This is a genomic window from Paenibacillus sp. 1-18 (assembly GCF_000520755.1).
GTDB classification, from domain to species: domain Bacteria; phylum Bacillota; class Bacilli; order Paenibacillales; family Paenibacillaceae; genus Paenibacillus; species Paenibacillus brasilensis.
The window spans coordinates 1-43680 of sequence record NZ_ASSB01000292.1; the positions used below are offsets into that span (position 1 = coordinate 1).

Annotated in this window: 41 protein-coding genes and 1 other annotated feature; of the genes, 4 read left to right on the top strand and 37 right to left on the bottom strand. The window is 48.0% G+C overall.

What is annotated here, in order from left to right; translation table 11 throughout:
- Positions 1-928, bottom strand: a 928-nt coding sequence (locus L693_RS0117985; protein WP_025718796.1) for a class I SAM-dependent rRNA methyltransferase, incomplete at its 3' end; no start/stop codon positions are given.
- A 361-nt stretch (positions 929-1289) separates the two neighbouring features.
- Here L693_RS0117985 and L693_RS0117990 point away from each other — a divergent pair.
- On the top strand, positions 1290-2312 hold the full coding sequence (locus L693_RS0117990) for a Na/Pi cotransporter family protein (RefSeq protein WP_025718797.1): 1023 nt from the start codon (positions 1290-1292) through the stop codon (positions 2310-2312).
- On the opposite strand, the gene L693_RS0117995 is transcribed toward L693_RS0117990, so the two are convergent.
- The 21 genes from L693_RS0117995 to gpr form a co-directional block, all read right to left on the bottom strand.
- Positions 2302-2736 (bottom strand): NUDIX hydrolase, encoded by a 435-nt coding sequence (locus tag L693_RS0117995; protein ID WP_010345344.1) that lies wholly within the window; start codon positions 2734-2736, stop codon positions 2302-2304. The genes L693_RS0117990 and L693_RS0117995 overlap by 11 nt on opposite strands.
- Before the next feature lie 104 nt (positions 2737-2840).
- Positions 2841-4184, bottom strand: coding sequence for a tRNA (N(6)-L-threonylcarbamoyladenosine(37)-C(2))-methylthiotransferase MtaB (mtaB, locus tag L693_RS0118000; protein ID WP_025718798.1), 1344 nt, complete (start codon positions 4182-4184; stop codon positions 2841-2843).
- A 1-nt stretch (position 4185) separates the two neighbouring features.
- On the bottom strand, positions 4186-4950 hold the full coding sequence (locus L693_RS0118005) for a 16S rRNA (uracil(1498)-N(3))-methyltransferase (RefSeq protein ID WP_025718800.1): 765 nt from the start codon (positions 4948-4950) through the stop codon (positions 4186-4188).
- A 162-nt stretch (positions 4951-5112) separates the two neighbouring features.
- Complete coding sequence (locus L693_RS0118010) at positions 5113-5805, bottom strand: site-2 protease family protein (RefSeq protein WP_025718802.1); 693 nt, start codon at positions 5803-5805, stop codon at positions 5113-5115.
- A gap of 2 nt (positions 5806-5807) precedes the next feature.
- Positions 5808-6773 (bottom strand): 50S ribosomal protein L11 methyltransferase, encoded by a 966-nt coding sequence (gene prmA / locus L693_RS0118015; protein WP_025718803.1) that lies wholly within the window; start codon positions 6771-6773, stop codon positions 5808-5810.
- Positions 6774-6982: 209 nt separating this feature from the next.
- Positions 6983-7168, bottom strand: coding sequence for a YfhD family protein (locus tag L693_RS0118020; RefSeq protein ID WP_025718805.1), 186 nt, complete (start codon positions 7166-7168; stop codon positions 6983-6985).
- A 24-nt stretch (positions 7169-7192) separates the two neighbouring features.
- Positions 7193-7567, bottom strand: coding sequence for a hypothetical protein (locus L693_RS0118025; protein ID WP_025718807.1), 375 nt, complete (start codon positions 7565-7567; stop codon positions 7193-7195).
- A gap of 168 nt (positions 7568-7735) precedes the next feature.
- Complete coding sequence (locus tag L693_RS0118030) at positions 7736-8941, bottom strand: NAD(P)-dependent malic enzyme (RefSeq protein WP_025718809.1); 1206 nt, start codon at positions 8939-8941, stop codon at positions 7736-7738.
- Between the two features lie 63 nt (positions 8942-9004).
- Positions 9005-10348 (bottom strand): 2-hydroxycarboxylate transporter family protein, encoded by a 1344-nt coding sequence (locus L693_RS0118035; protein ID WP_025718811.1) that lies wholly within the window; start codon positions 10346-10348, stop codon positions 9005-9007.
- A 134-nt stretch (positions 10349-10482) separates the two neighbouring features.
- A complete protein-coding gene (dcuR, locus tag L693_RS0118040; protein WP_025718813.1) occupies positions 10483-11202 on the bottom strand; it encodes a two-component system response regulator DcuR in 720 nt (239 codons plus the stop codon).
- Positions 11195-12850 (bottom strand): DcuS/MalK family sensor histidine kinase, encoded by a 1656-nt coding sequence (dcuS, locus tag L693_RS0118045; protein WP_081752161.1) that lies wholly within the window; start codon positions 12848-12850, stop codon positions 11195-11197. The genes dcuR and dcuS overlap by 8 nt, the downstream gene beginning before the upstream one ends.
- 204 nt (positions 12851-13054) lie before the next feature.
- Positions 13055-14182, bottom strand: coding sequence for a molecular chaperone DnaJ (dnaJ, locus tag L693_RS0118050; RefSeq protein WP_025718817.1), 1128 nt, complete (start codon positions 14180-14182; stop codon positions 13055-13057).
- Between the two features lie 245 nt (positions 14183-14427).
- Positions 14428-16272 carry a molecular chaperone DnaK gene (gene dnaK, locus L693_RS0118055; RefSeq protein ID WP_025718818.1) on the bottom strand — a complete coding sequence of 615 codons (1845 nt, stop codon included), beginning with the start codon at positions 16270-16272 and terminating at the stop codon, positions 14428-14430.
- 89 nt (positions 16273-16361) lie between these two features.
- A complete protein-coding gene (gene grpE / locus L693_RS0118060) occupies positions 16362-16937 on the bottom strand; it encodes a nucleotide exchange factor GrpE (protein WP_025718819.1) in 576 nt (191 codons plus the stop codon).
- A 121-nt stretch (positions 16938-17058) separates the two neighbouring features.
- Positions 17059-18090: a heat-inducible transcriptional repressor HrcA gene (hrcA, locus tag L693_RS0118065; RefSeq protein WP_025718821.1), complete on the bottom strand. Its 1032-nt coding sequence runs from the start codon at positions 18088-18090 to the stop codon at positions 17059-17061.
- Between the two features lie 257 nt (positions 18091-18347).
- Entirely contained in the window at positions 18348-18824 is a 477-nt protein-coding gene (locus L693_RS0118070) for an N-acetyltransferase (RefSeq protein ID WP_025718823.1), read from the bottom strand.
- Between the two features lie 180 nt (positions 18825-19004).
- Entirely contained in the window at positions 19005-20192 is a 1188-nt protein-coding gene (gene hemW, locus L693_RS0118075; protein ID WP_025718825.1) for a radical SAM family heme chaperone HemW, read from the bottom strand.
- 413 nt (positions 20193-20605) lie between these two features.
- Positions 20606-22420, bottom strand: a complete 1815-nt coding sequence (lepA, locus tag L693_RS0118080) for a translation elongation factor 4 (protein ID WP_025718827.1) — start codon at positions 22418-22420, stop codon at positions 20606-20608.
- Positions 22421-22491: 71 nt separating this feature from the next.
- Positions 22492-23001, bottom strand: a complete 510-nt coding sequence (locus L693_RS0118085; protein ID WP_025718828.1) for a DUF3679 domain-containing protein — start codon at positions 22999-23001, stop codon at positions 22492-22494.
- Between the two features lie 50 nt (positions 23002-23051).
- Positions 23052-24320, bottom strand: coding sequence for a stage II sporulation protein P (locus tag L693_RS0118090; RefSeq protein WP_025718830.1), 1269 nt, complete (start codon positions 24318-24320; stop codon positions 23052-23054).
- 229 nt (positions 24321-24549) lie between these two features.
- The gene (gpr, locus tag L693_RS0118095) at positions 24550-25551 is read right to left on the bottom strand and encodes a GPR endopeptidase (protein ID WP_025718832.1); all 1002 of its coding nucleotides are present in this window, start codon (positions 25549-25551) and stop codon (positions 24550-24552) included.
- 198 nt (positions 25552-25749) lie between these two features.
- Between gpr and rpsT the strand changes: the two genes are divergently transcribed.
- Positions 25750-26022, top strand: coding sequence for a 30S ribosomal protein S20 (gene rpsT, locus L693_RS0118100; protein ID WP_007431285.1), 273 nt, complete (start codon positions 25750-25752; stop codon positions 26020-26022).
- Between the two features lie 144 nt (positions 26023-26166).
- Here the strand turns inward: rpsT and holA are convergent, their stop codons facing one another.
- From holA to L693_RS0118140, 6 genes are all read right to left on the bottom strand, one after another.
- On the bottom strand, positions 26167-27198 hold the full coding sequence (holA, locus tag L693_RS0118105; RefSeq protein WP_025718835.1) for a DNA polymerase III subunit delta: 1032 nt from the start codon (positions 27196-27198) through the stop codon (positions 26167-26169).
- Between the two features lie 213 nt (positions 27199-27411).
- Positions 27412-28848: a zf-HC2 domain-containing protein gene (locus tag L693_RS0118110; protein ID WP_025718836.1), complete on the bottom strand. Its 1437-nt coding sequence runs from the start codon at positions 28846-28848 to the stop codon at positions 27412-27414.
- On the bottom strand, positions 28845-29393 hold the full coding sequence (locus tag L693_RS0118115) for an RNA polymerase sigma factor (protein WP_010345316.1): 549 nt from the start codon (positions 29391-29393) through the stop codon (positions 28845-28847). The genes L693_RS0118110 and L693_RS0118115 overlap by 4 nt, the downstream gene beginning before the upstream one ends.
- A gap of 495 nt (positions 29394-29888) precedes the next feature.
- On the bottom strand, positions 29889-32480 hold the full coding sequence (locus L693_RS0118130; protein WP_231503698.1) for a ComEC/Rec2 family competence protein: 2592 nt from the start codon (positions 32478-32480) through the stop codon (positions 29889-29891).
- A 234-nt stretch (positions 32481-32714) separates the two neighbouring features.
- Positions 32715-33233: a deoxycytidylate deaminase gene (locus tag L693_RS0118135; RefSeq protein WP_025718838.1), complete on the bottom strand. Its 519-nt coding sequence runs from the start codon at positions 33231-33233 to the stop codon at positions 32715-32717.
- Positions 33234-33320: 87 nt separating this feature from the next.
- Positions 33321-33872 (bottom strand): ComEA family DNA-binding protein, encoded by a 552-nt coding sequence (locus L693_RS0118140; protein ID WP_025718839.1) that lies wholly within the window; start codon positions 33870-33872, stop codon positions 33321-33323.
- Between the two features lie 216 nt (positions 33873-34088).
- On the opposite strand from L693_RS0118140, the gene comER reads away from it, so the two are divergent.
- The gene (comER, locus tag L693_RS0118145) at positions 34089-34934 is read left to right on the top strand and encodes a late competence protein ComER (RefSeq protein WP_025718840.1); all 846 of its coding nucleotides are present in this window, start codon (positions 34089-34091) and stop codon (positions 34932-34934) included.
- Here the strand turns inward: comER and leuS are convergent.
- A complete protein-coding gene (leuS, locus tag L693_RS0118150; protein ID WP_025718841.1) occupies positions 34915-37353 on the bottom strand; it encodes a leucine--tRNA ligase in 2439 nt (812 codons plus the stop codon). The two genes, comER and leuS, sit on opposite strands and share 20 nt — an antisense overlap.
- Before the next feature lie 61 nt (positions 37354-37414).
- Positions 37415-37672: a binding site (T-box leader), on the bottom strand.
- A 175-nt stretch (positions 37673-37847) separates the two neighbouring features.
- Here leuS and L693_RS0118155 point away from each other — a divergent pair.
- On the top strand, positions 37848-38234 hold the full coding sequence (locus L693_RS0118155; RefSeq protein ID WP_025718842.1) for a tautomerase family protein: 387 nt from the start codon (positions 37848-37850) through the stop codon (positions 38232-38234).
- A 91-nt stretch (positions 38235-38325) separates the two neighbouring features.
- Here the strand turns inward: L693_RS0118155 and L693_RS0118160 are convergent, their stop codons facing one another.
- The 8 genes from L693_RS0118160 to L693_RS0118200 all read right to left on the bottom strand — a co-directional run.
- The gene (locus L693_RS0118160; protein WP_025718843.1) at positions 38326-39099 is read right to left on the bottom strand and encodes a class I SAM-dependent DNA methyltransferase; all 774 of its coding nucleotides are present in this window, start codon (positions 39097-39099) and stop codon (positions 38326-38328) included.
- Between the two features lie 3 nt (positions 39100-39102).
- A complete protein-coding gene (locus L693_RS0118165; protein ID WP_025718844.1) occupies positions 39103-40011 on the bottom strand; it encodes a CvfB family protein in 909 nt (302 codons plus the stop codon).
- The gene (rsfS, locus tag L693_RS0118170) at positions 40008-40355 is read right to left on the bottom strand and encodes a ribosome silencing factor (protein ID WP_025718845.1); all 348 of its coding nucleotides are present in this window, start codon (positions 40353-40355) and stop codon (positions 40008-40010) included. The genes L693_RS0118165 and rsfS overlap by 4 nt, the downstream gene beginning before the upstream one ends.
- Positions 40352-40948: a bis(5'-nucleosyl)-tetraphosphatase (symmetrical) YqeK gene (yqeK, locus tag L693_RS0118175; protein ID WP_025718846.1), complete on the bottom strand. Its 597-nt coding sequence runs from the start codon at positions 40946-40948 to the stop codon at positions 40352-40354. Before yqeK ends, rsfS begins: the two co-directional genes overlap by 4 nt.
- Positions 40932-41522 (bottom strand): nicotinate-nucleotide adenylyltransferase, encoded by a 591-nt coding sequence (gene nadD, locus L693_RS0118180; RefSeq protein WP_025718848.1) that lies wholly within the window; start codon positions 41520-41522, stop codon positions 40932-40934. Before nadD ends, yqeK begins: the two co-directional genes overlap by 17 nt.
- A 17-nt stretch (positions 41523-41539) precedes the next feature.
- Entirely contained in the window at positions 41540-41836 is a 297-nt protein-coding gene (gene yhbY, locus L693_RS0118185) for a ribosome assembly RNA-binding protein YhbY (RefSeq protein WP_025718850.1), read from the bottom strand.
- Positions 41837-41904: 68 nt separating this feature from the next.
- The gene (aroE, locus tag L693_RS0118190; protein WP_025718851.1) at positions 41905-42774 is read right to left on the bottom strand and encodes a shikimate dehydrogenase; all 870 of its coding nucleotides are present in this window, start codon (positions 42772-42774) and stop codon (positions 41905-41907) included.
- A gap of 107 nt (positions 42775-42881) precedes the next feature.
- Positions 42882-43680 (bottom strand): GTPase (locus L693_RS0118200; RefSeq protein WP_025718853.1); only part of this gene is annotated, 799 nt, incomplete at its 5' end.

A 43680-nucleotide genomic window follows, 5' to 3' on the forward strand; every position in this document is an offset into this window, starting at 1 on the left:
ACTCGACACGTTCCTCGAAGCCGTTCAACTTAACATTATCCCGCGCGCTTTCAATCGCATGCTCGGAAATATCAAGACAAGTTACTTTTTTTGCACCATATTTGCATGCATTAAGTGTAAAGCTTCCGGTATGTGAAAAGCACTCTAATACAGTTGCGCCATCCCAAAATGGAAATTCAACAACCTTACCGCTTTTATTTACAGGCTTCATGACCGTGGTGCCAGAGCCGTCTTGCTCTGCCACTTCCTGAATCGTAATTGCGCTGCGTGCGCCCCAGCCTGTCATCAACGGTGCAATCGCCGCACGATTCTCACGCTGGTCGAAGAAATAACCTGTCTTCTGGCCCTCTACGATATCGACCTTGATTTGCAAGCCATTTTCCGTTACCACGACATGGCGCGGGCAATCACCGTACAAAGGCCCTTTTTTCTGTTCCAGTCCTTCCAACTCGCGGATGGATACATCACTGCGTTCATATATACCGACAGGGCTAACCACTTCAACGAGCGCGTTCCTGATTTCTTCCCTTCGCCGATCCATGCCCAACGTCAACAACTGCACGACCAACACATCTCCGAATCGGTCGACAATCAGTCCAGGCAAAAAATCAGCCTCGCCGTACACTAGCCGATAAGCGTCTCCTCCGGTCACAAAACGTTCACGGTGCTCCAGACAATTGCGGAAGCGTTCAACAAAGAAATTTTTGTCCATGGCTTCCAGCGGCTCGTACGATATCACACGCACTGTAATTTGTGAAGCCGGATTATAGTAGCCTGTCGCGAAATATCGACCCTGATGGTTAACAATGCTGACCAGATCGCCCGCCGCCGGATCGCCCTCGACCTTGGCTATTTCATTTTTAAACACCCAGGGGTGTGCGTGCTCCAGCCTTTTTTTGCGGCCTCGTTCTAATATTACTGAAGGCAAAACCCTCACTCCTATTCTTGGATTACTCAAAGTGTTAAAAGCGTGGTGTTCGATGGGGCGCGGCTCCACGGTTCATTTGATCTTACGATCGCTGTTGCAGGGGGATTCTTTGGATTTTATAAATGATTTTAATGGTAAGAATCCCCCTGCAAAGGCGAACGCTACCGCTTCTCCAGATTCAAATGAACCGCTCCGCTATTGCCCGCCTTTATATCGACGTCACGCTTTTAAAGCTTGTGAAGATACTACAAAAATTATCGTTCCGTAAAAAAAAACAACTCAGCCATGCTTGTCATGGCTGTCCTCGACAGATCATAGGCTGTTACATAAGTAATTTCACTTAGAAAAGGGGGCTACGCCCGTGTTTATACACGTTATTTTGCCGCTGTGCGGTGGGCTGCTTGTTTTTTTGGGCGGAATGAAGCTGATGGAAGCTGCTCTCCGCCATTTGGCTGGCCCCTTCCTCACCCGCTGGCTGAACCGTGCCACCGTTTCGCCTTGGCGGGGCTTGCTGTTCAGCTCATGCATTACCGCCCTGCTGCAAAGCAGCACCGCCGTAACGGTGCTGACCATCGGGCTGGTCAATGCCGAGCTTTTATCCTACGGCCGTACGCTCGGCATCATCCTCGGCACCAATATCGGCACCTGCCTGGTCACCGAGCTGATGGGGCTGCAGCTGGGCAAGATGGCTGTGCCGCTGCTATGCGGCTCACTGCTATGCTGGAGCACCGCCGTCCTGTGGGGAGAAGCTGTCCCCGGCCGCCAGTATGTATCTGTCGGAGTTCCCCACGGCTCCAATGGACTCAGCCGCCCGCAGGCTGTACAATTTATCAGCCTTGCCTTTGCCGGATTTTCGCTGATTCTGATCGGCATCCGTGTGATGCAAGCAGTCGGCCCCTGGATTGAGCAGGCCGGACTATTCCGCTGGTTTCTGGATCACGCTGCGGCCAACATGTGGTGGGCCTTCGCCGCCGGAGCCTGCCTGACCGCACTTGTCCACAGCAGCGCAGCCGTTATCGGCATGGCGATCAGCCTTGCGGCCGCAGGTGCCTTGCCGGTCGATGTGGGGATCGCCATTGTCATCGGCTCCAATGTAGGCACCTGCGTGACTGCTTTGATCGCCGCTGTAGGCGGCAGCACGTCCGGCAAATTTGTGGCCTGGTCCCATGTGCTGCTGAATGTAGGCGGAGCCTTGCTTTTTATGCCGTTGATCCCCGGGCTGGAAATGGCTGCCGCCTGGATATCCGCCGAGCCTGGAGCCAAGGTCGCCCATGCCCAAACGCTGTTCAACGTGATCAGCTCTCTGATCGCCTTGCCCGCTTGCTATTTACCTGTATGGACTCGCTTGGAGCAACGTATGTCTCTCCCTAGAATTAAACGTTAATTCCCAGCATAGACAGCGCCTTGCTCAAAATGACATCATTATTATCGTATCCACCTTGGCGCTGGAGACGCCATGCCTCCTCAGGCGTATGCCACGCGACACCTTTTATTTCTTCGATCTGCGCCTGTAAATCTCCATCCAGTGCCTCCACGAGATAATAATGAACTTCCTTGTCCACTTCCCCATATTCAGCATGCTGGTAGGTATAAGCAATCATATCCACATGCTGAATAATTCGCCCGTTTAGCCCTGTTTCCTCGCGAATTTCACGTAAAGCCGTCTGTTCGATTGTTTCTCCAGGCTCCATTTTGCCTTTAGCCAAGGATACCTTGCCATATCGGTCAGTAATCAGCTGGATTTCAAGCTGCTCCCCCTGTTTGCGAAACACAACACCGCCTGCGGAAATTTCCTTTTTTGCTGCCATCCTGTAATCTCCTTTCCTTGCGCAACAAGGATTCCGTCCTCTCTGTAGGGAAAGGCGAAATCCTTGTTTGCCGTCGCTATTGCCTGTTCAGGCTTTTTATGTTCTTAGAGAGCTGCTTGCAGCCCGTTCTCCAATACGCGGACCAATTGGCCTTCACATTCATTAACGCCCGCCTTCATCAGTTTCACGCGGCACACCTTGCCCACCAAATCCTCGGTACCTTCAAACACCAATTGAATATAATTGTCACTATAACCGTAAAGTATGCCGCTATCTTCGGTTCCTTTCGGTGCAACTTCCGGAATGACCTCCAGCACCTGACCTACAAACTTCTCGGCATACGCCAGTTGCATTTGCTCTGACAGTTCAATCAACTCATGCACACGTGCATTTTTCACGTCCTCGTCGACCTGATCCTCCATACGTGCCGCAGGCGTTCCAGTGCGCTTGGAATACGGGAATACGTGCATTTCTGAAAAATTGATTTTTTTCATCAGCTCATAGCCGTTGCGGAACATTTCGTCCGTTTCCCCGGGGAATCCGACAATCACATCTGTTGTAATCGCCACATCCGGCATTGCTTTTCGAATCATAAGCATCTTGTTATAAAATTCTTCTGTCGTGTACTTGCGGCGCATCCGTTTCAGCACGGTGTCGTCTCCTGCCTGAAGCGGTATGTGAAAATGACGAACCAGCTTGTTGGAGCGTTTCAGCACATCGAGCATTTTTTCATCAATCTGGCTGGCTTCAATCGAACTGATACGGATACGTTCCAGCCCTTCCACCTTCTCCAGATCCCACAACAGATCGGACAGGTCATAATTTTCCATATCGTCTCCATAGCCGCCAGTATGGATACCTGTAAGTACGATTTCCTTGTAGCCTGCGTGCACCAGCTGACGCGCCTGTGCGATAATGCTCGCGGCATCACGGCTGCGGGATAGACCGCGCGACCACGGAATGATGCAGAAGGTGCAGAAATTATTGCAGCCATCCTGAATTTTCAAAAACGCACGGGTGTGATGAGCAAAATCAGGCACATCCATTTCCTCAAACACACGAGTCTTCATAATATTTCGTACAGCGTTCACCGGTTGACGCGATTCTTGAATCTCCTTCACATACGGAATAATCTTGTCCCGATCCTGCGTACCAATAACGAGATCGACACCGGGAATATCCATAATTTCGGCAGGAGAAGTTTGAGCGTAACAGCCCGTCACTGCTACAATGGCATCCGGATTTCGGCGAATCGCGCGACGAATAATCTGACGACTCTTTTTATCGCCAGTATTCGTAACCGTACATGTATTAATCAAATAAACATCTGCAGTCTGCTCGTCAAAATCCACCTGCTCATAACCTTCTTTTTTGAACAGCTGCCAGATTGCTTCTGTATCATAAAAGTTTACTTTACAGCCTAATGTGTAAAATGCCACTGATGGCATGTTAAATCCCTCCCATTTCTCCTGACTCATATAAAATGCACGCCAACGCAGCCATACCTGCGGTCTCTGCACGCAAAATACGTCTTCCCAGCCCTGTAGATTGAGCCCCGGCCTGCTCAGCCTCCAGGCTTTCCGCTTCAGTGAAGCCGCCTTCCGGGCCCACCACCAGCAGAACACGCGGCTTGTCTGCCGACGCCCATTGTCCTACGAAGGGTTGGATCACATCACGTAGCTGCCGCCCCTGCTCTTTTTCATAACAATAGCATATCAAATCATACCCCGCAAAAGAAGCCAGCAGCTCTTTCCACGTCAGGGGTGCACTAATTTCGGGAATCCGGTTGCGATGGCTTTGCTCAGCCGCTTCCTTCACAATCTTGCGCCAGCGCTCCAATCGCTTGCCTTCTTTTTTGGCATCATACTGCACGACTGTACGCTCGGACAAAAACGGTATAAAGCCCGCTGCTCCGATTTCTGTACATTTTTGCATCACCGTCTCCATCTTGTCTCCCTTAGGAAGACTTTGAGCGATGGTGACCTGCACATGCGGCTCAGAGCTCATCTCCAGCAGCTCGACGATTGTCGCTGTCACATGATCCTGCTCAATCGTATCCAGCGCAGCCAGTGCTTCTCTGGACACCCCGTCACTGACTATAATTTTGTCACCGCTACGGCCACGCATGACCTTGGCAATATGCCGCGCGTCCTCACCCGCAACCATCACGTGATCTTCCAGAAATTGCTCTGCCGGAATAAAATAACGCTGCATTGTCTCTCACACCTATTCTAAAAATAACTGTTATCCACTGACTTTCCGTACAAAAACCGAATAAATCACCAAGCACCATCATATCATCTTTTGCGCCTGTATGACCAGTCTGTTCCCTTTTCCATTGTCGCAATATGATCTGTTCTCACAAAAAAGGAGCCCTTAGGCTCCAAATAATCCGGTGATGTAAAAAGAGAACTGCAAAAACTGTATATATATCACTTGGGCCAGCGTGTAAAGAGGTTCAATCGTTACAGCCCGCACCTGCGGAATGACCAGTATAAGCAGAAAAATAAAGATGGACCACTGTTCAAACTGCTGAAGCTTGCGGCGCACAGGAGTTGGAGCTACGTCCTCCACAATCCGGTATCCATCCAGCGGAGGCAGTGGAATCAGGTTAAAGATAAACAGAAACAGATTCAAATTGATCAGTGCATTGATAAACAGATAAATCGCCTGAGCCACCCGCTGGTTCTCCATGCCTGGCAGTACTTGAAAATGAAGCAGCATGGCATAGATTAATGTAGTGACAAATGCAAGCAACAGATTACTCAGCGGACCGGCAGCCGAAACGATGATACCCATGAGGCGCGGACGGCTGAAATTATCACGGTTAACCGGAACAGGCTTGGCCCAGCCAAAGCCCCCGATCAGCAGCAAGAGCGTACCCAGCAGATCAATATGCACAGCCGGATTTAATGTCACGCGCCCAAGCAGCTTGGCTGTGGGATCACCAAATTTATTGGCATAATACGCATGCGCAAACTCATGCACTGTAAAAGATATGATCACAGCCAGTAAGTAAAATGGAAGAACATTTAAATTTACGCGAAAAATACTTTGTAGAAAGTCCATGCTTACCTCTTTCTCGCCACAAACGCCAGCCAATCTTCATCGCGGCGTATTTCGGCAATTTCAAAGCCAGCTGCCTTTAACGCAGTTTCGACAACCTCTTCTTTATTTTTCCAAATCCCTGAAGCAATATAAACCCCGCCTGGCTCCAGAGCCTTATATACATCATCAATGAACAGCAAAATAATCTCGGCCAAAATATTAGCAACCACCAGCTTGACCGGCAGCTGGATACCCAGTGTTGGATCGCTTGCATTGAGCACGGATAGCAGATCGCTTTCTTTAATAGTAATATGTTCCTCCAGTCCATTCAGACGCGTATTTTCCCGCGCACTTGAGACCGCTACCGGATCCAGGTCCAGAGCCAGCACATGCTTCGCTCCCAGCTTCACTGCTCCAATGGCTAAAATACCGGAGCCTGTACCTACATCAATAACCTCTTCTCCACCCTTAATTACAGATTCCAGTGTTCTCAGGCAAAGGGATGTTGTAGGATGCGTTCCCGTGCCAAAGGCCATACCCGGGTCCAGCTCAATGATTTTTTCATCCTCACTTGCAGGCTCATAGTCTTCCCAAGTCGGTTTGATCGTTAGATGATCCGACACACGTAAAGGCTTGAAATATTGCTTCCAGGCGTTGGCCCAGTCATCCTCATTGACCGTTTTCAGCTCATACCGAACCTCACCGGGATCAATATCGAAGGTTCTTAATTGTTCGACCCGCGGCTCAATTTCTGCACGTATGCTGTTCATATCCACTTCTTCGGAAAAATAGCCCTTGATGATTGCTTGTCCTTCTGGAATGTCGTTCAAGGGGCGATCATACCACTGCCCGTAAGACGTATCACGCGGTTTGTTGAGCGAGCCGGATTCTTCAATAGAAACCCCTCCCGCCCCTGCTTCGTGCAGAAAATTTGAAATCATTTCGACGGCTTCTTCGCTTGTATGTATTGTTATTTCATTCCACAACATGGTTTTCATTTCCTCCTCATTTCACATGCATACTCTATATTGTACTATATACATGCATAAGAGTTCAAAACAGCAAGTATCATCGGAGAGCGAAAATGTTTTTTGTAGAACTTGTGATGTCGTCTACCCTTTTAAAAACGAGCCTACACAAACAAGACGAGCTATCCCTTAATCATCTTTAAGATGGGGATAACTCGTCTTCACGAATTCTACTCGCTGTCGCTAATAATGCGCTCCTGACGACGATCAGCCACTTCAGCGCGCCGAATCGCTTCCAAATCCTGAGCATCTGCCTGCTCTGCCGAGAACTCAACGTCCTCATTTTTGACAGATTGCGCCCGTTTGATTTTCTCCGTTTTGGTCAGCACTTTATCAAAGCGTTTGTTGGTTGGCATCTATCACAGCTCCTTCCAAACTGTTCACAGCATTCCACCTGCTTGCTCCACGATGGACATCGCTTGATGATGAATGGATTCATCGACTACAGCAGTCAACAAAATATCGCGGCCTGTCGGTCCACCCTGTCCTCCATCGCTCATTCCACTGGCAGTGGGATCAGATGCAGCCAATATCGCTGGACTTGCATCTGTAAAGTCCACTCCCTGCGTTATAGAGGACAAGCTGGTAATTTGTCCCGAAAATACAGGTAATCCACCGTTGCCTGTGGACTGTCGCGGATATCGGCTAAATCGGTCTATTGACACATCCGCTACCCGAAGAGCTTCCAGTTTTCTAGCGGCTCCCTGTGCTTCCTCAGGGCTTTTAAAATACGCCAAAATATTTTTTTCACCCATCCCCAAAAACTCCCTGTGTAATATTGAGCGCAGCTTTCGTTCAAGCGATACAGTTGCGCTTTGCTATATCCTGCTCATTGGCACGTATTTATATTCCCCACAGAGATGGGACGGAACAGACAACACCGGATTTAATAGACGAAACACTGGAAATATCGTTTGTGAAGATTATAACTTTTCCGGGTGCAGGCCAGCAGCGGGTATTTGTCCTGCCTTCGCTACCCCCGTCTCCAATGCAGCGCGAATAACAGCATCCCGAACCTTTTGCACCACCTTGGGATTAAACACATTAGGTATGATATAAGTTTCACTTAGCTCTTCAGGACTGATTGCATCCGCAATGGCAAGCCCGGCAGCCAGTTTCATTTCTTCATTAATCGTCGTGGCATGACAATCCAGTGCGCCCCGGAAAATTCCCGGGAAGCACAGTACATTATTTATCTGATTAGGAAAATCAGAGCGGCCCGTAGCCAATACACGTACAAAAGGCGCTGCTAAAGCTGGATCAATCTCTGGCTTCGGATTCGCCATGGCGAAGACTATAGGATCAGCGGCCATGCTTTGAATATCCTCCACAGTCAATAAATCCGGGCCTGATACACCGATGAAAACATCAGCTCCTACAATCACGTCGGATAAACTACCACTCAGATTATGGGGATTGGTCATATTGGCATACTCTGCCCAATGCGGATTACTGTATTCCACTCCACGATGAATGGCCCCTTGGCGGTCAACGCCAATCAGATTACGTACACCCGCCTTGAGTAGCATGCGGGAGCATGCCATACCAGCCGCACCGATACCGGCAAATACAACTTTGACATCCTCCATTTTCTTGCCGCATACCTTCAGCGCATTTACCAGACCCGCCAATACGACAACTGCGGTCCCGTGCTGGTCATCATGAAATACCGGAATATCCAACTCCTCTTTCAAGCGTCTCTCGACCTCAAAACAGCGTGGTGAAGAGATGTCCTCCAGATTAATGCCTCCAAAGGCAGGAGCAATCATTTTGACGATGTGAACAATTTCATCAGGGTCCTTCGTATTGAGACAGATTGGAAATGCATCGACACCTGCAAACTGTTTGAACAGGACCGCCTTGCCCTCCATCACAGGCATAGCCGCCTCTGGTCCGATATCCCCTAATCCAAGCACCGCTGTCCCATCCGATACAACGGCGACTGTATTTTTTTTGATTGTTAGCTCATACGCTTTGGCTGGATCATTCGCAATTTCCATGCAAATTTCAGCCACACCCGGCGTATAAACCTTGGATAACCCCTCCATCGTTTCAATCCGCTTTTTCGGTAAGGTCTCCATTTTGCCACCTTCGTGCAATTCTCTGATTTCGTCCAATAAACTACTCATATTTCTCTCCATCCTCTCGTGTCTGTATTTGAGCTATGAATTTCATATCTATATATAAACTCTTCAGCTCCATAAATTGAGTAACAAAGTTGCTAAAATAACCGTGGCTGCCCCGCCAATACGAGTTGCAATTTGCGCAAAAGGCATCAGTTCCATCCGATTTGATGCTGACAAGATGGCCACATCCCCCGTACCTCCCAATCCACCACGACAACTAGTTACTATTGCAGCTTCTACTGGATACATATTAATCCATTTTCCGGTAAAATACCCGGCAACAATTAATGCAACGACAACCGATGCACAGGTGATGGCATAAGGTATCGTCAGAATCCCAACCACACTATCCAAAGGAACGTATAAAATTCCTAATCCTACCATCAATGGCCACGTCAGGCTTGCCGTTATACATTTGTACAAATGGAAAGCTCCCTGTTCCAGCTGATTCGGCATGATTTGCACACATTTTATGATAGCCGCTGCCAAAATCATCAGAATCGGTCCTGGAATATGAAGATATGGCTCCAGCAGCTTGCCTACGATAAAGAAAGTACAGGCCAATAACAGTCCTCCACCCATTAATGGGAAAGAAACGGGTTGATCCAAACTTGCAGGGGACAATTTCTCTTCCTTACCGAGTTTTAACAACCTTCCGTTACCAGAAGTATTTGGTCTCTTCTCCGCTAATCTCTTAAGAACCCCCGCGCCTATGATTGCAACAATATTCCCGATGATTGCAGCCGGGATAAACTGGGATACGAATACCGCCGAATCTTTGCCCAAGACTAATCCATACGAGATGGACAAAGGTAAAATTCCTTCCCCAATCCCACCGGAGATAATGGGAATAATGATGTAAAAGAACGTATGATAGGCACTGTAGCCAAAAGCCATCCCCACGACCATACCTGCTGCAACAGCTGCAATGGAACCAACTATAATAGGGGCAAAAATTTTAATAATTCCGTTCATCAGCATTTTACGATCCATACCAAGAATACTCCCGGTTACCAAACAAGCGATGTAGAAATAAAGAAAATTAGAGGTTTTCATGAGCGTGTGTACCGCTCCCATCGCGGATGGACTGAACATATTCCAAAATACCATCAACGATGGAACCATGAGTGACAAAATAGCTGGGCCACCAATATGCTTGAGCAGCGGAAGCTTGGAACCCAGTTCACTGAGCAGTATGCCCAAAATCATGATGACGGCGAACCCGCCCAACATATCGTTCGGAAGACTTTGTGTAATCGCAGCTGCGTATATAACCAACGCAATCACGACGTAGAGCGGAAGCGGAATCACTCCCACTTTTATCTTACCTAGCATCCTGATGGCATCTACAGGATTTTTATTCCATTTTTGCTCCTTTTGAATGACAGCCCGGTTTGTGGCATTTTCCATAAAGCTCCCTCCTTGTAGTAAAGAACGATCATCATGCCTCGTAGTAAGGAACGATGATCATGCTTCTATTCTACACCTTGGAAAACGCTTTATTTGGTTTTAAAACTAATAATCTACTTTTGTAACTAAAGTAATCAAAGGGAGCTTAAATCATAACCGGCCATGATTTCTTCCGCCTGCGGTAAAATATGATATTGGTACACAGGTCGTCCGATGGTCCCATAAATCGTTTCCATAGCAAGCACCTCAATCTCCGTCAAAAAAGTCAGGTATTTACGTATAGACACTCTGGATATCCCTGCACTTTCTGCAATGTCCTCGGTGGAAAATAGCTGTGCTTCATGCTGCCGGATACAATTCCATATCATAGCCAGCGTTGACTTGGCTACCCCTTTGGGCAGTCGGGCCAGATCCTTGGTAAAGTTTTTATGATATAGGAGACGATCCAGCTCCTCCTGTGAAAGCAAGCTGCGCTCACGTACGATACTGATATGCTCCCGATAACCTGTGAGTGCCTCCAGAAAACGATTAAAGTGGAACGGCTTAATCAAATAATCCACCGCGCCGAAATTCATCGCCTTCTTGACACTGTTCATGTCACTTGCAGCTGAGATCACAATGACGTCCGCATCCACTCCTGCCTCCCGGATGAATGACAGCAAATCCAGGCCATTGCTTTCCTGCATATACACATCTAATAAAATCAGATCAACAGCCCGTTCAGCCAAAAATTTCTTGGCCTCTTCTACAGAAGAAGCCCAGCCTGCACATTGAAAACCCTCTACCTGCTCCATATATTTGCGGTTAAATTCGGCAACCATCGGATCATCTTCTACAATCAGGACATTAATCATGTTCATCATTCCCCGTTATCATATATGGAATTGCAATCTCAAAACAGCACCCTTGCTCAGCTGGAATCAATTCTACACTCCCCTGTAATCTTTCCACGCTTTGTGCCACCAGATAAAGCCCCATTCCCCGTGACTCTCCCTTGGTCGAAAAGCCTTTTTCAAATATCGTCTTTACGAGCCCTTCCGGTATACCTGGGCCACTATCACACATGATACAGGTCAGCCATCCTTTCTCCTGGTGCTTCTCATAATAAAGCGAAAGGGTGATCCGCTTGTGCTGGAGAGATTCCATCGCCTCGACCGCATTATCGAACAAATTACCAAGAATGGTAATCAGTTCATGAATCGTCTGGGTTTGACCTGATTCGGGCAAATAGCTACCTGGAGTCAGTTCAAAATTCACCCCGACCTCTCTGGCCCGGCTTAATTTCCCCAACACAAAACCCGCCATGACAGGGTCTTTAATCTGCCGGGTAATGGAGCCAATCTCAACCTGATGATGCTCAACAGCATCCATAATGTAATGCTCCAATTTATCGTACATTCGCAGATGCACCATCCCCATAATAACATGTAGCTTATTCATAAACTCGTGAGCTTGTGCACGCAGTGCCTCCGTATATAGAGACACCCCTGTCAGACGCTCAGCAAGCTGCTTCATCTCCGTTTTATCCCGAAAGGTTACAATCGCGCCCACGATTTCCCCTTTTACCCGGATCGGAACACTGGTAGTGAGCAAGGTTATTCCCCCCAGCTCCATTTCCTCATCCATCTGTGGAGTGCTTGCCTTCAGGACCTCTTGCAATCGGAAAGCGGATAAATAAGCGGTAATTTCCTGTCCAGAGAACGAAAAATCTTCAATTCCCGCTTGCCTTAGCAAACGAATCGCTTCTGCATTCATTAACATAACACGTCCGGATTCATCCACCGCAATGACACCTTCCTTAATAGACTGCAGCATAGCACTGCGCTCCTCCAGCAAGCGCGCGATTTCCGGCGGCTCCAGACCGGCCAGCATATTTTTAATTTTACGGGCCAGCACAACTGCTCCTCCGGTGCCGATTAGCATCCCGACAGCAATGGCGATAGCAATAAGGCGGTAGTTGCCTTCCTGAGCCCTTAGCACATCTTGCATGGATATACCGACGACAATCGCTCCCAACTGCTTCCCCGTTGAGCTGAACACGGGAGAAAAGGCACGCATGGACAAGCCCAATGTTCCCTTTGCGACAGATACACTCTCATGACCATGAAGTGCAGTGTATTCGTCTCCACCAACAAAAGCTTTGCCGATCATCCTGACATCCGGGTGCGTTTTGCGAATCCCCTTCATGTCCATAACTACGATAAACTGAACGTGATTAGCAGTTAAAACCTTCTGCACATACTCCTGCATGGAAAAAGACGAACCGGGTTGTTGCAATTGTCCAACAATAAGAGGCGTGTGGGCGAGTGTACGTGCGATGGACATTGCTTTTTCCTCCAGCCTCATCTCGGTTTCATGCTCAACTCTATCCGCAAATAACAGTGTTACTGGCAGAAGTACAAGCGCCATAACGAGACAAACCAGCAGTGTAATCAGCCTTCTGAGTTTGATTGGCGGTTTCCCCCGACGCAGCTTGGGCTGTGAAATTGCGATGGAACTCACCCCTTTCACTTGAGATTAAGTGCCAATAGCTTAATACGCTTATACAAAAATGGATATGTATGTGTTTACGTAAATCCGCATAGTTATAACTTCATACCGCTTCATTCACTCACATCTGATTGGGAATAAAAAATGGAACTACCCCGCAATTGCGGAATAGTCCCCTCTGATTCATGGTTGAAGCTCCGCGATGCTTACCTTGGATTAGTCGCCTCGAAAGGCGCGCTTCACACGGTCAAAGAAGGATTGCTCATTCTCATGTGTCTGCTCTCCGCTAAGCGCAGAGAATTGACGCAGGAGGTCCTTCTGTTCCTCACTCAGCTTGCTAGGCGTCACCACGACCACCTTAATATGCTGGTCACCTTGACCTACACCACGCAGCTTAGGCACACCTTTACCTTTAAGGCGGAAATAGGTACCTGTCTGCGTACCCGCTGGAACCTTCAATTTCACTTTTTCGGTCAGCGTCGGAATTTCAACCTCATCTCCCAATGCCGCCTGCGAGAACGTCAGCGGAATTTCACAGTAGATGTCGTCTCCCTCACGCTCGAAGAAGTCATGCGACTTCACACGGAACACGACGTACAAGTCACCTGCCGGTCCTCCGTTGACACCGCCTTCGCCCTCACCGTTGATACGCATTTGCGCGCCATCATCTACACCCGCTGGAATACGGATATGAATTTTACGCTGCTTGCGCACACGGCCAGAACCGCTACAAGTTGTACATTTTTCTTTGATAATTTTTCCAGAGCCGCCGCAATTGGAGCAAGCGCGGCGATTAACCATACGACCAAACGGTGTATTCTGTACCACCTCTTCCTGTCCGCTACCGTGGCAAACGGAGCAGGTTTGTGGCTTGGTGCCCGCTTTGGCTCCTGTACCGTGACACGTATCACATGTTTCGGTACGTCCAATGTTAATATCGGTTTCCTTACCGAACACCGCTTCCTTGAATTCGATCGTCATCGTATATTGGAGATCATTCCCACGCTGTGGTGCGTTCGGGTCACGTCGACCGTTGCCGCCACCACCAAAAAACATATCAAAAATATCGCCAAACCCGCCACCGAAGTCAGCTCCACCGAAGCCGCCTCCCATGCCCTGGTTAGGGTCTACATGACCATACTGGTCGTATCTTGCCCGCTTCTGACCATCGCTGAGAACGTCATAAGCCTCTTTCACTTCTTTAAATTTGCTTTCCGCATCCGCAGCCTTGTTCACGTCCGGATGATACTGACGAGCAAGCTTGCGGTAAGCCTTTTTGACTTCTTCATCCGAAGCGCCCTTCGCGACGCCCAGCACCTCATAATAATCACGCTTATCAGCCAATGTTCCACCCCCATGCCTACAACGCGTCTGCACTACATATAAAAGGAAAGCCAAAGGCACGGGATGACCCGGCTTTGACCTTCCCATCATTTCAAGGCAGTACAACCCGTAATATGCTTATTTATCCTGAAAATAACGGTTCCCCTTCGGTCTCATCGTTATTTATCAAGGCAGCTACGCTGCTGGATACTATTCAGTGTATTATAACGCACCTGTGTACCCTAATGCCAATACCGATCCGTTGCTTAGTCTTTCTTCTGGTCTTCATTAACGACTTCATAATCTGCGTCAACCACATTGTCGCGGCCTTTGCTGTCTGCTGAGCCATTTTGAGCCTCTTGTGCCTGAGCTGCTTGAGCAGCTTGCTCGTACAGTTTTACAGACAATTGCTGAACAATTTCAGTCAGCTCTTCAGTAGCCTTTTTGATGTCTTCGAGGTTGTCGGTTTCCAGCGTTTTTTGCAGATTTTCTTTAGCTGCATTGGCCTTTTCGACTTCACCTGCATCTGCTTTTTCGCCCAGATCTTTAATCGTTTTGTCTACGGAGTAGATCAGTTGGTCCGCAGCGTTTTTCGCTTCTACCAAATCTTTGCGTTTTTTATCTTCTTCCGCATGCAATTCGGCATCCTTCATCATACGCTCTACTTCTTCGTCGCTCAAGCCGCTGGAAGATGTGATCGTAATTTTTTGACTCTTGCCAGTGCCTTTATCCGTAGCAGATACGTTCACGATACCGTTCGCATCCAGATCAAAGGTAACTTCGATTTGCGGCACGCCACGTGGTGCTGGAGGAATATCTCCCAGTTGGAAGCGACCCAGCGTTTTGTTGCCTGCTGCCATTTCACGCTCACCTTGCAGTACATGAATTTCTACGCTAGGCTGGTTGTCGGCATACGTCGAGAATACCTGCGATTTGCTTGTAGGAATCGTTGTGTTACGCTCAATCATTTTAGTGAATACGCCACCAGCGGTTTCAATACCGAGGGACAGTGGAGTTACATCGAGAAGAACGACGTCTTTCACATCACCTGTCAATACGCCCGCCTGAACTGCGGCGCCCAAAGCTACCACTTCATCAGGGTTTACGCCTTTATGAGGCTCTTTGCCTGTCAATTTTTTGATTGCTTCCTGTACAGCCGGAATACGAGTGGAACCACCGACCAGAACGATTTTGTCGATGTCGCTGGCACTCATGCCTGCATCTTTCATTGCTTGACGAGTAGGTCCCAAGGTACGTTCTACCAGACCTTCAGACAGCTCTTCAAATTTCGCGCGAGTCAGGTTCAGCTCCAAATGCTGTGGAACGCCATCAACGACTGTGATAAACGGCAGGGAAATCGTCGTAGTCAGTACGCCGGACAGCTCTTTTTTCGCTTTTTCCGCTGCGTCTTTCAGACGTTGTACAGCCGCTTTATCTTTACTCAAGTCGATACCTTGATCTTTTTTGAACTCATTTACGAGGTAATCAATGATCACTTGGTCAAAGTCATCGCCGCCCAGCTTGTTATCACCGCTTGTTGCTTTAACTTCGAAGAAACCGTCGCCCAATTCCAGAATGGATACGTCAAATGTACCACCACCCAGGTCATACACGAGGATCGTTTGGTCTTCGGATTTTTCCATACCGTATGCCAAAGCAGCTGCTGTTGGCTCGTTGACGATCCGCAGAACTTCCAGACCTGCGATTTTACCTGCATCCTTGGTTGCTTGACGTTGGCTGTCATTGAAGTAAGCTGGAACCGTAATAACGGCTTGAGTTACCGTTTGGCCCAGATAAGCTTCAGCATCGGATTTCAGCTTTTGCAAAATCATAGCGGAGATTTCCTGTGGGGAGTACTCCTTGCCGTCAATGCTTTCTTTATGGTTTGTACCCATATGGCGCTTGATTGAGATGATTGTACGATCCGGGTTCGTAATCGCTTGGCGTTTAGCCGTCTCCCCTACAGTACGTTCTCCATCTTTTTTGAAACCAACAACGGAAGGGGTTGTGCGCGCGCCTTCCGGATTTGGAATAACGACGGCTTCGCCGCCCTCCATAACAGCCACACAAGAGTTGGTTGTACCTAAGTCAATACCGATTACTTTACTCATCGGACAATTCCTCCTTCTGTATATACGAGGCCCTCAGGCCAGGATGGTTGAATTTCAATTCATGTGTTGCTAAATGTATATTGAAAAAGCTACATGCTTACTTTTACCATAGCAGGACGAAGTACCTTGTCCTTCAGCATGTATCCTTTTTGCACCTCTTCAACGACGATACCTTCCTCATGCTCTTCGCTTTCCACCTGCATAATAGCCTGATGGAAATCAGGATTAAACGGTTGACCCACCGAATTCATGGCCGTTACGCCCTCAGCCTGCAGCACGCCCTCAAACTGGCGGAAGATCATCTCTACGCCCTTGGCGAATGACTCAGTCTCTGCTCCCTGCTGTGCTGTTGCCAGCGCACGCTCGAAGTTATCGAGAACAGGTACCAGCTCGGTTACCAGCTTCATGGAAGCATATTTAGCAAGTTCTTCTTTCTCTTTCAACGTGCGGCGACGGAAATTGTCAAAGTCCGCCTGTGCGCGCAAAAACCGCTGTTGATGCTCCTCAGCCTCCGCACGAAGTTTTGCCACCTCTGTGTCTTCTTCCTGCGCTTCCAGTGCTGCCGCTTCATTCACCGGCTCTTCCTGCTCCTGGATCGTCTCGGAAGCTTCCTCTGTGCTTACATTTTGTTGTTTTTCTTCTTGGAACGCTTGTTCTTCCTTCAAAATGTTTCACCTCCTTCAAGTTATAACTGTCCTTATAAAAACACGCAGCAATACACCCGCGCAGGATACAAAGAGTATCTGAGCGCGGAACATGTAGAACTATAAACTACGCATTCTTGTTCTATTTAAACCGCTGTGTAAGCATTGCGGTCAAATCCTTGGATAGAATATCCAGAATGTTAATCACCCTCGCATATTCCATGCGCGTCGGTCCCAGTATACCTATGGTACCCAAAGCTTCCCCATCTATCGCATACGTAGCGGTGATCAAACTGCAATTGGCAAACGCCTCATGATCATTTTCCGTACCGATGCGCACCTGCATTTCAGGTGCTCCGGGAACAGGTGTCATCAGTTTAAGCAGCGTTGGTGTTTCCTCCAGCAGATCAAGAATATGTTTAACCTTATCTACATCTTTAAACTCAGGCTGATTGAGCATGTTCGTGGCACCACTCAAATACAGGCGCTGATCTGATTCACTATCCAGTGCTTTATCCAATACCTTCATAGCGTCCTCAAAATGAGACACATGCTTCTCCATTTCCTGACCAAGCGCAGTGTAAAGACGTGATTTAAGCTGATAAATCGGCACACCGACCAGCTTGCTGTTCAGCAAATTCACAACCTTTTCCATCTCGGAAATCGAAATTCCCGGCGGAATATCCACCGTCTTATTCTCCACCTGACCGGTATTGGTCACAATAATCGCGACAGCCGTCGTATCGTTGAGCGGCAATAGCTGAAAATGACGCAATGAAGTATGAAAAACCTCCGGCCCAAGCAGGATGGAAGTATAGTTGGTCATATGGGACAAAATGCCTGACGCATGTTGGATCACTTGCTCCATTACATTCAGCTTTTCGGCGTAAAAGGCTTTAAGTTCCCGCATCTCCACAGGCTTCAAAGTATTTAGTGGCACCAGATGGTCCACATAATAGCGATAGCCCTTATGAGACGGGATGCGTCCCGCAGAAGTGTGGGGTTGCTCCAGATAGCCCTGTTCCTCTAAATCCGACATTTCATTACGGATCGTGGCGGGGCTGTATCCGACATCCTGCCTTTTGGATATGCTGCGGGAACCCACTGGCTCAGCCGAACGAATGTAGTCATCAATAATCGCATTCAAAATGAGTCTCTGACGTTCGGTTAACAAGCGAATCCCCCCTTGTTGTTATCCATATAGCCTGATTGTAGAATGGAATCATTAGCACTCGTTCGCGATGAGTGCTAACCGATAATACAAAAATACCAAACGGACCTGATCATTGTCAAGTCAGATCGGTATTTTCAATAAACGAGATTTATGGCAACCATTTGGATTACAGCAATGAACACAGCTTGTTTACACTTTTTCTAACGTAGCATGCAAATGATCCAATGAAAAAAACGAACTAACCTCATTGCGGCAGGTTAGTTCAGTATTTTCAGCACTGCGATTTCATCGCAATTATTTTGTTTGCTACAGTGTATGCAGTCGGTCCATACCTTTTCAGGGAAAATCTCTTTGTTTACTACATCAAAACCGTTTTTTATAAAAAAGGAGACCTCATAGGTCAAAGCCATAATTTTAGGGATACGTTGTCGCCGTGCTTCTATAATAAGGCCCTCTACGAGCTTGGAGCCAATGCCCATTCCTTTATGTCCGTCAGAGATGCCAAGGGAACGAATCTCTACCAAATCAGAGCCCAGTTTGCATAAAGAACCACAACCTACGACCTCGCCGTCCACTTCTGCAACAATAAACAGCTCCAGTTGGCGCGTAAGCACTTCCCTTGAACGTGGCAGCATAATCCCTCGCTCCGCATAGCCGCTAATCATTTGATATAAAGGCTCCACATCTTCAGGAACCGCACCTCTGCACAATACATCTTTACACACTGAAGCCATCTTGCTCTCCTCCCGCCGCTTGCCGCATATAATGAATAAATATACAACATTACGCATAGAATCGCAATACTCCATTTACCCCGCTGTGACAGAATGATGTTATCAATTGATTGGCCCGGCTTGCGAAGTTGAAGCGTGCTGTACTGAAGCTCTCCCTTACGAACTTTTGGACGTATAAACTTATGAATTTACCGTAATAGAGCCGATAAACTCTGCAAATACATCATTTCCGAATAAAATACCGCGTTCGCTCAGACGATAACCGTCCTCGACCGCTTCAATCAAGCCCGCATTCAGCATTTTTCCGAGAGGGACTGTGAACATATCTTCCAGCGCCTGACCAAATTGAGCTTCAAAACGGGACTTGGACACGCCCTCCAGCATTCTCAAGCCCACCATGAGAAAGTCCTCCATCGCTTCCGCTGCTGGCACCTCAAAGCTATCGAGACGGGGTAGACCGTTACGAGTAGCCTCTACATATGGGGTTATGCCCTTAATGTTCATATGACGCTCTCTGCCCACGTATCCATGCGCCCCGGCACCGAGACCGTAATAGTCCTCATTGCGCCAATAGGTCATATTGTGCTTACTCCCCAAACCGGGTTTCGCGAAATTGCTAATCTCGTACTGCTCATAACCCGCTTCTTTCATACGGCGCATGAGAAGCAAATACATTTCCAATTCGTCGTCCTCATGTGGAAGCGGAAGCTGATTTTTCTGGTATAGCGTGTGGAAGAGCGTATTTTCTTCAACCTTTAAGCTATAAATGGAGTAATGAGGGAGCTCCAGTTCCAGCGCTCTACTGACGCTCTCATTCAGCATGTCCACGGTTTGGTTCGGCAAGCCGAACATCAGGTCAATCGACAGATTGTCCAATCCGACCTTACGTGCATTTTCCAGACTACGATATACATCATCTGTATTATGAATGCGACCAATACCTGTAAGCAGCTCATTCTGAAAAGCCTGTACCCCGAAGCTGAGTCGGTTGACACCGCCCTCTTTCATCACGGAAAGTTTTTCATAATCGGTTGTACCCGGATTGGCTTCCATGGAGAACTCAACATCCTCCGACCAGTTCGGAAAGTAGGTACGGACACTCTTCAGGAAATATTCCATTTCCTTCGGATTGAGCGTTGTTGGCGTTCCGCCCCCGACAAAAATAGTTTTGATTTCTCCTGGAGGGTGAAGCTTAACCGTATTTTCCATCTCCCGTTCCAGTGCATACAGGTATTCCATAACAGGCTGATCCTTCAGCACATAAGAGTTGAAGTCACAGTAAAAGCATTTATTCGTGCAAAAAGGTATATGCAAGTAAACCGCTTGAGGCGCGGAAGAATGTTCATGTTTTTGTATGGATGCGGTCATTTCCGATCCTCCTTGTTAATTCAGGATATGGTGTTGGAAAAAATGGCGATGAGGAGGGAGAACGCTTCGTGGATGGATCATTCCTCCGATCGCTGTTACCCCCGGATTTTTTAATTGTAAATAGACTTAAAGGGGAAAATCCGGGGGTAAAGGCGAACGCTACCGCTTCTTCAGAACGATTCCATCCACTCCGCTGCTGCCCACCGCCAATCGGCCATTTTTTATGGTGTAGGTGGAGTAAAAGAAAAACACCCTTTGAAGTACTCCAAAGATTTAAAGATGCAGTTGCCATATTACTCTAAACCAGAACTTGAACGTGCCCTCCATCTCTGAATAGCTTGCTCAAATAAAGAACGCCCATTCTCCATGACGGCAAATGCCCCATGAAAGAATGGACGAGACTTCAAGCAGCTTTACTCATCTATTTTCAGTACCGCCATAAATGCTTCCTGAGGTACTTCTACGTTACCAACCTGCTTCATGCGCTTCTTGCCCTCTTTTTGCTTCTCAAGCAGCTTCCGTTTACGGGAAATATCGCCACCATAACATTTGGCCAAGACGTTTTTACGCATAGCCTTAACGGTTTCACGCGCAACAACCTTTGTTCCGACAGATGCCTGAATCGGCACCTCGAACATTTGACGTGGAATGAGCTCGCGCAGCTTCTCACAAATGATACGTCCGCGATGGTAAGCCCGATCTCTATGCACGATGAACGACAGTGCATCGACCTGCTCGCCATTCAACAGAATGTCCATTTTCACCAGATTGGACTGGCGATAGCCTGAAATCTCATAGTCAAAGGAAGCGTAGCCCTTGGTGCTGGATTTAAGCTGATCGAAGAAATCATATACGATTTCAGACAGCGGAATCTGATACGTAATGGTTACCCGTGTCGTATCCAGATACTCCATATTCACGTACTCGCCACGCTTGGTCTGACAAAGCTCCATGACCGTACCTACATAATCGTTAGGCACGATAATGCCTGCCTTTACGTATGGCTCTTCAACATGCTCAATCCGTCCGATTTCCGGATAGTTCGAAGGGTTGTCGATCTGGATCGTTTCGCCATTCGTCAACTGAATGCGGTAAATAACGCTCGGCGCCGTCGTAATCAATGGAATGTTAAATTCACGTTCAATACGTTCCTGAATTACATCCATATGGAGCAAACCGAGGAAACCGCAACGGAAGCCGAAGCCCAACGCACTCGACGTTTCCGGTTCAAAACTGAGCGAAGCATCGTTCAGCTGCAGTTTTTCAAGCGCCTCACGCAGGTCGTTATACTCGGATGTTTCGATTGGATAGAGGCCGCAATATACCATCGGATTGATTTTCCGATAGCCTGGCATCGGTTCTGGCGTTGGATTTTTGGCATCCGTCACCGTATCCCCGACACGTGTATCGCCCACATGCTTAATTCCGGCAACGATAAAGCCAACATCACCAACATTCAGCTCGTCCACGATAGTCATACGTGGCATGAAAGCACCAACCTCGATGACCTCGAACGTTTTGTCAGTCGCCATCATCTTAATTTTCGAACCCGCGCGGATACTGCCATCCACAACACGTACATATACGATAACGCCTTTATAAGGATCATAATGCGAATCGAAAATAAGCGCCTTGAGCGGGTTATCCGGATTTCCTTGCGGAGCAGGCACACTTCTGACCACCTGTTCCAGTATTTCCTTAATACCGATTCCAGCTTTGGCTGAAGCATGTACGGTTTCGCTTGTATCCAGGCCGATAACATCCTCAATTTCCTGCTTTACCCGTTCGGGATCGGCACTCGGCAAATCAATTTTGTTAAGCACTGGCAAAATCTCCAGATTGTTGTCCAACGCCAAATAAACGTTAGCCAATGTCTGTGCCTCAATCCCCTGCGCTGCGTCTACTACCAGCAAAGCACCTTCACAGGCTGCCAAACTACGGGATACCTCATAGGTAAAATCGACGTGTCCCGGTGTATCAATCAAATTCAAAATGTACTCTTCGCCGTCATCGGCCTTATAAGTGAGTCGCACTGCCTGGAGCTTGATCGTAATCCCGCGCTCCCGTTCCAGCTCCATCTGGTCAAGCACCTGCTCCTGCATTTCACGGGAAGTGAGTGCACCGGTGTACTCCAAAATCCGGTCAGCCAGCGTGGATTTACCATGGTCTATATGTGCAATGATACTAAAGTTCCGAATTTTACGTTGTCTTGCCAAAATGTCAGTCATGCCTTACCCCCACACAATGCCTAGTGTCAATCAGCTTATTATAGCAGTTGTAAGGGGGGGCAGCAATATTTCTATTCGGTTACTCCATCAAATACAGATACAACCCAACGAATGCTCTTCCTTGACAGGTTTTGCAGCAGCCCGGCGGTTTTGTCTGCCATGGTATCCACCGAGGCCTGCTGCGCCTGAACGGCTAGCAGTTCGCGAGGTGTCGCCCGGATTTGCTGAGTACTGGCATCCTGTGCGGTTGTCGTATACCATTCGCGCGTCCCGCGTGCATCCTGATCCTCATTTCGTTCGTTAGTATTCGTTTCAATTATGCCCGTTTGCGGCTTCATTTCGACAGTTCCACCTGTGTTATTCGTACGGCTATAGGCTTGGGCATTGGCTGCCGGGGTATCCTCAATAACCGTCTGCTCATATTCGGCTTTCTGGTGATTTACGGATTGAATCGGGTCTCCGTCCCATTCGGGGCCATAAACTGAGCGCAGGCCAGAGCCCGCCAGTTGCATACCAAGTAATACCCCTACCCCAATCAGAAATATAAATCCAAGCGCTTTTTTACGAAAATGTCCGGACATTATATTTTCCCCTTTCCACCTTATACCTTTCCTCTGTTCAGCGCCTTAATTTAATTACCATTGCTGCTGTTTTTGGTATCCAATACCTTAGTGCCCGCTTTCTGCGCTTTTTGGTCCTCCCAATATACTTCGCTGATCATATCCGCCAAAACGTCCGAGGTACGCTTTAACTCCTCCTCGGTATTATCAATACCGCCAATTTCAATTAAAATACTATGGGAAGACAGGCTCTGATTGTACTCTCCATTGTTGCCTTTACCGCCATCTTTTCCCCATATTCCGCGCGATACGCCGTGATACGATTTTTCCAGCTTTTCATGAATACGGGCAGCGAAAGCTTCATTTTTACGCCAGTTTTTATTGTCATGACCGATAATGAAGTATACCTTGGCATAAGAAAGTCCATTAATAGTGGCTGTCGTTTTACTATGACGTTGAGAGTCCCTGTGGATATCTAGCAGATAAGTTAAGCCCTTATTACTCGCCAAGGCTTCCTTGACGGTTTCACGTGAATATTTATAGGAATAGTTCCAATTGTAATTTTGCACTATGGAGGCATAGTCCTTGTTTACATGCAGCGTGTTTATTCCTTGTTTCTCTAGTCTCTTTTTTACAAAGTCCCCCACTCTTGATACATTCGCTGATTTTGAACCGGAATTGGGATTGGAACTGGTTTTACTGAGTAGTGGGTTATATGCTTCTCTGGGATGGGAATGGTAGATTAATATGCGCTTTTCACCTTTGACTGCATCACCTGAATCATCCTCTTTTGCAGGGTCCGTTTCCGGTGTTGTTGGCAAGTCTGGCGTAGTAGTACCGTGATTCGGCGGGTTCGTAGAAGCATCTGAGCCGCCGGGCGCATCCGTCGTTCCCTGATCGGGCTGATAATCCGTAGGGCCCTCTACCTTGTCGTTCCCTGATCCCTTGCGTAGCAAGACAGGCGCATCTGCAGACATACCGGGAATTTCGCGGGAAATAAGACTTTTCGGATCTTGTGGATTAATGCCTGTAAGCATTTGAAAAACAAAAGGCGACCACTGTTCACCCGACAACGAGGATTGTTGTTTTTTTTGTGCAAAATGAGGTACCTCCATACCAAGCAGGTCTGCAAAAAAACCACTGGACACCGAGCCTGCAAATCCTTTCATCGAAGAAACAGGGGATGTTTGCAAACGATTTTCGGCCAGTCCCCCTAGTCCCAATACGACAAATAAAAGCGCCGAGCCCATAATAAGCAGCACAAGCGTATGTCCCATCGCCAAAATTTCGATACCCTTTCTTCTCCATCTTCCGACGTTCCAGGTCTGAATTTTTTTCATGTGAGCCTTGTCCTCCTTCGTCCCGTCGAAACCCGCTTTTACATTCGGAACATAGGGTTCCTATCTGCTGCGGAAATCTCTTATACTTCAACTCTATGAACGAAGAACAATTACTAGAACACAAAAAAATCTCTATCCACAGGTAAATCCCATCCCTTTTTGAGAGAGATAGATTACCTGTTAAATAGAGATTTTGCCGTCCTAGAAAGATGGTTTTGCTAACCTTGCATTAATGCGTATAAGCGGAGACATTGCCGGGGTCAACAGCCTCATGCAGCGCAGCGTTCAGTCCGGTTGCAATGATATTCGCGATATCTTCAATAAATTCATCAATCTCTTTAGGGGTCACAATCAGGTCATGCCCCAACGGTTGAAGCACCTCTCTCACCAACCCGAGTCTCTCAGGCTCTGAAATATCGTCCAGCATCCCCAGTATTGCTTTCGTAGGTGCCTTTTCTTTGGCAAAATGTGTTTTCATCAGTTCAATTACATTATTTACGATGGTCGAAGCGTAGCATACCGTTGGCACGCCAATGGCAATGCACGGAACACCCATAATATCCTTGGTGATACCACGCCGCTTGTTGCCAATTCCTGAACCCGGATGTATCCCGATATCTGCCACCTGAATAGTCGTATTGACACGCTCCAGTGAACGTGATGCGAGAGCATCAATAGCAATAATCAGTTCTGGTTTGGTGCGATCTACGATGCCTTGAACAATTTCACTGGACTCGATTCCCGTAATACCGAGAACACCCGGCGCAATTGCGCTCACATCCCGATAGCCGGGATTGACTTGATCCGGCGTCAACTCAAAATATTGACGAGTCACCATCAGATTTTCAACGACAAGCGGGCCCAGCGAATCGGGAGTTACGTTCCAGTTCCCCAGACCGACCACAAGTACACGTGCCGTGTTGGAGATGCCTATCTTTTGTATAAAATGCTCCATCTCTTTTGCAAAAGAAATAGCTACTCGTTGCTGAAGTCCGGTGTCGCCTCCACGTAAGCCAGGTACCTCTAGCGTGACGTAATGCCCTTGTACTCGCCCAATACGATTGGCTCCTGCTTCATTTAGTACATCCAGCCGTGTAATTTTAATACCGTTATCTTCCTCCACGTCCTCACTGATTCCCGCCAGCGGTACAGGCTGATCCCGTGTTGCCAGCTCTCTTGCCTCCAGTGCCAAATCCGTGCGTACCGCATACTTCTGCAAATCCAGATCCATCTTTTAAGCCTCCTTGTATACCATCTCTGGCTATAGTGTGCGAGACACCCAACAGGTTTATGCACATCCATTTTCATCCTGTTATTTGCATAGCCACGGAATGTTTTCTTATTGCATTTTGAGGTGTAGCGTGCTAAAATATTTTAAGTTGTGAAACGTTTGTGTTCATAAGTAATGCCTTTACAGGAGGTGAATGTAATGCCAAACATTAAATCCGCTATCAAACGCGTTAAAACGAGCGACAAACGCCGTGCGTTGAACGCTTCCCAAAAATCCGCGCTTCGTACAGCAGTTAAAGCTGCCGATACAGCGTTGGTGGGTAACGAAGCTGAAGTTGCTGCTGCTGCTTTCAAAGTAGCTTCCCAAAAGCTGGACAAGGCTGTAACTAAAGGTCTGATCCACAAAAATGCAGCTGCTCGCAAGAAATCCCGCTTGGCGAAAAAACTTAACGCTCTTACAGCTCAAGCGTAAGCACGAGCTACTTCTATAACGTTAATGAAAAAAACCTGACCAGCCCCGGCTGATCAGGTTTTTTTAGTTTTCATCGTCTGTGTTCTCACTGCCAGTGTCCCTTACAAATCGCTCACTTAAAAATCACTCAGCACCTGGGAGGGGTTAAACTGAAGCCCCCATACCCATTTTCATTAAAAACAGCTCCAGTCCCAGTACCTTATCAACGACACCTGTTTTCATATGATAATCCAGCTCGCCCAGTTCGAAGAGAAGCTGACGCAGCTGTTCAGGATGGAACCTCCTGGCCTGCTCGCCCGCAACTTTTACCCCGTAAGGATGCAAGCTAAGCTGGCTCGCAATTTGCTGCTGGGAATAACTTTGACCCGATAGCTCCTTAACCTGCAATATAATACGGAACTGCCGTGTGATCAAAGCTGCAATCTTAATCGGTTCCTCTTTTTGCTTGAGCAGCTCATAAAAAATACTAAGCGCCTTATCCAGCCGCAAATTAGCCAGATCCTCAACCATCGCAAATACATTTTGCTCTGTACTACGAGGCACCAGGGATTCGACATCTGTAGATGAGATTGTTCCTTGTGCTCCTGCATACAAGCACAGCTTGTCTATCTCGGCAGCCAAGGATTGCAGCCCTGTACCCGTATATTGTATGAGCGTCTCGGCAGCTCCAGCAGCTAATTGTACCTCTCTTTCCCCTGCACGCTTATGAACCCAAGCTACAAGGTCATCTCCACCCAATGGGGAAAAGGCAATCACCGAAGCATCACTTTTCAGTCTTTTGACAAGCTTTTTCCGTTCATCCAGCTTTTCGGACTGAACCATAAAAACAATGACGCTATAGTCAGTCGGGTTATCCATATAAGTCAACAGCGTCTCAATGCGATGCTCAATCTTACCGCTATCTTTGCCTGCTGCGAATACACTGGTGTCCCGTACAATAATCAGCTTTTTAGGCACCAGAAAAGGCGCAGTTTCTGCCTCCTCCACGACGACCTCGATAGGCGTTTCCGTCAGATCATAGGGAATAATGGCAAAATCACGATGCTCCTCTTCCACCACTTTTTCCTTGAGCATCTCGACAAACTGCTTCATTTGGTATTTTTCACTGCCGTATAGCAAATACACGGGCGAAATATCACCCTTGCGAATAGCCTTAGCGGCTGTTTTTGCATCCATATTCCGTTCCCCCCATCCACTGATCGTACCCGACATCCGGCCGGAAGGCAAGTCAATATACAAACAAAGGGACCCTGCCTATAGGCAAGATCCCTTCACCACCATCTATATCAACACGGCAGCAGAAAGCTCTAGAAACTTTCGGCCGTCGGGATACGACGTCGGTTCATATATTCTATTCCTTAATTTTAAAGGTGTGACTACTTTCGATAATTATTTTCCAGTGCTGCGTGGAATAGTATACGTATATTTACTTGCTGTACCATCCTGTTCTGTCTCGTACATGAAGGTCTGGCTATCATCCGACCAGTTTCCCTTGACCCAGGCTCCTTTCAAGGTACGAACCTCCAAGGTCGTTCGGTCTACACCATTATCGGAAAGCTTATATACTTTCAGCTTTTTGCCTTCAATAACCACCGCATAGCTGCCGTCAGGTGAATTAAACTGGTCTTCGGACGTTGACTGGGCACCAAAGGTGGATGCACTATCACTGTCTGGAGAGATCAGCGAATTAGATACAAAGCCCTCTTTGCGTACCGAGTCCTGTGACACGGAGGATGGCTGATCGTTAGAGGCTGTATGATCGTTATCTGCCCCTGAGGCATCCCCTGAATCCTTGGTAATGCTTTTGGAGTTTGTGTCTATCGACGATCCATCTGAAGCTGCTTGATCCTGTTTCTTCAGTTCCTGACTCAGTGAAGAAGATGAATCATCCGTAGCTGTGTCGTTATTACCGTCCTGAGCAGTCCCCGCACCTGCTATGGGCGCTTTTTCCATTCTTGATTCCAGTTGCTGATCAGGGTTTATCGTTGGTTGGTCGGACTTAGGAGTTTCCTGCACGAAATTTTCCAACTCCGGATTTCCCTTGTTCGCCTGACGATCCGCATCTGGCTGTCCCTGCTTTCGATCTTGACGGGACGAAGTTCCTGCTGGCGCAGACCTTGTCGAGTCTCTCTCTCCAGCAGGCTGATTGTCACGTTTTGCAGCATCCAGTTTAGAGTCTTTATTTTCATGATCTGCGCCGTCTACACCCTGTTTACTCGAATCAGGCTCTTCTGCAGATGGCTGAGATGTTTCCGTTCCTTGCTCCTGCTCTAATGGCGAGTTGGTTGAATCCGATCCAATCGCTGCATCACGGCCTCCACTACCATTCGTTGTACCTGGAATTTCAGTCTGATTCTGCTGAGTCGTCACCTCAGGGGACTGGGATGTAAGCACACCTTCCGCATCCTGCACTGTTTTGGGCTGGAAATTGAATACTACAATTCCCAGTACAACAGCAGCGGCAGCCATACCCATAGCCGCACGCCCTCCCATCCGGTTCCACCAAGGCGTAGGCTGGGTACGCTGTCTAGGACCCGGTCCAGGATCAACAGCCACCGGCTGCATTTCCTGAAGCGCACTTCCCTGCTCCTCACGCGCACGATCAATGGCATCAAGCTGAGGCATGATGGAATCCACCAGGCTGAACGCCGGGGAAACCGCAGGTAATTCCTCCAGCTCGCGGGAGAGTGTCTGAAGAATATGAAATTTTTCCGCACAGTCCGGGCAAGTCGCAATATGGTTCATTAATTGGGACGTCTCTTCTTCGCCCAGCTCATGATCCACATAACGCTGCATCCAATCCATCACCTCTTCCTCACACTTCATCCTGATACACCACCTTTCTGATAATCCTGAAGTAGCCCTTGTAATTGCTGTCTTGCACGATATAAATATGACTTGACCGTATTGAGCGGCAAATCCAAAGAATCGGCAATTTCGTTATAGGAGAAATCCTGCAAATATCTCAAGACGATCACTGTTCGATGATGCTCTGGAAGCTGCTGTATCGCTTCACGAACATCCTGTGCCATGTAAGAGGTTAACACCTCAACCTCTACATTTTGGGGATCGTTAAAGATCATGTCGTGCTCGTCAATGGAAACCGAGGGTTTTGTCCTTCTGAATTTGTCGATACATATATTCGTAACAATGCGTTGAACCCAGGTTTTGAACTGCGCTTTTTCCTCATAAGAGTTAATTTTGGAATAAATTCGTATGAGAGCTTCCTGTGAAGCATCCATGGCGTCCTGCTCATTGTTCAGAATGTAATATGCCGTACGGTATACATGCTGTTCTATCTCTCTTAATAGGGTAATGAGAGCGTCGCGATCGCCCGATTGAGCGGCTCGAATGAGTCCCTGCTCTACCACAAAGGATCCCCCTCTCCCTGCAATATTACAGACGTATCCTCTTTACAATTTGTTGCAGGATAGACGTCTGACGCTAATTTTATTTTTTTCAATGTAAAAAAATATACCAAAAAGCCCAGAATCCCCAATGTAGCCTTCCTTAGAATAACAGAAAAAAGGAAGGCAGTCACCTTCCCATGGCTCACATGACCTCAAAATGTTGGAATCTGTCGAACTGCATTGGCATGCTGCTATTATTCGGGTCAATTTTCGGATTATTTTTGTAGGTTACTTTTTGGATACCAGAAAACCGATATCAGTTCTAATTGATAAGTCAGAGCAGCCGGATCTTGAAAAATAAAAGTCGTCGATCGAATATAGGTAGACTTTTGCTGTTTTAATATCTGGGAGGTTATTCCATACCCGGATCACCCAGCATCTCTGGAAAATCCCCCGATGAAATGCTTGCCCCACTCCATTAGGCGACTCTTAAAATCATATTTACCATATGGAAAATCATTTTGTATCCGCTTGTTCACGTTTGTGTTTGTATCGCACGCTCAGTTTTCCTTGCTGCGCACGAAGCTGTATCTCTCCCATCGTATCCGTTCGGTATATAGCAGAGTTCGCCACCGATAAACGTTCCAATACCGCTTTATTCGGGTGTCCGTAGGTATTGCTTGCACCGACCGAAATAACAGCTATCTCGGGTCGCCAGTACGTCAGCCACTCTTCCGAGGTGGAATACCTGCTGCCGTGATGTGCTATTTTCATGACGTCGATAGCTTGCCTTACCGTTCCCGTTTTCCCTGTATCTTTCATACGGGATGAAGAATGGGTTAATTCAGAAAGCAATAGCGATTCTGCTGCATCATCCATATCTCCAGTGAACAAAAAAGACACTCCCTCCATTTCCAGTATCATGGCAACGGAATAATGATTCTGCTCCTCTATAACAGGTAACGGCTCAGATTTGTCCTCCTGCAATGGAAACGGATAAAGAAAGTGGATTTTCGTATTCTGATCCGCTTCCCACTCCATACCATGATATGCACCGTACAGCTTGATCTGCTTGTCTAAAGCCGTGCTCAACAGTTTGCGAAACGGTGCTTTGTCTGTCAGAGTACCGTTGAAAAATAAGCTCGAAACGGGAATCTGGTCAAGCACGGCCTGTAATCCTCCGGCATGATCATGATCTCCGTGTGTTAAAATGACGGCATCCAGCCGCTGCACACCACGCTGCTTCAGCAAGGGTACAATCGTATCCGCACCTACCTCGTAGGGATCTTTACGTTTGCGCCAAGCATTTTTCCCGGTTGCAAAATTCATCGTGCCCCCGCCATCCACCAAAATGTGTTTGCCGCCCGGCGTTGTAATTAAAATGCTGTCCCCTTGACCCACATCCAGGTATTGAACCATTCCCGTATTTCCTTCACCTGGAGATTGATAACCCGCATACAGTATACCAAGCCAGGTGATACCGCTTAAAATCAATGCCAAATACCGATATCCATCCCACTGCCGGCGCGCATATTGGCCCGCACCCACAGGCTCAGGAGCTGTTTGCAGGATAGCCGCCCACTCTGCAGAAGCTGCTAAACCTGTATGTATAGGCGCTGAAAAGGGAGTAGGGCTTATAGCAGTCATTTCGTTCACTTGCCTTCGGGATTCCAGCCACATTTTGAGCCAGTACAGAACACTGTACAAAGCTGCATAATACGCCATGACCCACAGAATAGAGGAGGATGGCCAAATACTGACATAAACATCATCCATGTTCAGCCATTTCACAAGCAAAAAGGTCAGATCGTTTAATTGCTCTGCCGGCCACGCAAGAATACGAGCCCCATCCCTCCATAAAAAGGCGCTTCCCATCGCTACTGTACCCAATGGAAGCACGATATACGTAATAAGTGGTGCGAGCACAAAGTTGGCTATAAACGATAGCAGCGAAAATTGATTAAAGTAGAATACCGTCATTGGAAACGAAACAAGCTGCGCCGTAATGGTAATCGCAATTTCACTGCCGAGCAGGAGAGGCCATTTGGCGAAAAACGGCTTCATAAGCGGCATGTAGATGAGCAGCCCTCCTGTCACCAAAAAGGAAAGCTGAAAGCTGACGCTAAGCAGGTAATAGGGATTCCAAAGCAGCATCAGCAATGCTGATATACTTAAAATGTTAAGCCCGTCTTTGAGCATACCTCGTCTGGCTGCAAATAACCCGATCATCGCCATAATCCCGGCCCTCACAACAGATGGAGAAGCACCTGTCAGCAGAACATAAGCTGGAATAAGTACCATTACGACGGTCAATGACGTCTCGCGACTCACTCGCATCAGCTTGAGTAAATATAGCAGTGTAGCTGCATATACCGCCACATGCATACCGGATATTGCTAAAATGTGCGTTAACCCGAGCTGTGTAAATTCGTTGTACGTTGCCGGGTCCAGCTCATCTGTAACCCCTAGTACCAGTCCTTTCATATATCCTGCGTGATTAAGGGATGTAAATGCCGTTTCCATTCGTTGCCCTAGCTGCTCCCTAAGCTGATCATTCCACCTGAGCAAAATGTAACGGTTCCACAAGGAAGCTTGCTGCTTCTGTAGTGAAGTGGCTCCATTTCCTTTGAAAAGCCAGTGAACCTCTTGGGTGTGAAGGTATTTACTATAATCAAAGCCACCAAAGTTCCCAGCTGTGGCAGGAGCCTTCAAGCTACCATGTAATTGTATTGCATCTCCCCGCTGCCACGCTGCCGCTATTTGCTGTTCCTGCTTGGCAGCCAGCTTGATGTGAACGATGATCTGTTCAGAGATCGGTGCAAGCCGCTGGTTCTTGTCTGAATTACGTCCCATCTGATGGATAGCAGTGACTCTCATCTCAAACTGCGCTCGATCACCATCTACCTGCACCTCGGAAGCAATAAACCCTGCTGCTTGAACAGGCATGTCCTCCAATTTAGAAGCCGATATATGAAGTACGTCTGGAATGCTGCTCACATTATGCATATCATGCCAACTCCAATGGAATCCACCACCGCTCAAAGCAAGCCATAGCCATATCACATGCCGAACGGGAATTTTCATCAGTAGAGCTATAAGAGGAAGCATCAAAGTAACTCCCGTCCAGAGCATCAAAAGCATACGTCCAGAATAAAGGCAGGCTCCTGCACTTCCTGCTATCCAACATACGGTAAGGGTCAAAATAGGTCTGGTTAGAACAAATTTGGCCTGAATACAATCACCCCTATAGCAAAATACTACTTGCTGTCCAAACTGCAAAAAAAGAACCCCTGACAGAATAGCATTTGTCAGAGGTTCTTCCTCGTTTACTTTGTTTACTTTTTAATTCTTAACATCCATTAACGTTTCCTTGGGAGGATGATAGGTTTCCAGCATACGGAAAGCAATTCCCTTTTCCTCCATCATGGCACGAACCTTGTCTGCATCTTTGGGATAGGGCCGATGGTATACAATCTCTACAATGCCACTGTTCGCCAGCATATTGGCACACGTCCAGCATGGCTGGTCAGTAACATATACTGAAGAGCCTTCCCGATCAATCCGGTCCGTGAACAGCAGCAGGTTCTGCTCCGCATGAATCGTGCGGACACAGCGTTGCTTTTTAACCATTTCCTCATGGCCATCATGATGAACAACCTCATACTCCTCCGTGATCATACAGCCTGCCTCAGAGCAGTCAGGTACTCCGGACGGTGCACCATTATAAGCTGTCCCCAAAAGCTTTTTACCTTGCACAAGTACGGCTCCGACATGACGCCGCGAGCAGCGCGAACGGGTGGATACCATATAAGCAATATCCATAAAGTAAGTGTCCCAGTCCTTGCGTACATCTGCACTCATAACCATCTCTCCCGTATAAACAAGTTAAAACGTATATCATAACCGCTAAAGTCATTCCCAGAGCCGGATACTGTAAGCTTGTAAAACTTACAAGCTGACGTAAGGCTTCATTTTCGCCAGCATTTTAGCACCGATGCCCTTTACCTGATCCAAATCGTTCACACGCTGAAACGGCCCATGCTGATTACGGTACTCCAAAATGGCTTTGGCCTTTTTTGCTCCAACCCCCGGTAGCTCCATTAACTCGTCAGCAGTTGCCGTATTGATGTTCACCTTTTTTTCACCGGATACGGATGTAGTTGCTGAATTTGCATTTCCAGCAGCGGGATTTTCGCCTACAGCAGCCGGTACACGAGCAGACTCCTGCATCGCAGTATGCTTCACATCGCCAGCAGCCTCGGTGCCTGTGCTACGTTCCTGTTTGTCTGAAGCCTCTTTTACAGCCTGCTTTCCTTGGGTATGGTCGCTGTTACTTTGCGACTCATTTGGCTTTGACCCCACCGCTAATACCTGCTCCACCTTGCGGTTAAGCAAGGTCCACTCTTCTTGCGGCTCAGGGCGCTGCCCTCCGGCAAACAGAATAAGCCCACTCCCGATTACAGCAAGCGTTATCGCTGTTCCTGTCCATACGCGTTTCATGTTCGTATCGTCCCCTACTCCACATGGATTTTGGGAGGATGTAAACAACCTCCATACGGTTTCGCTGTGAGCCATTTTTCCAAAGAGAGGTACAACCCCGGGAACGATCTAACATTACTCAGACATAAAATTCGTCATGTCGGTCAAGACCGGGTGCATATACTAAGAAGAATGACAGCGTCTATACCGCAAAGTATGAAAGGAGGACGTTGAATAATGAAAGTTGGATTTATCGGGACTGGCAGCATGGGAAGTCTGCTAATTGAATCTTTTATTCATTCGGGCGCACTCAAGCCGCAGCAAATATCAGCAAGCAATCGAACGCATTCCAAGGTAGCCGAGCTGGCCCGTCGTTATCCAGGTTTGCATGCAGCTCAAAGCAACCGTGAAACGGCAGCGGAAAGCAACATTTTGTTTATCTGCGTGAAGCCGCTGGAATCAAAAGCCGTAACGGATGAAATACGCAACGTCGTTTCAGAAGAGCAAATCGTCGTATCTATCACAAGTCCGGTGCAAGTACGTATTTTGGAGCATGCTTTAAAAGCCAAAGTATCCAAAATTATTCCGAGCATTACCCACCAGGTGGGGAGCGGAGCCTCATTATGTATCCATGGCAGCCGGATAACAGAGGAGGACCGCTCCCTTCTGGAAGAGCTTATGTCCCACATTAGCAGGCCGATTCGAGTTAAAGAGTCTTATACACGGATCACGTCAGACTTCTCCAGTTGCGGACCTGCTTTCTTGGCATTTTTTATGGACCAGTGGATTCAAGCCGCCGTTCAAGCCACGGGAATAGACCGTACGGAGCTATGCGGTCTGGCCGGTGAAATGATCATCGGCACAGGAAAGCTGCTCACGGAAGGCGGGATGACACCAGCCGAGTTGCAGGCCAGGGTAGCGGTTCCCGGAGGTATTACCGCCGAAGCCCTTGCACTGCTGGACACCAGCCTGCACAGCGTCTTTCCCGAGCTGATACAGGCTACACATAACAAGTATGAGGAGGACATGCAAAAGGTAGATGTCTCCTTCGGCTTAAAGCCGATTAACCGGCAACAATATTAACCAGCTTACCCGGAACAGCAATCACCTTACGAACCGTTTTGCCAGCCAGTATCTGCTGAACGTTGTCCAGCGACAAAGCAAATGCTTCCATCTCTTTGGCATCAAGATCCTTGGCAATCGTTGCACGCTGCACGATTTTACCATTCACCTGCACGACAATTTCCACTTCGGCGTCCACCGTCCATGCTTCATCATAAGCAGGCCAAGCCGCGTAGGTAATGCTCTCGTTGTGCCCCAGCAGCTGCCACAGTTCCTCGGCCAGATGCGGTGCAAGCGGCGACAGCATTTGCACGAAGTTTTCCATCGCTGCACGCGGCAGATGGTCTGCTTTATATGCATCGTTGGTGAAAATCATCAGCTGGCTGATCGCCGTATTGAAGCGCAGCGCATCCAGATCCTCGGTTACTTTTTTCAGTGTTTTATGCCAGGTCCGCTTGAACTCATCACTTCCGCCGTCATTTGTAATTTTATCGTTCAGGCTACCATCCTCGGAAACAAACAGGCGCCATATGCGAGACAGAAAACGATGTGCTCCCTCAACCCCGTTCTCGTTCCATGGCTTGGTCGCTTCGAGCGGCCCCATGAACATCTCATAAATACGCAGCGTATCGGCGCCATACGTATTCACAATATCGTCAGGATTGATGACATTGCCACGCGATTTACTCATTTTTTCATTGTTATTGCCCAAAATCATGCCCTGATTAACCAGTTTGTAGAAAGGCTCCTTCGTTTCCACTACGCCGAGATCATACAGAACCTTGTGCCAGAAACGAGCATACAGCAAGTGAAGAACCGCATGTTCCGCTCCGCCAATGTACAGATCAACAGGCATCCATTCGCGCTGTTTCTCCTTGGATACAAGCTCTTTATCATTTTTTGGATCAATAAAGCGCAGATAGTACCAGCAGCTTCCCGCCCATTGCGGCATCGTGTTGGTCTCGCGACGTGCTTTCATGCCTGTCTCAGGATCAATGGTTTCTACCCATTCTTTTGCATTGGCCAATGGGGATTCACCCGTGCCTGAAGGCTTGATGTTGTCCATCTCCGGCAGCATGAGTGGCAGTTGATCCTCAGGAATCGTTTTGATCGTGCCATCCTCCAGATGAATTACCGGAATCGGCTCACCCCAATAGCGTTGACGGCTAAACAGCCAGTCACGCAGACGGTAGGTTACTTTTCCCTGTCCTTTACCCTCGGCTTCCAGCCATTCGATCATTTTTGGAATAGCTTCCTCATTGGTAAGTCCATTCAGTGGACCTGAGTTGACGTGCGGACCATCCTCGGTGTATGGCTCATTAGCCACGTCTCCACCTTGGACAACCTCCGTGATTTTCAATCCGAATTTCTTGGCAAATTCCCAGTCACGTGTATCGTGACCCGGTACAGCCATAATTGCGCCTGTTCCGTAGCCTGCCAGCACATAGTCAGCAATCCAGATCGGCAGCTTTTCACCGTTCACAGGATTCACCGCATATGCACCTGTAAAAACGCCTGTTTTATCCTTAGCCAGATCCGTACGCTCCAGATCGCTTTTACGAGCAGCTTGCTCACGATATTGATTTACAGCATCCTTTTGCTCAGGTGTAGTGATGATTTCCACCAGCTCTTGCTCTGGGGCCAGCACACAGTAGCTTGCACCGAACAGCGTATCCGGACGGGTTGTAAATACCGTCAGCTGCTTGTCATGGCCTTCAATTGGAAAATGAACCTCTGCCCCGGTAGATTTACCGATCCAGTTCCGCTGCATATCCTTAATGCTCTCGGACCAATCCAGCTCCTCCAGATCATCCAGCAGACGATCCGCGTATTCGGTAATTTTCAGCATCCATTGACGCATTGGTTTACGGATGACCGGATGACCGCCGCGCTCACTCTTACCGTCAATTACTTCTTCGTTCGCCAGCACTGTTCCCAGCGCAGGACACCAGTTCACGGGTACTTCAGCTACATAAGCAAGACCGCGCTTATACAATTGGATAAAAATCCATTGTGTCCATTTGTAGTAATCAGGATCAGTTGTGCTGATTTCACGCTCCCAGTCGTACGAAAAACCGAGCGATTTGATCTGGCGGCGGAAGTTATTTACGTTTTTAACCGTAATTTCACGTGGGTGCTCACCTGTATCCAGCGCATGCTGCTCGGCAGGCAGACCGAAGGCGTCCCAACCCATCGGGTGCAGTACGTTGTAGCCGCGCATTCTCTTATAGCGTGAAACAATATCCGTCGCCGTGTAACCCTCCGGGTGGCCTACGTGCAGACCGGCTCCAGACGGATACGGGAACATATCCAAAGCATAAAACTTCGGTTTGCCCGGCTCTTCCCCGGTACGAAACGTCTTGTTCTCATCCCAATATTTCTGCCATTTTGGTTCAATACTTTGCGGTTGATAGCCGTGCTTCGGCTGTGTGTCTGTCATTGTCATTTCCTCCTCAAACGGTATGCAACAAAAAAACCTCTGCATCCCGTAGCGTGTCAGCGCTAGGGACGAGAGGTTATATTCCCGTGGTACCACCCTAGTTAGCAGAAAGCGTTCTTCGCCCTCTACTCCCTTTGCACCTGATAACGGAGGTGATCCGATGCGGGTTAATAACAGAATATAAGCACCTGTATAAGGTGTTCCTGCGTTGGGCGCATATCTCCGAGGCGAGTTCATTTTGTGCTGTCAACCGGCTTGCACCACCCGCCGGCTCTCTACATGACCAGACAAAACTACTATTCCTCATCAGCGATTGTTTAACCGTTAATAATGGCACTATTATATTGAAAACCGCGAAAAAAGTCAAATAAGGACTACATTTGGTGCTAGACACCAACTTCATTCGTTTGCTACATGACACACGGAAGCAAATGTTTTATAATTAGCTCCGAGCCAGATTGAGATGAGTTGAGATGAGAAAGGTGAGATGAGACATGGCACAAATTAAAGTTTACGGAATAAAAGAAGCACTGAATCCGATCAAGGAGCAACTTTCAGATGTGATTCACTCCGCTGTGGTGGATGCGTTCCAATATCCCTCCGACAAAAGGTTTCATCGTTTTTTCCCGATGAATCAGGAAGACTTCATATTTGCCCACGATCGCTCGAAGGCATACACCATTATTGAAATTAGTGTGTTTGAAGGCAGAACAACAGAGGCTAAAAAGTACCTCATCCAGCTGCTATTCCAAAGAATTAACGATTTAGGCATTGCCCCGCAGGATCTTGAAATTACTATATTCGAGACACCGAAACAGAATTGGGGCATTCGGGGTGTACCGGGTGATGAACTTCTACTGAACTATAAAGTAAATATATAATTTGAAGCTCTTATGCAAAAAGACGCCCTTCATGTCATCATGAAAAGCGTCCTTCTCTTATTCATATTTGCTCAATATAAACTAGCTCTCACTATTTTACAGCAACATAAAAAAGTCTCGCTGCGTCATCCTCAGCTTCTACCCATTCAAAATCCGCATACACCTTCACATCACGAAAACCCGCTTTGGACAATTCTGCCTTCATCCAGTCCGGGTCATAGGCACGCTGTACATGAATTTCCTCGAAGCGCTGGTACAGATCACGTCCTTCATTTTCTGCTCTCGCAAAAATGCTGAGATGATGCTCAATTTCACAGCGGGGCGTGTCCAGCGCACAGGTCCAGATATATGAAATAGAGCGTTCGTCCAGTACAAAGGGCTGCTCTTCATCATAACGCAAAAACGTCTGGGGATGATGTACATCAAACAAGAAGGTTCCACCAGGCTTAAGGCCCGCATACGTTCTGCGGAAAGTAGCCGTTATATCTTCTTCCTCGAGCAAATAGTTCAGACAATCGCAAAAAGAAATAACCGAATCCACGGGCTCCGGTAAAATCCATTCCCGCATATCCTGCTGCAACCAGCGGATGCTTCCCTCACGAAACAAGCGTTGTCCTTGCGGAGTAGCTTCCATTTTACGACGGGCTACCGCCAGCATATCCGAGGATAAGTCGATACCAGCCACCTCGAAGCCCGAGTTAACCAATGGAATCGTAATGGAGCCCGTTCCACAGCCCAGCTCGGCCACCGTGTGCGGCATGCCGTACTGTTCCCAAGCCTGCCGTGCAAATCGCAACCAGTCCGGATACGGCATATCCTGCATCAGTTCATCATACACATAGGCAAACTTTCGGTAAGAAGCCATTTTTTATTCCTCATTCCCGTCCTTCGGTTTAGGCATTTTCTCCACCAGGTAGGTCCAGTTTTCCTTTTGTGTAACCAGTCCTTCCTTCATCAGCTTGCCCATCGCACGCTTAAAGGCGGATTTACTGATGCCGAACCGTTGCTTGATAATGTCGGCCGGGGTTGCGTCGGAATAAGGCATACCTCCGCCCGGGCGCTCTTTCAGAAAAGCGATCAGCCGATCTGCATCCTCATTACGGCCCACTTCCTTACGCGGCGACATTGCCAGATTGACACGACCATCTTCACGAACAAGTGTGACCCGTACCTTAACCTCTTCGCCCAAGCGAAGCATCCGGTTACGTTCCGAGGAATGAATCATACCAATAGCCCCAAAACCAAGCACACCTCCGTCTACCAGGACAAATGTGCCCACCTGAAGCGGCTTGTACACGGTCGCCTGCACCCACATATTTAGCCACGAATCAGGAGCATGGAAGCACAACGGGGCCAACTCCTGCTCCCCTGCCAGCTTAGCCCGCAGTCTACCCTGCTTGTCATGCTCCATGATCGCATACACGTAGTCACCCACCCGAGGATGCAAATCCCGGTTCTCAGGCAGTTCGCGAATCGGCAGCAAAAGCTGGCGGCCCAGTCCCATCTCCAAGAAGCATCCCAAACGCGGATGCACATCAGCCACCTCAAGCCTTGCCATTTCGCCCAGCGACAGGAACGGCTTTTTCATGGTTGCGGCCAAACGGTCCTCTGTATCGTAAAAAATAAATACCTCCAACCGTTCGCCTACCTCAATCTCGCGTGTCAGCTCCGTATAATGCAGCAGCACATCCTGCTCACCAACGGTGAGAAAGTAGCCGAAAGGGGACACCTCACGATCCACCATAATGGTAACATAAGTACCAGCAATCAGACTCATACCTTCTCCACAACCTTAGCGTCCGACCAAAGTCGTTCAATGTTATAATATTCACGCTCGTCACGATGGAAAACATGCACTACGACATCTCCCAAATCCATCAGAACCCAGCGTGCGGAATCCATGCCTTCGATACCTTTGATGGCTACACCTTCATCATGGGCACGTTTGCGAATTTCTGTTACAATCGCCTGTACCTGTGTGTCCGAATTACCGTGGCAGATGACAAAATAATCCGCTACCAGTGATACTCCTCGCAAATCCAGTGCAACAATATTCATTGCCTTTTTATCATTAGCGGCATCAACCGCAGTTTGCATCAATTGCTCATTAGTTAGGGTCATTCATGAACCTCCGTTTTTCTCTGTTTTAGTTGTTGAATCAAGTCATTGCGCGCCAAGACCGTCAGCGGAAAAATAACCTTTTGCTTCTCCAGCAACAATGAAATCGTAGAGTCAAAGCCAGCGACAAGACCCTTTTCCAAACTTTTTTTGGCCTGTTTTCGGATTTGATCGACCCCGGGGAAATCACGGCCCGGCTCGATGTAATCAGCCAGGCACACGACTTTGTCCAGCAGGCTCATGCCTACACGCCCCGACGTATGCCAGCGGATCGCATTCCGTATTTCCGGATCATCCACCCCGTAATCTCTTGCGGCAACACAGTACCCCACCTCAGAATGCCAGAGCTGCTTGTCATGCTCCAAAAGCTCCTGATCACATTCGGGATGACTGCGAATCACTTCTTCCATCTGCTGAACAGGCCAATATTTTGCTACATCATGCAAAATAGCCGCAAGTTCGGCCTTCTCCGGGTTCGCGCTATAACGCTTGGCAAGCTCCACGGAGGCATGCATAACACCCAGCGTGTGCTTCCAGCGTTTTTCAGGCATCTGACCGGATACGGCCTCCATCAATTGCTCACGGTTGTACTTCATACAAACCGCCCCTTGTTATATAGTCATGCACACGGTCAGGCACCAGATAACGAATGGTGCGCCCTTCCGCAGCACGTTCCCGAATATCCGTCGAAGAAATATCCACCACTGGCATATCCGCCAGCAATATCTTGTCCTGCAAATAATGCGGCAACTCATGTAATGCAAGCTGGAAGCCAGGACGTCTGACACCGATAAAGCAAATCCGCTGCGCCAGCTCCTCAATTCCCTGCCAATGAGGTAAGTAGTTCACCATATCCGCGCCAATAATAAAATAAAAATCCACAGCAGGATGCAGCTCCTGAAGCTCCTTGATCGTGTCAATGGTATAAGATACCCCACCACGAAGCACTTCAATATCCAGCACTTCAAAAGCGGGATGACCCGCCACCGCTTCTCTTGTCATCTCCAGACGCTCCGCGCCGCTCGCACCCGCCTGATGCTTGTGCGGAGGGATATGAGAAGGCATAAACCATACTTGATCCAGCGCATAAGCATCTCTTGCCGCTTCTCCAGCCAGCAGATGTCCTATATGAATCGGGTCAAATGTACCGCCCATAATACCGATTTTCATAGTATTCTCCCCGCGTGTTATCCTCTTGGCAACTCGATTTGCTTGTGATCACGGGACTCCTTGTACAAAATAATGGTGCTCCCGATGATCTGCACAAGCTCGGAGCCTGTTTCCGCAGCCAGCTCTTCCGCAATTTCGTGCTTGTCGTCCAAACAGTTATTCAAAATTTGTACCTTCATCAGTTCACGTTTTTCAATTGCATCGTTGATGTGACGCATAAGATGCTCATTCGTACCGTTTTTTCCTACTTGAAAAACCGGGTCCAAATGATGCGCCATTGAGCGCAAATATCTTTTTTGTTTACCTGTTAACATGTATAATTAACCCCTTCATCACTACATATGCAATGCAGCATTTCCATAATTTTATTGTGAAATTTTACTTAAGACAGGCTTTTTAGCACAGCAGCTCTCATTTGGTCTACCGCCGGGGTAACTCCCGTAAAATACTCAAAAGCCACTGCTCCCTGATACACAAACATCCCCAAGCCTCCATGCACAATACAGCCGCGATGTTCACGGCTTTCACGTAAAAGCCTTGTTTCCAGCGGGTTATAAATCAAATCACTCACAATGATTCCCTCCGGAATCAAGCTTGTTTCCAGTGGAAGCTCATCTGATAAAGGAGACATTCCCACCGAGGTTGTATTAATCAACACATCCACCGTTGCAAGCACGTTCTTCGCCTCATCGTTGGAATAGCCCGTTACTGGAATCGCTTCCGTCGTCCATTCCTCTGCCAGCAGCTCAGCTTTGTCACGTGTTCGGTTCAGAATAATGACCGATTCCGGCTGTTCCTCCAATAGAGCATGAATCACGCCGCGGGCGGCTCCACCGGCTCCAAGAACGGCAATTCTTACACCTTTCAATTCAACCGAAGTCTCTTCCTTGAGGGAGCGAACATAGCCGATTCCATCGGTGTTGTAACCCTTGAGTCGTCCGTTGTCATTCACAATTGTATTGACGGCGCCGATAAGCCTGGCCCCTTCATCAATCTCATCCAGATATTTCATAACCTCAACCTTATGGGGAATGGTCACATTGACTCCGCGGAAATGCAAAGCCCGAATTCCCTTCACGGCATCCTCCAGCTGATCCGGTTTGACGTGAAGAGGAACAAAATTCCCTTCAATCCCCGCTGCCTGTAAAGCTATTTTATGCATAAGAGGCGATTTGGAGTGCTTGATCGGATCCCCCAATACACCTAATAGTACATGACCTTGTTCGGTCGCTCCAGACTCCGCGCTGTTCATCGTTGTTCTCCCCCATATTGCAAAATATTAGGCCGCACAAATACATGAATGGCGGCAGGAACCTGAACATGTTCCTTGCCGCCCCATAACATAGCTTACAACATCCGTTAAATCAACGCAGGCCGCAAAAGGACACGGATTCCCCGAGGGACATGAACCGCTACCAGAGCTCCACTATCGCTATTCACCCTGATCCATCCCAAACCGGAAATATAGATATCCGATGGAGCTTTACGGGGAACACGGAACTCATGTCTCGTCCATTCCGGCATTTCTGCCAATTGATCGCGCGTTGGCGGAGAAAGCAGTTCCCCGGCATGATCAGCGAACAACTGATCAGCCCGCTCCAGCTTCGTGCGATGTATTTTGAGCCCACCGTTAATGTAGCAGGTAAAGGATTGGTGCTGACCTTCTACAAAATCAAATCGGGCCATCCCCCCGAAAAACAAGGTTTGTCCGGCATCCAGTTGATAAGCAGCAGGCTTCAGCGGCTTGTCCGGCATAATGGCGCTTAAATCTCGACGGGAGACGATTTCGCTGAACCGCCAAGGGTACACAATACCCGGAGTATCAATAATATGCTTGCCGTCATCGAGTGGAATATTCACCATATCGAGTGTAGTTCCCGGGTAACGGGACGTTGTGAGTTCCTGCTCCATATCGCTGTAATCACGAATCAGGCGGTTAATAAGCGTGGATTTACCCACATTTGTCGCGCCAACCACATATACGTCTCGATTGCCGCGCAGCTCAGATACCACATCCAGCAAACGGTCAAAGCCCTGATTTTTTTTAGCCGAGCACAGTACAATATCCGCTGTCCGTAGTCCTTGCTCCTTTGCTTGCTTTTGTACCCAGTTAAGCACCTTGTTCCAATTCGTTACTTTAGGCAGCAAATCGGTCTTG

Coding starts and splice junctions, on each gene's coding strand:
- L693_RS0117995 (WP_010345344.1), bottom strand. CDS start 2,736: ATGGCAGCAAAAAAGGAAATTTCCGCAGGCGGTGTTGTGTTTCGCAAA.
- mtaB (WP_025718798.1), bottom strand. CDS start 4,184: ATGCCATCAGTGGCATTTTACACATTAGGCTGTAAAGTAAACTTTTAT.
- L693_RS0118005 (WP_025718800.1), bottom strand. CDS start 4,950: ATGCAGCGTTATTTTATTCCGGCAGAGCAATTTCTGGAAGATCACGTG.
- L693_RS0118010 (WP_025718802.1), bottom strand. CDS start 5,805: ATGGACTTTCTACAAAGTATTTTTCGCGTAAATTTAAATGTTCTTCCA.
- prmA (WP_025718803.1), bottom strand. CDS start 6,773: ATGTTGTGGAATGAAATAACAATACATACAAGCGAAGAAGCCGTCGAA.
- L693_RS0118020 (WP_025718805.1), bottom strand. CDS start 7,168: ATGCCAACCAACAAACGCTTTGATAAAGTGCTGACCAAAACGGAGAAA.
- L693_RS0118025 (WP_025718807.1), bottom strand. CDS start 7,567: ATGGGTGAAAAAAATATTTTGGCGTATTTTAAAAGCCCTGAGGAAGCA.
- L693_RS0118030 (WP_025718809.1), bottom strand. CDS start 8,941: ATGAGTAGTTTATTGGACGAAATCAGAGAATTGCACGAAGGTGGCAAA.
- L693_RS0118035 (WP_025718811.1), bottom strand. CDS start 10,348: ATGGAAAATGCCACAAACCGGGCTGTCATTCAAAAGGAGCAAAAATGG.
- dcuR (WP_025718813.1), bottom strand. CDS start 11,202: ATGATTAATGTCCTGATTGTAGAAGATGATCCGATGGTTGCCGAATTT.
- dnaK (WP_025718818.1), bottom strand. CDS start 16,272: ATGAGTAAAGTAATCGGTATTGACTTAGGTACAACCAACTCTTGTGTG.
- L693_RS0118070 (WP_025718823.1), bottom strand. CDS start 18,824: ATGGCTTCAGTGTGTAAAGATGTATTGTGCAGAGGTGCGGTTCCTGAA.
- hemW (WP_025718825.1), bottom strand. CDS start 20,192: ATGACCGCATCCATACAAAAACATGAACATTCTTCCGCGCCTCAAGCG.
- lepA (WP_025718827.1), bottom strand. CDS start 22,420: ATGACTGACATTTTGGCAAGACAACGTAAAATTCGGAACTTTAGTATC.
- L693_RS0118085 (WP_025718828.1), bottom strand. CDS start 23,001: ATGTCCGGACATTTTCGTAAAAAAGCGCTTGGATTTATATTTCTGATT.
- L693_RS0118090 (WP_025718830.1), bottom strand. CDS start 24,320: ATGAAAAAAATTCAGACCTGGAACGTCGGAAGATGGAGAAGAAAGGGT.
- gpr (WP_025718832.1), bottom strand. CDS start 25,551: ATGGATCTGGATTTGCAGAAGTATGCGGTACGCACGGATTTGGCACTG.
- rpsT (WP_007431285.1), top strand. CDS start 25,750: ATGCCAAACATTAAATCCGCTATCAAACGCGTTAAAACGAGCGACAAA.
- holA (WP_025718835.1), bottom strand. CDS start 27,198: ATGGATGCAAAAACAGCCGCTAAGGCTATTCGCAAGGGTGATATTTCG.
- L693_RS0118110 (WP_025718836.1), bottom strand. CDS start 28,848: ATGAAGTGTGAGGAAGAGGTGATGGATTGGATGCAGCGTTATGTGGAT.
- L693_RS0118130 (WP_231503698.1), bottom strand. CDS start 32,480: ATGCTTCCTCTTATAGCTCTACTGATGAAAATTCCCGTTCGGCATGTG.
- L693_RS0118135 (WP_025718838.1), bottom strand. CDS start 33,233: ATGAGTGCAGATGTACGCAAGGACTGGGACACTTACTTTATGGATATT.
- L693_RS0118140 (WP_025718839.1), bottom strand. CDS start 33,872: ATGAAACGCGTATGGACAGGAACAGCGATAACGCTTGCTGTAATCGGG.
- comER (WP_025718840.1), top strand. CDS start 34,089: ATGAAAGTTGGATTTATCGGGACTGGCAGCATGGGAAGTCTGCTAATT.
- leuS (WP_025718841.1), bottom strand. CDS start 37,353: ATGACAGACACACAGCCGAAGCACGGCTATCAACCGCAAAGTATTGAA.
- L693_RS0118155 (WP_025718842.1), top strand. CDS start 37,848: ATGGCACAAATTAAAGTTTACGGAATAAAAGAAGCACTGAATCCGATC.
- L693_RS0118160 (WP_025718843.1), bottom strand. CDS start 39,099: ATGGCTTCTTACCGAAAGTTTGCCTATGTGTATGATGAACTGATGCAG.
- L693_RS0118165 (WP_025718844.1), bottom strand. CDS start 40,011: ATGAGTCTGATTGCTGGTACTTATGTTACCATTATGGTGGATCGTGAG.
- rsfS (WP_025718845.1), bottom strand. CDS start 40,355: ATGACCCTAACTAATGAGCAATTGATGCAAACTGCGGTTGATGCCGCT.
- yqeK (WP_025718846.1), bottom strand. CDS start 40,948: ATGAAGTACAACCGTGAGCAATTGATGGAGGCCGTATCCGGTCAGATG.
- nadD (WP_025718848.1), bottom strand. CDS start 41,522: ATGAAAATCGGTATTATGGGCGGTACATTTGACCCGATTCATATAGGA.
- yhbY (WP_025718850.1), bottom strand. CDS start 41,836: ATGTTAACAGGTAAACAAAAAAGATATTTGCGCTCAATGGCGCATCAT.
- aroE (WP_025718851.1), bottom strand. CDS start 42,774: ATGAACAGCGCGGAGTCTGGAGCGACCGAACAAGGTCATGTACTATTA.